The sequence below is a fragment of the Psychrobacter sp. CX18 genome (genome assembly GCF_057396215.1).
On record NZ_JBXYJH010000013.1, the window covers coordinates 1 to 57,671 of the forward strand.

Genomic DNA, 57,671 nt, shown 5'->3' on the forward strand with positions numbered 1-57,671 from the left:
ACACCTTAAATAAACAAGTCGGTAGTCTCTATGATAAAGGTCATATCAGCTTATTAAACACGGCTGGCTCTACAACTAAAGCCAATATCATCAATAAGGTCAATGAGATTAAATCGAGTGCAGACATGGGTGATGTGTTTGTATTCTATGTGGCAGGTCATGGTTATAACTTCCCTGATACAGGCTATCATTTATTTACCTCTGACGTTGGGGCAACCTCTAGTAGTAAAGTTGCTCAAACAGGGATTAATGCAGAGGACTTACAAGACCTATTGGCACAGGTACAAACAGATAAAAAGCTTATCTTGCTAGATACGTGTGATAGTGGTGGCTCTATTGATGCCGGTCAGCTCATCGCCTCTCGTGGCTTAGATGATCAAATGGTGATAGAGCGGATGCAGCGTAAGGCAGGGGCTACGGTGATTATGGCAAGCTCGGATAAGCAAAAGGCGTTAGAGGGTTATCAGGGTCATGGGGTGTTTACTTATGGGTTATTGCAAGCCTTTAACGGTGCTGGTGATATGAATAAGGATGGGTATATGAAGACGGGTGAGCTGTCGAGTTATATTGAAGATGAGATACCGACTATCGCGCAAAAGGCGTTTAGTCAGCCGCAGTATCCGACAACCAGTACGGTGGGGAATGGCTTTGAGTTTAAGGTATTTTGATCACAACCTTTTCATTAAAAATGACACCACACTCTTTTCAACTTTTCAATTATTTCATAAGGTTTATTATGATTACGAAACTTAAAACCATTGTCCAACTTGGGCTTATCACTACCTTGATATCGACCACCTCCATAGCTTATGCAAAAAATGTCGCTTTACTAGTCGGAATAAGTGACTATAAGAACTTAGAAAAAGAAGATCTAGACGGCCCTAAGCACGATGTACAGGCATTAAGAAATGTATTAATAGAACAATGGGAGTTTAGGCCTGAAGACATCACAACTTTAATTGACTCACAAGCCTCCCATCAGGGTATTCTTAATGCCCTAAATGCCTTAGAGCGAAGAACTCAATCTGGAGATGAAATACTGATATATTTTAGCGGGCACGGCACTAGTATTTATGATGAAGGTGGCGTGGGCAATAGCTTAAAAGATGGGCTATCAAGTAATTCAGGAGCCTTTGTACCATATGACCTTAATGTTCAAAAAATTGAAAAAGCATTATTAAAAGGGGATATTGAAAGTGCAGTTAAAAATAATTTTATTACTGGTCAATATCATTTAAAACCCATTATTCAAAAATTAGAGAAAGATCGCTTTGTAACGGGCATTATCGATGCATGTTTTTCTGAGCACAGCTTTAGAAGCGTAAAAGAAGAGGGTCTTTTACCTAATCGCATTTTACCATTTAGTAAAATTTCTCCTCGAAAACTTGAGGCATATTCTGACTCTAATACTTCTCGTTTTAATGATGATAAATATCCTTACCACAATACCATAACCATCGCTGCTTCAAGTAAGGCACAACCTGCTAAAGATATCAATTTGGCTTTTTTAAACAAAAGCCCTAACACCACATTTGATAATAAACCTCACGGACTATTCTCTGACCTGCTAATCCGCATTTTAAGCGGAGAAATAGAGGCTGGAGGTAATGATGGGATTATTAGTTATACTGACCTTGAGAATGCTATGAAGTTGGGAATTACCAAATACCCGATTAGCGAAAAAGAGTTACAAACACCGCACTTTCAACCACTCCTAGTGGATTCAAATAATAGTAATATGATGAACCGTCCATTATTTGGACTCAATAAAAGTTTAACAAGACATAAAGTAAGTAATACCCGCCTTAAAATCAAAATAGATGACCCCATTGCTTTTAAAAAAGTAGTAGATAATAGTATTTTTGAAACTACTGATGAAGGATTAGTTGACTTTATCGTAACTCGTAAAGCAAATGATTGGCAACTATCTACTGGTAATGGAACAGTGATATTAACAGATGCAACAGATTATCAGCTAAAAAACCGCATCAATACTGCTTACTGGCTAAAATCACATTTAACCAATAACTCTGACACAACACATATGCGAGTAAACGCACTCCCTGAAGCAGCAGGCAATGTTTTTAAAGCAGGGGACGAAATTCAGTTTGCGGTAAGATTTGATAAGCCCAGTACTTTATTAGTATTTAATATTTCCAGCCAAGGCGACATTAACATTTTATACCCTATTAATTCTACTGAAAATAAAATGTTAGTTGCAAACCAACTAAAAACCCTTCCAGAAGATGACAAAATTCATATCCAAGCACCATTTGGTCAAGACCAAATCATCTTTATTGCCTTATCTGAACCTCTTAATGAGACTGAGCTTAATACAATCTCTAAATTATATTTAGGTAGTAACTCTACCTTAACTGCTCCAGAAATAAAAACACTTAGCAATATTATTAAAAAGAAAGCGACTACTATGCGAGAACTAAACATACATACATTCCCCAATTAATCTTATTACTTTTAACGGGTAAATAAAATGAATAGAAAATTGATAAATAGAAAATCTAAAGCAGATACATTTTATATTTTATTAAATGTCTCACAAAATCAGCCTCTAAAAAGGTTAGTACTAGGTGTGAGTTTTATAATGTGTTTAGCTATTTCGACATCCTCAAGAGCAGACATTTGTAATAATACAAAAGCTATAGAGCAATACAATTCGGCCATTATAACAACTAATATCAATAGTAAGCTTGAACTACTCAAAAGTGCAGCCTCAGCTTGTTCAGCTACCTATGAAATATTAATAGAGTTAGGAGATGCTTATTTTGAAAACCAACAAATAGATCAAGCTATCAATACATATTCTAGAACTCTAAATAGCTTAATTAGCGACTCTCAATCAAAGCAGGCCCAAGTTTTAATGCGCTTAATGTATGCTTATGACAGTCAAGGAGAACGCTTAACTGTGAACCAATACGCACATAAAGTTCAGATTCTAAAAGCGAACGGTATGGTTTGGGATGAGCAGTCTGAACAAGCCTATCAATTTCTCTATCAAAAAACCAAACAGCAGTTAACAACTTCGCCTGTGACTGCAGAAGAGCTCAGGAAAAGTCTTGATGAAAAGAACAATCCTAGTAATAAAAACTTGGCTCTCGTTGGAGTTGATGAAAATGTATCGTCACCAAGTGTGCAAATAGACATGGATATTAAATTTGCAACTAACTCTTCATCACTAACTCCCACCAGTAAAGCTGTACTAAATCAAATTATAAGTACTTTAGCGGGTAATAGTGACTCTATTCAGAAGATCAAAGTTATTGGCCATACGGATACCACGGGCACAGAAGAATACAATCAAAACTTATCTGAACAGCGAGCACAGACCGTTAGTAAATATATTCAAAGGCAGTTACCAGCTCTTTCTACCAAAATCACCTCATTAGGACTAGGTGAAAGTCAGCCAATTGACACTGCTAATACCGCTGATGCCCATGCAATAAATCGCAGAGTGGTGTTCAAGATTGAGTAGTCTGGACAAGCTCCTTAATGATCATTATTTAAGAGTTACAACTCACCTATACCCATTATTGTTTAACGACACATCCCGCAAGACACCCAATAATTCCCCACAAGCAAGATACCTAACTAGAAATCGTTTTAGTTAGGTATGATCTAAGAGAAAATCTATTATCTAACTTCATATTGATGGTAAAACCTTTCTATTTAAATAATTTGTTATATAAAAACTAAATAATTTAACCCTTTTTTTTGTTTGTAACGTTAAAGCTATATATACCATTAGTAACCCTATTCCAATACATTGAAGGAATGCTAATGTTTAAATCCCTAAAACCAACGATCAAAATTCTTTTTCTAAAGGGATGTGTCTTACTGGCCACTTAATCTTAAGATAGTTGTGAAAACATGACTAATACTATTAATTCTAATGATATATTTGATATTGGCAAAAATGTGTCGGCACTTAATCAAGTATTTATTTTTGATACATGCCATGCAGGTGGGGTCGACTCAAAAATATCGGGGTTATACGACGCTCGTATGAGTGTGTTAGCTAAAAATATGGGGTTTCATTTGATGGCAGGTGCAGCTGCAACACAATACGCTTATGACGGTATTAACGGAAACGGTTTATTTACTTATAGCTTATTAAAAGGGTTAAAAGGCAGTGCTTTAGACTTAGATGCTGATAATTATGTATCAATTAGTGAAATAGGCAGATATGCAAAAAATGAAACTGAAATACAATCTAGCCGTCTTGGGTTTCAGCAATCCCCTTTTATTCGTAATTTTGGTGAGAGCTTTGAAGTTTATAAGATAAACTGATTTTTTTCCAACAAACAAAAGTAGACCTCTTGCAAAAGTACCATTTTATTGACTTTGATTAACTTAATATCAATGACTAGCGAAGACTTATGCAAGAGATCTAGTATTAATGTTTTTTTGTTTTATTGCGTGTAGCTAACTGCTAAGTTTTTATGTATGGCAGATTTGATTTATATAAAACTTACTTAGTTCAAAACAACCTTGTAAAGAATAGCTGAATATATACCAATCACATGATGGAGACAGTAAAGCCATGTTGCTACAGCAAACGACCCTACCTAGTTTGAAAAGAAAACAGGTTTTACTATTTATATCGGTAATTTTCATATTTGCCTTTTTTCAAAACTATGCTCACGCATCAGACCGTGTCGCCCTACTTATTGCGAATGAAGACTACGTACGTGGTGACTTAGCCAATCCTATAAACGATGCCAAACTAATTGAGCAAAAGCTATCTAGCTTAGGGTTCGATGTCACTGTCGTAGAAAATGCTAACAGATATAAGATGTTAAGCGCCATTCAAAAGTTTGGAGAAGACTCACAAGGTGCAGATTCAGCTGTGTTCTATTACTCTGGGCACGGTATGCAGGACGATTATAAACAAAACTTTTTGCTACCAACGGATGCTAATATAACAGGTGAGTCTAGTATTCGTGCCTATGGCGTGGAAGCATACGAAGTGATTAATGCGTTAAAGAAAGCAAAACCTCGTATCAGTCTGGTCATGTTTGATGCGTGTCGGGATAATCCTTTTGTTGGTGTACGTGGCAATCGTAACTTTGCGGTTGAGAGTTATCAAACTGATAGCGAGTTGTTGGTGTCTTACGCTACCCAAACAGGGCAATATGCGCAAGATGGCGTTGCTGGTAGAAATAGCCCCTATGCGATTGCCTTAGCCAATCAATTAGAGCAGGCAACAAGTGTACCTTTGTTGAAGATGTTTGATAACGTCAAAAATGAGGTTAAAAGACAAACTAATAACCAGCAAAGCCCGACTAAAATGGGCGATGCGGAATATGATACTTATCTTGTTTCGGCTAATATGAGTTTAGCCACAGCCACCCGAATTCCAGAAAAAGCTCAAGTCACGCATATTGCAACGATTAGCTCTAATATTTATATCGACTATAATAAAGACTCAGATAATGATGGAGTGAAAGATGTGTATGATCAATGTACTGATTCGAGTATTAGAGACATTGTTGATGAAAATGGATGTGCGAGACAAGGGAAAATAGCTTTCAGTATGGAAGCTATGATAGAGGCTATACCTAAGTAAATCTTCTAGATTCAGTTTTTGAGTCGAAATGTTTAGATATCTAGGTTTGTTCTAGTATTATGACTTAAGTATAAGGAGAACTTAACCTACTATATACAGCTTTTCAAAAATTACTTTGATAAACCTGCTATTAAAAATAGCGCTAAAAAACTATTCTTGGAACAATATGAAAACATCACCACCCTATCTATATTGGTATTACCTAGGCACTTTTGTGTTGCTAAGTTTATTTATCACAGTGGTGATATTTTTTACCATTAATAAAAAGCAAGAGCCTCTACCCTACTACAACTCGCAAGTCGATACCGCTATCTTAAATGATGTGATGGCATTATCTATAGTGCCATTAGATACCGATATTCAAACCTCATCAGAGCAATACACACTTGAAAATTTTTATCAATTGCTTGCCGAAGATGCCAATTGCGAGCGTAAGGTCATTGACAATCTTAGCCCCAATTCTATTAAAGCCAATCTTATCAAACTTAACATAGTACCTAAAGGGTGTGATGTTGATTGTCAATTGCAAAAAGCAGTAGAACGTCTCAAAAACTTTAATCAAGCCACTTATAACGCCTCCATCAAGGCTGTAAACCAAGGTAAGATTGATAGCCCGATGCATTTAGGTTTAGCAGAGTTTGTGAATAATACTTGTGAAATGATTGGCACACAGCAGACTATACGAGACAGCTATGGTAGCGCCACGGTTACCGTCTCCCCTTTTCATATCTTATCTAGTATCAAGCAGTTTGATGCCGCTGCTGAAAACTTAATGCAGCGAGGCAATATCTACTGGTGCGATGCTTACCGTGACCAAGAAAAGATAGGTGAGGTTATGCCTGCAACTGCCAGTAGCTGTCACGTCGAGTATAGGCAAGTACTATTTGCAGACAATGCGTTAGCAGTACGTAACCCTTGGTCGGGCTTAAGTGGTTGCATTGCCTTTGGTACGGACTCTTTGACTGGGCATACTTATATACTATCCAATAAACGAGGTAGATCAAATCTTCATACCGAGTTAGATAAACATTGTGAAGCGTTATTTGTTAAAGATAGCAATACTCAAGTTGATCAACAAGCGACCACTCAAAATAGTAATTCTTCTACTACTTCTACTGTACCTGTACCATCGCACGCTATAAGATCTGGTGAGCGTCCAGCGACTGATTTACAAAATATGGCTTGGGGTATTCCCGATGATTTTGATTTGATGATGCGTGCTGTTAACCCACTGCGTAAGGCAGGCGAGTTATTTGAGGTTAATGATGATGGCGATGTTACTGATATATTGAAAAATAATACGATTGAAATAAATGGATTTAATTATCCTATTGGATTGCACGTTCAAAGTACAATTGTACCTGAGGTGCAAGCGATGGCTCAACAGGTCGCCACTTGTTATACAGGCAACCTTGAGGTATGTGATGGACTGGGTATCAATACCGCTGATATGAAAAATTACTATGAAGATGCAGCCACGCGACGAGTGGGTATTGCCATTATGGATGTTAAAACTGGAAACATAGAAGCCCTAGCCAGTAGCTACAGTAAGTGTTTTGAGAACGATCATACTTCTGGAGAGGCTATGGATGGATGTCCTACAGTAAACTATAAGCCTCGTATCTCTCAAGACCAGCTAAATAATTTCGCATTTTATGGAGAGGCGCAACCTGCCTCTACTGTGAAGCCTTTAATGACCTTAGCATTTTTACCTTATTACAATGACTCGCACAAATCAGCTCTCAAAACAGACTTAATTAGTTCCAACTCTCCCAACTATACCAAGCGCCTGTTTTGTGAAATGGCTTATAACGTCCCACTAAATGAATGTCCATTTGCCAAAGATATTGTCAGCATTGCAACAAGCATGGGTGCCAATCAAGACTGTACCATGACAGATAACAATAACCCTTGGGCGATAAATAATAGCCTTGGCTGTGGTATGGCAGATTTGACTCTAGGAAATCTAAGCTATGTGGATTTGGGTGAATACAATCAAGGTAAAGTGCCACAGACACCTACCTTATACTATCGATATGGTGTAGAACAAAATGCTGATGCGCTTTATGGTATAGCGTTAACAGAAGATTTTAATCTGAAAAAAAGTATATCAAACGGTAAAACATTATATCGTAATAATCAAGCAGACCTTAATAGTACACTGGGACTTGGGCAAGGTAGCTCTCGAGTGTCTCCTATTGGTGTGGCAGGTATCTATGCACACATTGTAAATGCTGCTTCTAACAAAAACACGCAGATTATGCCACATCTGGTTGATAAATTTGTAGATGTTGAAGGAGAGACACCACAATTACTAGAGACTCAGCAGATTTATAAACAGCATATCCCAATCACTATCTCTTCAACAGATGCAAGTGAGCTACTATCAATGATGAGTGCCAATCCACACGCTGGTGGAACTGGTCATAGTGGTTGTAAATATAGTTTTTCTGCAACTGAATGTAACGCTATGACTCAAGTAGCGGGTAAAACAGGGACACCGACCTTTAAGAATAATGGAAATCAACGTCCACTGAAATGGTATGCCAGCGCATTCAAATCAAATCCAACTATGGCTAATTTTGACAAAACTATGGTGGTTTTAACCGAGCGCAATTGGCTAAAAGGTCAGAGTAATATTACTAATGAGCGTAACAACTCGGCGTACGTTGCTTTTAGCTTTATTAAAGTTAATAATAATAGACTAAATGCTATGCAAGCTAAAAATATTAATCAATCGCAGTCAATTAATAACCCTTAACATATAACACAATCTAAGTCGTTAAAATTGCTAATTATTACATTGGAACCTCTATGACATCCGAAATTGTATCTTCGCTCTACGCCCCACCTTATGCTAAGCATAAGCAATCAATTATTGACTTCATACGTAAAACACAATCAGATTATTTTCATACTAAAGTAAGAGTCTCTTTGTTACTTTCTAATACATTTGACCCGAATCAAGAAGCCTTTAATGATGCAGAGTTTTCTAAAATTCATTCTACGATTCGAGAGATAGCAGAATATTGCGAAGCAAATGGTATGATTTTTGATGAGCCTAAATTTCATGACTCTTCTAAACTCAAAGTAATCATTTATAATGAAAAAAAACTAAAAAAGGAAGAAGCCAAAGGTAAAAAAAGTATTATATCTACTCTTATCGATAAGTTTTTTGACGATGTCTCTCCCCAAGCTAAACCAATAGATTCCCATGATTCTAGCAAACAATCATCAATGCCGAATGATGAAGATTCTAACCCGCAAAGTGACGCCTCTGACAATATAGCTCAAGATGATAATCGGATGAGTACGAAATCAATACAGTTTGATGAGATACTGTCTGAATGCATGCAAGTACAAATCAATGAAGTTGCCTCTCGTCTCGTAAGGCTTAATCAAACAGCCGAAAGTGCTGGCTTTAGGGTGATGTGTAAACTAAACCAAATTAGTATTAAACCCATTGATAGTGAACTTGACACTATTGATAAACTTAAAGCCTTTTTAACTTTATACTCACGAGATAAAGCCAAAGTTATATATTTGAAGCAGGTTATGGAAAGTATCTCTCCTGTTGTTGCAAACTTCTTTAATGTTCAAGATGTACAGATAATACCTGAAGTCGACCAAAATAATAATAAAAAGCCCAACCCTTTTGCCAACCTTAATACTGAAACCAATACAAAACTTATCGACGAAAAATGGCAAGTAAAATTACTCTTTAGTTACTATGACCAAGAGTTTGATGCTTTATCGGATCAATTTAATGTCAGTAGTCTTAAAGAAGTTAGCACATCAAATATAGATATGAAGTTGACCATTCAAGACCATTTAAACCATGGTGCAGAGGCTCGTGTGATAACTGCCCCAAGTCAAGATTTTATAATAGGCAGAGGAGAAGATGCAGATGTACAAATATTTGGCGATGCCTCTACTGGAGCGCCTCAGTTTTCCAGAAAGCATTTAAGAGTACATAAAAATGGTAATCAATGGTCCATCACCTGTTTGAGTAATAGTCCTGTATTAGTTGAGGGAACAGATATCATGAGGTTGCATGAGTCAAGAGTTATAAAGAGATTAACCAGTTTGCGACTTGGAACAGGTCAGGGCATTGCTACAGGAGAATACGGTATTTATCCTGAAATTACCTTTAATGTAGCCTCTAAAAGCTTTGCCGTCGAGATTACTGATCCGTCTGCACTTAACACTTAATTGAATAGTAGATATGACTCATTCCCACCCTAACTCATCAAATCTTCCAATGCTCGTTGAAGTAACTAATCCTAGCAGCAATAGTGAATACGTTGAAGATAAACCTGGTGCAAAAGAACTTTGTAAGATTACTTCTACGAAGACACAACCAACATTGGATGAACAATACCCATCGACTGGCATTTTACAAGCCAACTATGCCTCCGAAAAGGGCGTCTATCATGATGATAATGAAGATTACGCTGGTTTTAATGACTTTTTCTTTGGGGTTGCAGATGGCGTTGGTGGCGGTGTCCACGGTAATATTGCCTCTCAAACTGTAATTGAGTGCTGTAAAAATCAAAAATGCTGGAAAACTAAATCAGATATACAAACAATACTGACTGTAGCTGAAGAACAAGTCACAGCTAGTATTAGTGAGCGTACCGACAAAAGAGGTGGCTGTGCCTTTGCTGGTATATGGCTGGATAGTTCAACAGGTCAAGGCTATTACTCATGGGTGGGTGATGTGAGAATTTATCACATTTACCCTGATAGTAGAGCAGAACGCCAACAAGATGGGCTACTCTTAAAAGGTTTAACTATTGATCAAACCTATGAGAATTTGAAAGAGCAGTCACCTAGTGGTAAGCAGGACAACTTAGCTAGAATTGTTGGCTTCAATACGATGGGAGACCCCAAAATAAAAGAGCTGCATCTAAAACATGCTGAGCACCTATTGATAGTCTGTGATGGTATTCATAACTTTGTCTCGCATCAACAGCTTCAAGCGGAATGTCAAAAGCTTTTAAATAAAGATGTAAACTTAGAAGATATCTGTACTAATTTAATAAGCTTAGCAAAAAATAATAACAGCCATGATGACTGTACAGCTTTAATTTTATCAAGAATAATTGAGAATACAGATTCACCCATTGTATCGATTAAAGAGCCTCATAGTGCAGACTCTGCTAATAACATGATTATTCAAAGCTCTATAAACTTCGATCTGGATCAAAAAAGTGTACGAAAGAACCCGATAGAAACTAAACATCAGAGTGCATTGCCACTACAAGTCTGGTCTATAGCAATATTGTTTACTATTCTTGGTATATTCATTGGAAAGTATGGATTGTTGGACGCTATATTAGACTACCTTAAATAGTCAGCATAAATAGATATAGAATGAATAATGACTTAGATAATCAAAGCACCCCAAATTTTCGAGAGCCCTATGGATGATAATAACCTTACTATAGCAATACTTTTTGATAAGTCGCAAAAGCTGATTGTTGCAGACAACGCCAATGCAAGAGTTATTCGTATACAAGAAAATGGTAGAACATTCTACGATAAAGAATATGTTGATTATAGTAAAAATCAAACTGCACAACGTGAAGTAATGATTTCGTCATCGATGAAGGAGTTAAACCATGTCTGGGATGTTGCTATTGATAATATAAGTACTTTGCGACAATATCTACGTACTGAGGATGCTGGGCTTAATGTAAGCGATTGGGTAAATATTATTCCTAAAAACTGTACAATCAGTAGCTATCATGACGACCATGTATCCTTAAATGGCATACTGCAAGAAACAACACAGTTCGTCTATTTATTCCAATATTGTCTCATCGCACTCAAAGAGATACATTCAAGAGGTATCATCCATCTTGATATTAAGCCTGATAATATCTGTATTCCTACTTTTAAAATCAATGGCCAATATACTTTAGACTTTCACAGTCTCAAACTCATTGATTTTGATATGGCTTTTTCTGAACAAATACCAATCGTACGACCCCTCAGTATTAGTGTTAATGAAGATACAAACTTATATCAAGCACCAAGGTTAAAATCTGCTATAAAAAAGGATGATAAACAAGCACAGAATGAATTGGACTTTGGTGTGGATTTATTTGCTTTAGGTAAGATGTTGCAGTCGATACTTAAGGAGTATCAAGGTAAATTAATTCCTGCGATTAATATCACTAATGAAGCTAACCAAAAAATAACCTCAGAAATCAAGTCTTTTATACAAATTCTTCTAAGGTTCGAAACATCGATTGAAAGAAGCTTAGATACCCACACTAGTTTAATATCTAGATTAGCGAATACGATAGATAAACTTGGTTTAAAAGACAAGCCAAACCCTTTTCAGTTTTCAGTCAATCTTGGTCAGATTTATGACTGGGACTTAAGGGTGACAGCATACAGTGAACCACAACCCATTGAAGGCAATACGACCATTGAAGAAATCACTACTGACCCTACCGAAATCAAAGAAACAGGATCTACATTTGTAACTAGTGCTACTGATCCAGAGTCTCTCGAAACATCAAACCAACTATACGAAAATAAAGCAAATGATCACCCTTACACTGATATAAACAAGCCTGAAACCATAGAAAGTCGACCATCTGGCAAGTCAACTGGAACTGTACAGAATTACGATAATAACCCAATAGATAGTATCGAAGCATTGCCTGAAGTAGACATAATACCTCCTGAACATCAGCCCAAACCTGCAATAGACAAACATGATCCATTCGGTCTAAATACCAGGAAAACTTCAAGAAATAATAAATCAACTAAAATTAATAAAAAAATAATGATAATTTTTTTAATATTAATTTTTACTATAGTTGGGATGTATGCTCTCTATAACATGGTAGTGCCTACTATAAACCGATCTAATGTCGAGCTTATACAACCAACTCCTGAACCTATACAACCAACCCCTGAGCCTGTACAACCAACCTCTGAGCCTGTACAACCAACCCCTGAGCCTATACAACCAACCCCTGAGCCTATACAACCAACCCCTGAGCCTATACAACCAACCCCTGAGCCTGTACAACCAATACCTACTCCTACACCACGACCTGCACCTGTTCCTAAACCACGACCAACACCTACTCCTAAACCAACACCTACACCACGACCTGCACCTGCACCTGCACCTGCACCTGCAGAGCCTAATGGAGATATTACATTAGAAGATATTTTAGATGGCGAAGTTATACAAGCCCCAGTAGTAGATTCTGATCATCAGGACTCTCATAACACAGATCAAGACGTTACTTTGGATGACATATTATCTTCACTTGAATAAAAAATTACTTTTAGACTTTGAAATAAATCAAAATATAAAGGTTAAATTTCAACACTTAAATTATTATTTGACTATAAAAATACAAGATAAGACTACTACTGAGACCATAAAATGAAAAAAAAAGCTGTTGATTTACTCACAAAGCTATTAACCAACTTTGTCGAAGCTACGCTATTGGCTATGGTTTGTTTTATTTTATTCTTTTGGTTTCAATTTAGCGGTATTGAGAAAACCACAACTGATGTCACCTCCACTTATAGTTATAGTCAATGGCTAGCAAATGACCACTTTAAATCGAACACACTACCAAAAGTATCATTAGAGAGTTTATGCAAACATTCTAGTAATCAACCAAATTTATCAAGCGATGAAGTCACGAAGTGTCAATCTATTTATCCGGATAGTCTCACCTTGCTTGAATTAAAAAGTAAGCTTGGATGGTACGGTTTACTAAAGAATATGGGCAAAGCACCACCAATTGCAGAACCATTAAGCCAAGCTAAAATAGACAAAAGACTACAAGAGTCCTATGCCAATATTCAAACAGGCCTTCAAGAGGTGGCTAAGCAATCACAAGGTAGACCAGCAAATATTAATGCGTTTATATTTGAAGATTTACAGCTTCGACGTAGTGGCTCAATGCATTTAGAATGTAGCTGGTACACAATCAACAGTCTTGCGCAGAATAAAACTATTAATCAGACGCAAGCTAATATATTAAGAACGGAGCTATTGACAGGAGGCTATGCACCGTACAATAGATTTGCCGACTTTCGCACGGTGAATGCTGATACATCAGTTGGTACTATTATCATGCCAACGACTTGGGAATTAATCGCTGATTCACCTGCAAAAGAAGCCTGTAGTAGTTTTAATGTAAGTCCTGCGCAACTGTATCTCACTACGATGAAAGATATACAGAACATGTATATGTATCAAGACTTCAAACCAAAAACCAGTAAACTAAATATACTTACAGATAAAGCTAATTTCTATTTTATATATTTAGCAATTCTTAGTTACGTATGTTTACTGATATTAAGGCTCAATATTCCGTTTTTAATTCGCTATATTGTTATCAGTGCCATTTGGGTAGGTAACTATGTTGTCATTAATAGATTTATTATTCCAAACCTTATTGGCATGGGTATGGTCAAATGGCTTAGCATATCCATAGTGGTAGTTGGGGGATTATATCTATTATCTAAATCTAAGGTTGATAGCGATAATCAAAAGGATGGCTTAACCAAAGTTTCACTCGTCAGTGTCTTATCTTATCCTCTATTAGTATTACTCACTGGTGTTGGCTACTTTGTGCTATTTGACTGGAGTATCAACAGTGGGTATATGAGCAATTTATACCTCGCACTGTATCAGTCAGAATACTTATTCATATTCTTTGCATTTATCGCTATTTCAGGGTTGCTATACGGTTCTCTGTTTCATACTATGCAACTTTTATGGGTAGTTTTCCGCCATTATCGAAATATCTTTTCTTTGCTTTTACAAAAATTTAAACCTAATGATAGTTCAGCGATAGTCAAAATTAGCACATTAAATATCATATTGTCATTAATTGGTTTAGTAATTTTGCTATTACTTATTATGTTTATTGCTTTTACTCTGCCTAATCAGCTTGTATCTGTATTGACCCGTACTGCACTTATTTTCCTGATTGCTTATTTTTTATCTCAAAGTCTAGCCAGCCAGCAATATAAGTTATTCTCTGAAACCAATATGCTAATCGCATTTAGTATTGCTTTAGCGTTGGCAATTCAGGCAGTGAGTTTAGACTTTGGACCAATCATGATATTAAGTTATGGTCTATTCATATTGCTTATGTGTGAGGTAGCAGTTCGTAAATTATCTACTGGTTATTTCTTTATTAAACCTAGTAAATCGTTCGCACAGTTTAGACAACTACCTGGTTTAACACAGCTTAAATATCTAGGTGCATTATTTGCAGTGAGCTTAGTAGCAATAGTTTTACTTAAATATGGATTTTATGTATTGGCGTCCAATGGATCGTTCCGCAGTGCCGAGCGTGTGGTATCAATGAATGTGCCTTTTTCAAGCACTAATGACCAACGTTCTATGCTATTGTATTTCATAGATGCAGTACCATCAGGTGGCTATGGGTTGGGCAATACCGATTGGCAGGGAGACTTCCGAGGTGTGCCTGCGCAGACACAAAGTGATTATTATCCAATGGCATTATATGGTGTATTAGGTGCAGGTAAGTTGGTCTTACTTTTTATAGCCTATATTACATTTTTACTGTCATTATGCGTCCCACACATAAAGTCGACAGGTGCACTACCTTTAAATAAGAATCCTCATCAAGAGACTTCCCATTTTTATGCCTGGGCCGTTCTAATTTGGGCATTTTTTATATTAACGCAAATAACGCTAAGTATTATGGGTAATTTTGGTGTGACGCCGTTAACTGGCATTACTCTACCTTTATTTAGCTATGGTAAGGTGGAGTTAATCATTTCGGCTATACTTATTGGTTTATTTCTACAACGGTATCGAAATACATAATTTTAAATTTATCAAATATATGTTTAAAACCTAATACATTAAGTATCTATCTAAACAGCTTAAGAATTTAATAATGCTACCGATTATAAAAAAAACTTGCACTCTTTGTTTATTCTTAGGGTTGTCTTTCAATGCATATTCAGACATGTGTATAGTGGATAAAGCGTCTAATAAGTGCACTCCTTCAGGTCAATACTTTTACAACAATATGAAAAACTCAAAACTTCATGCTTTGATTATAGGTATTGAAGATTATCAAGACCCAAATATAACATTATATGGGGCTAGCAATGAAGCGCTAGCTATAAACAATATCATTAAAAGTCAATCGAATCCCAAGGGAGATATTAAACTACTTAATACATCCAAATCGACAACAAAACAATCTATACTTACAGCATTAGATGAAATAAGCTTGACCGTCGCTAAAGATGATACTTTTGTATTCTATTATTCAGGACATGCTGATAATAACTTATCTAACAGCTTAATAATAACTTCAGACACCGACACAACTAGTTATGAAAAAGTTATACAAATTTTGGAATCAGTGCAAGCTTATTAATGACGAAACTTAGTGCCATACCTGCACAAAACAAGCTTGTTATTTTGGATGCTGAATACGCCCATTTATTTTTTAGAAATGTCGACTCTATTGCAAATAACATTCTAGTGATTAATGCAACTAGCGGTAATAGCCATGCATTAGCAGGTATAGACGGCAGTGTCTTTAACCATTCAATCATAGATGCTTTTAGTGGTAAGGCTGATAAGAATGATGATGACATATTGGATAGTTTTGAGTTAGCTTCATTTATTAAAAAAGATGTTAGAGAAACTACTCATTACCAACAAAGACCCTCCTACAGTAAGGTTGGTAGCAGCTTACATTTCAATATTGTGCCTCGATAACGGAATCGATAGTTAATGTTATCTCGATTCAAACAGCATATTGCTACCCTATCGCTGCTTACTTATAGTCCCTATTAATTGTTCCTGCTGCCATTCCTGATATCTAACGAGATTTAAGAGAGTTGTTAGGGTGGGCATGAACCTATTTGATAGTTGCTGAACTTATAGGTGACTATCTCCACTTCATTCGCTTTTACAACCTCCATCATCTTTTCTGGCTGAAAATGACCATGATTATCAAAGCACTGAGGGAGATGCTTCTTTAAAACAGCTATTTGTTTGCTGTTCACAGTTTCGGTTTCGTCAAACAGTGTTTCGGTATGGATGTCAGTCATGGTACGTTCTAATAGATATAGATATGGCTAAAAGATAAACACGTAGTATGCTTAAAGCATTATGGCAAGTGGTTTACTCTTGAGCAATGCTAAATACAGAATTTACGACATATAGTGTCGCATCTAGCAATTCTATATATTTAATTCAGCTTTTAAACTGATATTATAGCTTTATAGAGATGATAGTCATAATACAGGAGGAGGCACTATGTTTGAGATTAAAGGTTTAGATAAGCTCACAAAGACATTGAATGATCTTCAAAAGTTATCGACTGAATTGGACGGAGAGTTAGGTACCATAGAGTTCAATTCACAAAGCGCGGAGAGCATTGAGCAGGCCATTATTAAAATGGAAGTCATGGTTGACAAGAAATTCGAAAACTATTCATCAAACTCTGTAGCTTTAGAGATGGCTGATAGCATTAAATCTTCTTACAGACAAATGATTATAGATAAAGCGAGTGAAGAAAGGCTTGAAGTTGGTAAAAGGGAAGGAAGCAATGGCAATTGATATATTCAAGAAGATTGATAATACAGTACTAGATTTACAAGCTTCGCATAGTCAAACTTACGAAGGCTTATTAGAAAAGCTTGCACAGTTAATAAGGCATGATGATTTAGAGTATTATAATGAAAAGCTAATTGAAAACGTAGATTTAGATAAGTTTCTAGAAGATAGCTATGAAACTCAACAAGGCATGATAGGTACAAACAAGCTACTATGGACTGGTAATGAAAACTATGATTTAGGGCTAAAGTTTTTATTAATTCAAAAGCTCGGAAATGATTTAGATTTTGCCTCTAACTTTGCTTATCTTTTCTTTCATAGCCGCGGGGGTAAAATAATATCATGTATACATAATCTTGTTAGAAACTTGATTATACCTTTTGTACGTGATTATAAGGATTATATCGCAGCGAGTGGGGACATAAATCCTAAGCTCGAAATAGCTACTGTTCAGGCGGAGCAGCAAGTGAATAAAAGAATATTTATAGTTCATGGGCATGATGACTTTGCAAAAGAAAAAGTTGCACGTTTTTTGGAGAAAAATGGGTTTGATGCAATTATCCTACATGAACAAGCGAGTGGGAATAAAACAATCATTGAAAAAATAGAACATTATTCGGATGTGGGTTTTGCCGTTATATTGCTGACTCCCGATGATTTGGGTAAATCAAAAAAAGAAGATAATCTTCAGTATCGTGCGCGTCAAAATGTCATTTTAGAGCTCGGTTACTTTATGGGTAAGCTTGGTAGAAATAGAGTGTGTGCCTTTAAGTCAGGAAGTTTGGAAATTCCAACAGATTTCAGTGGCGTTGTTTGGAACCCTCTAGACGAAAGGGGGGCTTGGAAGCATATACTATCTAAGGAACTTAGAGAGGCAGGATATGATTTAGATAGCGATAGACTTTTAAAGTTTTTAGGATAAACCTGTCAAAAAAGTCAATTGAATTGATTTATTTGCTGGAATAGGTGGATTGCTATTCAATAATTGTTAATAACAAGGGTAATTGAAATTGGTTTGTTTTAAAGCATTAATAAGGTCTTTTAATGCATATCATAGAGTGTCATAGAGTGGCATAGAGTGTCATAGAGTGTCATAGAGTGTCATAGAGTGTCATAGATTGTCATAGATTGTCATAGATTGTCAAAAACAGGCTACAGCGCATTTTATTCTTTTATAGTGGTATAACACCAAAAAACCATTTAAACGCCTGTAATAGGCAAATTCTTTGCAAATTGAACTATTTTTAGTTGGACTTATTGAAAAAAGACGATATACTATAATTAGTGGTCAAAAAAAGAGGGCTACCATTTCTGATAGCCCTCTTTCTTTTTTAATCACTAAATACTAAAACGAGCATATAGATGCTCATGTCAGTACGTAATGATTTATAACGTGGAAATTATACTTTACTACATGTTGACATGTTTACTCAAGTAAACACCAAAAAAAAGTGGTTATTTTTGTATATGCGTTTATATGCTCCTTACTTTGATTTTAAGGAGTTCATTATGAACCACACGAAAGTACCAAGCGTTTCAACCCACAAAGGGCATATTCTATATAGGTTGTTACGAGGTGCAAGATTGCGTAACAAACAGCTTTTTCATGAAATTGATACCTGCGGCTCAGGCGCACGGTTTTGTGAGCTTCGTTCTGACGGTTGGGATATTCAAGATAAATTTTTATATACTACGACCAAAGAGAACAAGCAAGTTCATGTTAAAGAGTATTTCATCAAAGGCGATACGATAAAGGCCTATAAACAGCTTGAGTCTGTTCAGGACTTTTTAAATCGCTATGACAGCAGATACCCAAGTAATAATATCGCTTAACACGTAATTTATTATTTTAGATGTAGAAAAGCCATTAAGATTAATCTTGATGGCTTTTCTATTTCCATGGCTCTGTGATAACAGAGCTAAATAATACCTAAAGCTTGGCACAATCTACGTTGCCAACTTATAAACTCATCACCAATACCATTTGATAACTATTACCACCTATTAAGATACAGAATTGACTTGAGTCTTCAATAGGATAAATAAACTCGTATAGATTTCTGAGTCCTATCATCAAATCCATACACCTAAACTTGGTAGAAATCAATCAATTTCTCTGTTTATAGTAATCTTATTTAAACAGTATAAAAAACCAGATAGCTTTTAAGCTATCTGGTTTTTATATCGAACAACTAGTTATTTTCGAACCAATACCTGCCCTCTTGAAAAGCTAATACAGGCCTCACAAAACCAAGAACTCTTTGAACGCATATAAGGAATATCAGCAGGTACCTCTATTGGACAGCAACTACCACAATATTGGCAACGTACATCATCAATATAAACATGACAGGTGCTTATAGCTACGAAAAGCTCATTAGGCGAAACATTATATTCCTGACATAGATTTTTGACATAGGCAATATAACCGCCATTATTGTCAAAAGACCAGTAATCCTGACATAGCTGTTTGACAGCTTCACACGTCATAGGACTATAGATAAGTTTCAAGCTCATACCTCTTCTCCTTATCGATAGTCAGTCTGTGGAATAAGCTGATAAAGTCGACTTTGCAACTCTAAAAGCAGCTCATCGGTTATATAATCTTCTTGAGTCTCTAATTGTCTTTGGACCCAGACCCTAAGAGCCGTATGATCGTCAAAACAACTATCCACATCTAAAAAGCGAGCTAGTCCATTATCTTTTTGAATACAATATTCATGTATCAATATATTGGCAAGCCTATTGGCTTCATCACTGAAATAACCTTTTGGTTTGTGATCTGCAAGTAGCTCATCATAATTAATTATTTTCATGGGTCTGCTCCTCGCTTTTCTGGTCAAAATTAACTGACTTATCTTGTTCGGTGGCAACCCTATTTAAGTAATAAAAAGGCCTAAAGTTATTCGTCACATCAGAACCTGTAAATCCAGTGTCGATTGTGTCTATCTTTGCATCTTCCTCTGATTCAGATTCTAAACTTACTTCTACCTCAGTAATGTCGCCAGATATATGATTATCATTAGAGTTTATCTCGTCACTATCTAACTGATTACCATTTATCACTTTTGTGTCGCTATTCGTTGTATGTGGGCTGACAAGCCTCTCCTTACTGGCAAGTAGCAAATTATCTATTGCAGAGCCATCTTGACGGGTAATATCTGGCACATAACGGCTATACACCCTAAATAACATTTCTGTACTACTATGTCCCATTTGCCGTGCTATCCATTCAGGATTTTCACCAGCAGCAAGCCAAAGCGTTGCTGCTGTATGTCTAGTTTGATAAGCCCGTCTGTGTTTAAGACCTAATAACTCAAGAGTTGGCTTCCACACTCTTCGATTAACATTGCGATACTCAAGAGGATTGCCTTGACTATTACAAAAAACAAAATCAGATTTACCATAAGTACGTCTTTTTTGTTCTTGCAGAGCATCATAGACAATTTGCGACATAATGATTTCACGTTGCGATCCAACGGTCTTAGTTGGTCCAAGCTCTCCATCTACAAGAGCCTGTTTAATTGAAATCTCTCTTCTATGAAAATCAACGCAATCCCATGTCAGTCCATCAATCTCACTGGTACGCATTCCTGTAAAGAATCTTATAGTGTAATAAGGCTTAAAATCTTTACGTACAACATTAATAATCCGCCATACTTCATTTAACGTGAAAGGATTAACTGTTGGACGAGACTGTTTTAGATTTTTAATATTTTTAAAAGGCATCTCAAACTCGTAGCGTTCTGAAGCTTCTTCTAGTATCATACGAAGAGGTATCATGATCTCGTTGATCCGTGTTACCGACAGACTTGATTGGCCATCTTTACCGTAACGAACTTTGGCGAGAGAGCTACGGAAGGCCATCAAGTCTGGCTTCTTTATAACGTGTATTGCTTTATTACCAAAACTGGGTATCAAGTACTTATTAAGAATAATCTTGACCTTTTTTCGATAAGAAGGCCGCCATTCAATCATCTTTTCTTCAAACCAAATATCGGAAAATTCTCTAAAACTTGGATTACGACTGATACAAGCCTCTGACCTATCAGATAACTTCCGCATCTCTTCTGCTTTTTCACTTTTAGGAAAATAGGCAGCATAATCGAATATTCCAAGCGTTATTTCTGCTTCCATCTTTTTAAGTATTTTATCTAGTTTTTTGCGATTAGCAGGGGTATCTGCAAAAGCTGTCTTTTCTCTACAGCGTACCCCCATATATCTAAAATCAACAACTAACTTGCCAAAGCGTGCTCTCATAGTAGCCATAGTTTATCTCCTTAAAATTATTGAAGAGCCATTCCATTAATAGTACTCATTACTGGCTTGCACATATCCTCCTCGATACGCTCCCAAACATACAAAATCTTTCTACCGCCAAACGGACGTATGTAATGAATATTTTCAATTAATACGCTGTCTTTTAGTTGATTACGTATTGTGCGTGGATCGTATTTGATACGTTCTGCAAGCTCATCTGTTGTTAAATATGTATTACTCATAATTTTTACCTTTTTTCAGTTAATAAATACCTGCATTAAGTGCTAGAATGTAAAATGAATTTAAACTTTAAGAAAGTATAAATTCTTCTATTCGAATAATTATTACCTGTTTAATGGTAATAATTACTCTATTTACGTACTATACAATCTTTTTACCCCAATGTAAAGCATTTTTACCCGAAAAGAGGTAATTTTATGATCAAAAATAATTTCCCCGTCATTCTTGCTGAAAAAAGGCTTCGAGTAGCAGATGTCGTGAGAGCAACAGGCATGAGTAAATCAACTCTTCATAAACTATATAATGACGAGTCTTCTAGGATTGATTTCAATACCATAAATCAATTGTGTGAGTTTTTAGATGTCCAGGTAGGTGACTTATTTGTTTATGAGCCAGACTCTAAGGAAGTTGATAGAGGAGAGGTATCGAATGAGGATTAAAAGGGGAGAGTTGGTTAATTTTAACTGAAGTCCAATAACGTTATAACTATTTGATTTTTAATAAAAAAATTATTTATCTGGTCACGTTTTGGTCACGCTTTTTTTGATAGCTAAGTATCTAATCTACCAAAATATGAAGTCATATTTAGAAAAACATTTTTATTAATATAATATTTGATTCCAATCTATAAAATAGAAAGGTCGGGGTCAATTTTACAGTTGGGGTTTTACTACTTGGGCACGAAAGGGTCACGTTTTGGTCACGCCTCTATCTATTAAGATTTTTAATGTTAAGATATGATTAATAAAGTCCTTTAGATCTGATAGATAACTCCCTATTAACCTACTGATTTTAAAGACAAAAAAAAAGCCTCACTATGAAGTGAGGCTTCTTTAGAATATGGAGCGGGAAACGAGATTCGAACTCGCGACCCCGACCTTGGCAAGGTCGTGCTCTACCAGCTGAGCTATTCCCGCATTTGGTAGGATGATGCTATTATCATTTTACTATGAAATAATACCACACCTAGTATATCAAGCAATTATCTAATATTCTTCTATTAAGCAAGTTTTATTTAAAGTTGCTGTCATAGTTAAGATTGCTAAAACGATATATAAAAACAAAATTTGGAGCGGGAAACGAGATTCGAACTCGCGACCCCGACCTTGGCAAGGTCGTGCTCTACCAGCTGAGCTATTCCCGCATAAACCTGATAACTTATACTTAAACATCAGTGGATAACTAATATCTATAAGCTAAGTTACTGTAACTTGATAGGTGGGCTATTATAGATTAAATATAAATTCTGTCAACACTTTTTTTCATATTATTATATGGTCACAGCGTTAACATCATTCAAAGCTGTATGCATATCATTTATCTTATCAATACATTGCAAATTACTGATAATTAAACCGCCTTAACCTTTTTAAAATATCTTAATGAATGTTTAATTAATCCCACTGACACATAGTTTACAATTTAAAGCTGTATTATGGTTAGTTATTCGATAAACTTTGTCTATGTACGTTTATAAAAGATGACAACGTATCCATTATATTCTTGAGCTAGACTAATGATCATCGTTAGACCTATTTAGGTCATTGCTTAAAAGTTACCCAATAATAACCACTCTGCATTGTGTAAATGACTTATCATCAATTTATTGCAATAGACTGATAGTCCGCTCCGAAATAAACACTTGCTAAACTATGAGGTATGGCAATTACCCTTAAAATCAGGGATGTATACCTACTAACGAGGACAGTTATGAAAAAAATATTAATCCGCAGTACCTTAGCCGCATCGCTATCTTTAATGGCTTTATCAGGCTGTAGCTCTACCACCAATTCTGGAGTATTGGGTAGTGAAAGACAACAGCTGTTGCTGGTTTCCAGTGACCAAGTGCTACAGATGTCAGCCCAAAGCTATCAGAAATTATTACAAGAGGCTCGTGCTGAAGGGGTGCTCGATACCAATCCAGCTCAGCTGGCCCGTCTTAACAGAATCGCCCAAAAGTTAATCAACCAAGCGGAGCTCTATCGCGGCGATGCTAAAACTTGGAAGTGGGAAGTGCATACGATTCGTTCTAATGAATTAAATGCTTTCGTACTGCCGGGTGGTAAGATTATGTTTTACTCGGGCATCATTGATCGATTGGATCTGACTGATGACGAAATTGCCGCCATTATGGGGCATGAAATGGCGCATGCCATCCGTGAGCATGCGCGTGAACGAATTTCGAGTGAAGTTGCTACGCAGACGGGCATCGGTATTGCCGCCAGTATCTTTGGTCTGTCACAGGGTCAAGCCCAATTGGCGACTATTGCTGGAGATTTGGGTATTGCACGTCCCCACAGTCGTACTCAAGAGTCTGAAGCGGACAAAATTGGTTTAGTGCTTATGGCAAGAGCAGGCTATGATCCTAATGCCGCAATTACACTTTGGAAAAAAATGCAAAGTGCCAACCAAGGTGAGCCACCTCAGTTTTTAAGCACTCACCCTTCAAGCACTAATCGTATTGCGACTTTGCAAGAGCTTATTCCGCAAGTGACATCATCATACAAACAATAATTTTGTATTCTGCCAGTTCAAAACAGCCTTCTGCAATGCAGTGGCTGTTTTTTTGTGTCAGTGTTTATGAGTTAACACTGAGAAATTGAAGTGTTGCAGTGACACACTATAGTCAAAGAAGTCTAAAGTGGTTACAAGGCAACCGAGTGCAAGTACTACTGAAGTAGGCTTAACGAGGTTAACACTGTAACCGTTTAGTAGTTCACTGACTATAGAGCATCATAATGATTAACTGTTACTATAGAGGTCTAATAGAGGTCTAAAAATTATTTATGTGTTAGGAGTGCTATTTTGAAAGTATATAATGAAATAATAAACCGCTTACAATCGCTCAGTCCAGAACATGTCGACCTCTTAAATGAGTCCATGAATCATTCTGGCTATTTTGACGGTAAAGAAAGCCATTTTAAATTGACGGTTGTCAGTACACAATTTGACAGAAAAAGGTTGGTTGCCAGACACCAATTAATTTATAACCTGGTTGATGATTTGATGACCAGCCAAGGTGGCTCAGTTCATGCCCTTGCGATTCATGCTTATACGCCTGATGAGTGGCAAAAGTTGGCGGATACATCGAGCAGTGTCCCCGCCAGCCCCCTATGCGCAAGCAAACGTAACTAGCATGCTAATAATGACAGTAAGCTAAAACTTTTTTAATGTGATGTACAATAATTTGAGGAAATTATGAAACACTTTCATATCCTAATGGTGGTAATAACCATCTTATTATTTATATGGCAGTCCTATTTATCACTATCGGACGGTCATAGTATTAGTAAAAAAGCTAAAATTGCGACGCATATTGTGTATACCTTGTTAATAGTGTCTGGTGTGCTAAATGTGATGCCATTGCTATCTACCAATGCACCTCTTCAATGGGTAGGTGCGAAAATTATATTACTCATTGCGGCAATAAGTGCTAGTATTAAAGCATTCAGACCGACTGCGACGCCTGTCCAAAGAAAGGCAGGGATATTTATTGCGTCTATCGCTTATATTGGTATTATAGTTTTAGCGATAACCAAACCTGCTAACTTTTTTTGATAAAACGTTTTAAGAAGACATTTTGATGAAGCGTTTTCATAAATTACAAGTAAGCACTAAAACCAAATAAGTTGTTTAAATAAACAACGTGACAACCAATTAATTAAATCTGTGTTTGATTCACGACTTTCAAATGGAAAACACACGGAACCTTTAGGAAAAAAAAATGTCAAAATTCACTATAAAATCTCTGTCACTCTCAAGTGTTGCACTTGGTGGTTTTTTACTGTTATCTGGCTGTGCCAGTACAGGCAATGTGTCTCCGCAATATATTCCGCCAAGCACTTACCAAAGCTATGACTGTTCAGGTTTATCGCAAGAATATAATCGCATCACCACTTATATTAATAATGAGAGCGGCAGTTATTCTGGAATAACAACCACAGGCGTCGGTGTGGGTATATCAGCAGGACGTTGGGGAGTATCGCCAAACATCAATATTGGACTGGGTAAAAGTAATAACTCTCAAGCTCGTGATGCCAAATTATCCCGTTTATTCGGAGAAAGAGACGCTGTGGTTCAATCTGCACGACTTAAAAACTGTGCCTTTGCCGCCAATCTTAAAGTCTATGGTGAGAAGTGATTCATACACAAGGCGGTATAGCTTTTTAATAAAAGATTAAGAATAGTTTAACGATGGTTTAAAAGATTTATAAGTCGTCTAGTAGTTAATAAAAGTTATATATTCGCATTTTTCATTCGCACTCTTCATTCGCATCAAATAGTTAAGGTAATACGCATTAAGGCAACAAAACCATGAGTCAGCCCATCACATCACCAGAGTCTACTCAAAACAGCCAAGCAGCTACTGCTAATACGGCTAAGGTACCCCATTTTAAACGTCGTGATGACCAGCGTGTGGTCATTACAGGTATGGGGGCTATTACGCCTTTAGGTCTTGATGTTCAAAGTACGTGGCAACGCTTGATTCAAGGTGAAAGTGGCATCAGACCTATTAGCCACTTTGACGCCTCCTCTTATCGCGCGCAGTTTGCAGGCACCATTGAAGGATTTGATGTTAGCCACTATATGGTAGCAAAAGAAGCCCGTCGTTATGATAGCTTCATACACTATGGCGTGGCAGCCTCTAGCATGGCGCTTAAACAAGCAGGTTTTATTGATACCATCTCCTCGGAGCCTACCCCTGTACAGCATGTGGATGCTGACCGTTTCGGCGTCATTATCGGTTCAGGCATTGGGGGATTGCAGACTTTAGAAAATGGACGAGATGCGCTAGCACAACAAGGGGTTCGCCGTGTCTCTCCTTTTAGCTTGCCGGGTGCTATTGTCAACATGGCAGCAGGGATGGTGGCCATAAAGCATAACTTACGTGGACCAAATTTAGCGACTGCTACTGCTTGTACTTCAGGGGCTCATGCCATTGGTCTGGCTGCCAGACTGATTGTATACGGAGACTGTGACGTCATGCTTGCTGGTGGTAGTGAAAAAGGCTCTAGCCCTCTTGGAATGGCTGGATTTGCTGCCATGGGGGCTTTGTCATTACGCAATGAGGACCCTACCCGTGCCAGTAGACCATTCGATAAAGACCGCGATGGCTTTGTGTTGGGCGATGGATCTGGGGTTGTTGTCCTTGAAAGCTTGGCGCATGCTAAAGCGCGAGGTGCCACCATATTGGCTGAATTAGCAGGCTTCGGTATGAGTGACGACGCCCATCATATTACCGCCCCACCAAACAATGGTGAAGGAGCTGCTCGTGCCATGCAGCACGCCATTAAGGATGCAGGCATTAAAGCGTGTGACATCGGTTACATTAATGCTCATGGCACCAGTACTCCCGCAGGTGATGTCGCTGAGTCGCAGGCTATTGAGGGAGTATTTGAGGCTTGTAAAGACAGCCTATTGGTGAGCTCAACAAAGTCAATGACGGGTCACTTACTGGGTGCTGCAGGGGCTATAGAAGCTATTTTTAGTATATTGGCATTACAAGAACAAGTCGTACCCCCGACTATTAATTTAGATAATATCGATGAACACTGTCATTTGGATTATGTGCCCAATCAAGCACGGACAGTCGCTAACTTAACCTATACCATGTCTAATAGCTTTGGGTTTGGGGGAACCAATGGTTCTGTTATTTTCTCACGTTGGTCTGAATAACGGATAACGTACAATACTAATATCAAACATGGAGACTCGCTAATATGACACAAGTCGCATTCTCACACCAATTTTCTCATCGCTGGTCTAATGCGCCAGAAGCGGTCAAAAACGCTTTGATACAAGAGTTTGATGACATTGTACGGTTGTTGGACAACGACACTGACTTAGAGACGTTTCAATTCTCGCAACCCGATCTGAATGCTTATATTGATACCATTTATACAGACATTGCCGCGGAACAGCAGGCTGCCCTATTGGAAGCAGAAAGACTTGAAGCTGAGAAAGAGGCGGCGGAAAAAGCTGAGGCAGAAAAAGCTGAGGCAGAAAAAGCTGAGGCAGAAAAAGCTGAGGCAGAAAAAGTTGACGCTGAAAACGATAGGGCCAATCTAGAAGCTGCGAAGCTGTATGACGAGCAACTGGCGGTTAAAGAGGAAGAAGAAAAGGCTGGAGAGTCAGAATCTACAGAACTTTTGTCGTCCTTAGAGTCTACTGCTGATAATAGTAATCATCCGATAGATCCAGATAACTCAGAGGATATGACATCTGTGGCGTCAAATGCGACCACCACACCGCCAAACTTCGAATTCGAAACCACACAAGGTGAGCTTGATGAAGCGTTCCTCAAAGAGTTAGAAAGTCGTATTGACGATTACTTAAGTGAGCAACTGAGCGCCATGTCAGAAGATCTTAAATCTTGGTTACGCGATCAGGTAAACGCTCGTCTAGGCAATAAATAATATGTAAATACTGAGCGATTGTTACCTTATATTTCTATCTTTATATAAACTAGCACTGCTAAAATAGACTTAGCGATATTAATCCCATAACCGTTTAGTCGTTCGCTGACTATAGTTACTCATGCAATACTTTATAAATAGTATTTGCCATGACTTTACCAATACCATTTACCCCTTCTAACTCTTGTTGAGAAGCTCCCAATAGCTGCTGTAAGCCACCAAAATGATTGAGTAGATCACGCCGGCGCTTCTCTCCTAATCCTGGAATCGCCTCCAGTACTGATGAGGAACGGCGCTTGTCACGCTTTTTGCGATGGGCGGTGATCGCAAAACGGTGCGCTTCATCGCGTATATTCATAATCAAATGTAGTGCCTTTGAGTCCATCGGCAAGTCTAATGGCTCATGTTGCAAAAAGTGCAACACCTCCAAACCCGCTTTACGCCCCTCGCCTTTTGCCACCCCTATCAGCAGTGTATCATCAAGAATATTGAGCTTAGTTAATACCTCTTCGGCCATATTTAACTGACCTTTGCCGCCATCTACCAACAATACATCTGGTAATGGGTGCTTTTTGTAGCGACGAGTTAGCGCTTGAGCCATAGCCGCATAGTCATCGCCATCTTGAACACCATGAATCGCATATTGTCGGTAATCGCGCTTGCGAGCACCGCCCTGATCGAATACCACACAGCTCGCTATGGTCGCCTCTCCCATGGTATGCGAGATATCAAAACATTCAATTCTATCGATATTCTTCTGTGTAACTGGCTCTAGCACCTCTTTAAGAGCGCCAAATCTAGCATGAAGCTCGAGATAATCACCCAACTTAGTCTTTAGCGCATTTTGAGCATTGAGTTTAGCCAAATCTAACCACTCAGCACGGTGCTCACGTACCGCAGTCTTAATGACCGTCTTACTTTCAAAATGGGTACTTAAGGCTTCTTGCAAAGCCATTTGATCCGGTAGCTCATGACTGATAATAATTTCACCTGGCAAATCATCAGTAACCTGAAAGTAAAACGAGCTTAAGAAAGCAGACAAGTTATCACTTAAGGGCTCACTGCTGTCAACATCTGGAAAGTAGTTTTTACCCCCCAATACTCGCCCACCTCGGACAGTCAAGACATTGACACAAGTCATACCTGCCTGACTGGCGATTGAGACTACATCGGCCTCACCTTGTACGGTATAAACGGCTTGACGCGACTGGACCTCACGTAGCATTGATAGCTGATCACGATAAAAGGCTGCTTTTTCAAAATCTAGCTTGTCGGCTGCCCCTTCCATTTTATTAATCAGTGCCTCGTGAATATCACCTGAGTCCCCCCTTAGAAAGCGGACGGTGTTTTGTACATCTATGGCATAATCTTCAGGAGAGACTAAACCAACACAAGGCGCACGGCATCGTTTTATTTGGTATTCAAGACAAGGACGTTTGCGTTGCTTAAAGAAGGTATTAGTACACTGACGGATTTGAAACATTTTCTGCATCAGCACTAACGTCTCTTTGGCCGCATATGCCGAAGGAAAAGGGCCGAAAAACTTGCCTTTTTGATGCTTCGCTTTCCCCCTACCATAAGCCAGTCTTGGGTAGGGTTTATCCGCTGAAATAAACACATATAAATAGGATTTATCATCGCGCAATAGGACATTATAAGGGGGACGATATTCCTTAATGAGGTTTTGTTCTAGTAGGAGTGCTTCTGTTTCACTACGAGTAATAATGGTTTCAATGTTGTGAATACGTGACACTAATGCTCGTGTTTTAGGATGATCTATGGTTTTAGCAAAATAACTATTAACCCGATTTTTTAGGGATTTTGCTTTACCCACATATATAATATCCCCATTTTTGCCCAGCATTTTATACACCCCTGGCAAATTGGGCAGGCGCTTAATCAGATGCTTTAGGCGGGCTTGTTTATCATCGACATCAGTCGCTACAGACTTACTAACCATAACTTTTAAAAGCTCACAAGTAACGTATATGTTTTATATTAATGGGGAGAAATCATTCAGATTACAAGCACTGACGTAGGATTATAGACGTATGAGTTATAAATAATAAAAGGGTCTTCAATCGAATAGATTGAAGACCCTTTTCTAATCACCATAACAGTCATTAGTTCTTTTTGGTATACGGTAATTTAATCTTAAACTTAACCGTTAAGCGAAGTTCAAGTAAGTGATAGCATACTTAGTATCTTAAATACCTGGTGCAGTTTCAACCGCATCTGGTACACCTGCATCCGTTTTGCTTTGAACACCTTCACGGCGCGCAGAGAGCTTCTCGCGAATACGGGCAGACTTACCTGAACGCTCACGTAAGTAGTAAAGTTTCGCACGACGTACCGCACCACGGCGCTTCACTTCGATGCTATGAATAATTGGAGAATGTAGCTGGAATGCACGCTCAACACCGATACCACTTGAGATTTTACGAACGGTAAAGGCAGAGTTTAGACCACGGTTACGCTTTGCAATAACCACACCTTCAAAGGCCTGAAGACGTTCGCGATCCCCTTCACGTACTTTCACTTGAACCACTACTGTATCGCCAGTAGAGAAGTTAGGACGCTCAAGAAGTTGTGAATTTTCAACAGCTTGTACTAATGGATGTGCATTACTCATGAGATTGCTCCTCACATGGGATGGCATAGGCTAAGGCGCGTACCACCCGTTTATAATAATAACCTCTTCGACTCAGTTAGAGAAATAAGAGGAAACAGGAATAGGAATTTGGCTTTAGAATCTGGTTTTTAGAGGTAACTGACATCAAGTCAATAACCTTAACGAACATTAAAAGCCTTAACAGGGTTTTTAAATTCGTCAGTCTAAACATATAAATCAATAAAATATTAAAACGATTGCCTAATAAAGATAAAAAAGTCTATCTTCTATATGCTCTATTAATCGGTCAACTTTTTAAGTAGACGGGCCTGCTCTTTATTGGGCGTAAAACGTCGCCATAGATCAGGTCGCCTTTGTTTCGTACGAGTCACTTGTTGCTGAAACCGCCATGTTGCAATATTAGCATGATGGCCCGAGAGTAGTACCTCTGGCACTTGCAAGCCTTCAAAGTTATAAGGCTTGGTATAATGTGGACAATCAAGCAATCCCTCAACAAACGAGTCTTGCTCTGCAGACTGCGCATCACCCATTACATCAGGCAATCTGCGAATCACACTATCCATTAATACCATTGCAGGTAGCTCGCCGCCTGTTAATACGTAGTCTCCAATGGAGATCTCTATATTAACGTAGCGCTGTAACAACCGCTCATCGATCCCTTCATATCGACCACATAACAAAATCATAGCGTCATAATCACGCATAGACACCACTTTGTTTTCATCTAATGCGTCTCCTTGCGGAGATAAATAGACAACGGGACAATGATCGCTATCAACAAGACATCCATGTTGACTGGCTTGTTTCTTTGCATAGTCAATCGCTTTTGCCAATGGCTCAGCCATCATCACCATACCTGGACCACCCCCAAAAGGGCGTTCATCTATACGGCGATAATTGTCGGTTGTAAAATCGCGAGGATTTATACAGTCTATAACCACTTGCTGATTTTGAACGGCTCTACCAGTAATGCCAAACTCACGAATCGCGGTAAACATCTCTGGTAATATGGTGATGACAGCAAAGTACATCAGGTCACCTCCATTTTATACAGTCATTCAAATTCAGTGTAGTAGATAGGGTAAATAAAGAACTTAGAGTTATTAGGCTTAAACTTAAACTTAATTAAACTCAGACATAAAGGCTTATAGCTTTAAACAGGCGATAAGCTTAAAAATCTCGTTCCCAATCTACAATAATCTGTTGCGTGGTTAAATCAACGTCATCAACAGTTTGTTTATGCCAAGGTATTAAACGGGTTTCATCATCAATACTGTTACTCGTTGGCACCACTCTCATAATGGGATGTGCGCCAGTTTCGAACAATTCTTTAATGGAACCTAGATACTCATCTTGCTTATTAACAACTTTTAAACCAACCAAATCAGACCAATAATATTCGTCTTCTTCAGTGCCAGGTAAGCTGTCTTTATCGATCCAAATACTAACACCGTTCATAGTCTCAGCGACATTGCGATCCGGTACTTGCTCAAATTGAGCCACAAGCCCCGTTCCCTGCTTACGCCATTGACTGACAGTAAGTGGTTTAAACCCTGTCGCTGTTTTCATCCACCAAGGTGAGTAGCTAAAAATAGCTTCTCGATCCTCAGTTTCACTAAAAACCCATAGCCAGCCTTTAATGCCGTATGGTTTTTTTAGTTGTCCTATCTTCATAAGACTGTCAGCATTAGGTGCGGTCATAAGACAAATATCATTTTAATGTCAGTCGCATAAAATTAAATTCAACGACAAATTAAGAACGATAATTTAAAGTCGTCAAGATTTAAAATTCTGCCACTATTGATAAAAAACACATACTAAAAATGGCCTCACAATGAGATACTATCTCTTAGTGAAACCATGTTTTATGCGTTAGTTTCTTCAGTAGCAGGCTTGTAACCCTTTGCTAAAGCTTTAACGCGGTCTGAAGGCTGCGCGCCTTTTTCGATCCAAGCATTATACGCTTCCATGTCTAGACGAAGCTCAACTTCTTGACCTTTCGCTAGTGGATTGTAAAAACCTAGATTTTCGATGTAACGGCCATCGCGTGAGCGACGTTGATCTGCTACAACAACTTGATAGAATGGGCGTTTTTTGGCACCGCCCCGTGCTAAACGAATAACAACCATTTGAGTTCTCTCTTCCGTAGGTATACCAAAAAGGGCATAATTATATCAGATTACTAATCACTTGGAAACCTTTAAGTTAATAAAACATTACCAATCTACTTTAAACTAAGCGATATCTTCATGAATAACACCTCGTCCCGTTCTTTTTTATCTCAGCTTCGCCTCAAACCATACTCCAATACGTGGCAAACGACTCTTGCCGTCATGCTCATGGTGACAATAAGTGTGGTGGCATCTATTTGGTTTTTTTGGCGAAGTTTGTATCTACCTGAGTTAAAAAATCATGCCCGATACCTAACGACAGAGCTTAAGTTGGTTACGGCAGCACGTGAAAAGTGGGCAGACAATAAAGATATTACCGAATGGATTCTCTCCCACAGCCATATCGTCATGGTCGAAGATCCAAGTGATTTTCCTGATGTGTCAGATAAAGCTGTGGTTGGTTTCTTTACTGATGTCATTCAGCAGGAAATCAGTCAACAGCTCGGTCGCGAAAGTGTGGTTTATTTTAAATTTAAACCAACCCCTCAGCTCTGGGTTCAGGATACAGCATCGCCCGACTTTTGGATACGGGAACCTGTGGTATTTTATGCCCAATATAGTCCAAGTATCTTAATATTCTTCATTTTAGGTATTCCGCTGTTTACCTTGTTGACCATTTTGCTGTTAGTACGCCAATTAAATCGACCCCTGCGTAAACTACAACAAGCCGCTACCAACTATATTCGTCTTGGTACTGCGACCACGCTACCAATCAATACTGGCACCACCGAAATACGGCGGGTAAATATGGCCTTTAATCGCTTATTTAGCACATTAAGTCAGGCGCAAAAGGAGAGAACGATCATGTTGGCTGGTATTTCTCATGACCTACGCACCCCATTAACCCGTATGCGATTAACCGCTGAAATGCTACCTGATGAATTTCTTAAAGAGGGGCTCATTTATGATATTGAAGATATGGATGCCATTTTAGAGCAGTTCATTTCATTCATGAAAGACGGCTCAGATGAAGCCGTTAGTCTCACTGATTTGGACAGCATCTTTAATGAAGTCATGGTGCAGTTCGCCCCGCTAGAATTTATTTATCAGACAGAGGGTCTCAAAGAAGTCCCTGTTCGACCATTATCAATTAAACGCCTGATCATTAACCTAATCGTTAATGCTCAACGATATGGCAAGCCTCCCATATATTTAACCGCCACTATTACCCCGACCTTTCATTCTAAAGAGGTTGATCAGGATGATGAAAAGTCAGTATCCACGCCCAATATCGTTCGCAAAGCCAAGGAGCAACTTATCCTATGTGTTCGCGATTGTGGACCAGGGGTGGCAAAAGATCATTTAGAGCGCATTATGCAGCCGTTTGAGCGCGGTGAGTCAGCGCGTACTACCCAAGGTAGTGGACTCGGTTTAGCCATCGTACAGCGCATTACTGGTCTGCATCATGGGACTGTCGAGGCGATCAATCACCCCGAAGGCGGGTTGCAAGTATGTGTTCGAATCCCGTTGCTATCTGAGGCGCAATCTATAGATGAAAACACTACTCAGCATAACCAGAGTGTTAATCCTATAGACGCTAAGTAGTATGGTTTTAAAGCCATAACCGTACCCGACACCTCAATGTTAATGTTTACTTAACTTAGTAACTCCAAAATAAGCTCAAAGAAACCCAGTTACAATAAGCTGAAGACAAAGAATAGTAACAAGAAAATGAGTAACCTTACAAACAAGTCTAAGAAGAATCGGTATTTATAGCTTTAAAATAGCCTTTACACCCAACTCTAGAAGTTAACCTATCGAGGATATATCCCTTTAACATACAAAACGCCTATTAGTGAATACTAATAGGCGTTACAGTCTAGTCGTTAAAAGTTAATACGTTTTAAATAGGAATAAACGTCCAGTAATGGCTTAAAGATAGTAAAAATTACCCATCATTGCTCATCACTTTCAATAATTTTTCGCGCCCCTTTTTCCTGCGTTAACTGATCGGCTGCAATGGTTTGAGTTAAGGGTCGTACCGGCCATCTCATTGTAAACCGTGCACCGCCTAATTTAGGACTCTCATCCACTGACATTTTTCCGTTAAACCAAAACGCAATTCTTGACACAATAGATAAACCTAATCCATAACCGCCTGAAGCCCGAGTACGACTGTCATCAAGTCTTGCAAAAGGCACAAATACCTTGTCTCGGTCTTCTTCAGGTATCCCATGACCATCATCTTCGACCGTAACAAAAGCCTTTCCTTTATGGACACCTGCGCTTATAACAATTTTTGATTCTGCATAGCGCAGTGCATTTCCGGCTAAATTCTGAAGGACTCGATGTAAGTAACGTCTATCTGCAATAGCACTAACTTTGGGAGAAGGCGAGATACCCACCACTTCAATAGGCTTACCCAGAGCGTTCGTTTCACGAACAATTTGCTCGACTAAATCCCGTAAGTTAACGGACTCAAGATCAAGCTTTGGTGACCCCTCTTCAAGCTTCGCATAAGTCAAGATTTCATCAATTAAGCTATTAAGAGACTCAATATCTTCATCAATATAATCTCTTTGTTTTTGTCTCGACTCTTCATCCTCAGTATCGGCCAACATATCTACCGCAAAACGAATACGTGCTACTGGCGTTCTTAACTCGTGTGATACTGCCCGTGTCAGCTCTCGTTGAGATTCAATCAAGCGTTTAATGTGCTCGATCATAGTATTAAATGTCGCGGCCAATCGCGCTATCTCATCTTGACCAACAACTTGTACGCGAGTCTCTAAATTACCTTCGCCGACTTCATTAACACCAGATTGTATCAATTGCAGCTTACGCTCTAGCGGGAAAATTAATGCATATACCCCAAGGCTGATCAGAAACATACTGATGAGCACCACACTTATGATGAGGTTGAATGGGAACCATTTGAATAGAGCAACTGGACCAATTACCACCACCATATTTTCAAGTTCTGAGGGGGCGATAATTTTGATAGAAGAGTCGTCAGAGCTGGTACTATCCCGAAACAACATCACAACTTCATCACGTTTTAAACGCCGCATTTGATCATCATCAAGCTCAAGGTCTTCAACTTTTTCGATACTAAGGGGAAAAGCGAACTTTTGCGAGATCTCTTTTAATCGTTGACGTTTGCTTTCAAGACCTTTGTAATAAGACAAGTCATTTAGTAATAGCACTGCCATTGCACGTACTTGTTGCTCAGTTACTTTGGTAATACGCACCGTGATAACATTGTCCTCACCCTCAATAGGATGGAAAATATCCGCATGCGCAGGCTGCATTACATAGCGTACTACCGTTTTCTCTTGTTCTAATCGTTTAAGTTCACTGGCTTTAAAATCAATACTTGATTCGGGTTGTATACTAAAGTTATTACCAAATAGCTGGCTGATATCATTCAACCAATATTCACGCTGACTTTCTGTTGATTGTTGCTTTAGGCCCGCGCCAACTAGATACAACGCACCAGTCGCGATATTTTCCCTATAGGCCTGTATCCGTTCCTTGTTTATCGTATCGACCAACAACTGCGCAAATAAGGCGACCAACAGGCAGACCAATAACAACCCAGCGTAAATACGTAGGAATATACTATGTTTTAATGATGAGAATATTGGCATATGACATCTAATTAGATTATTTGATATAAGTCTACCTTAAATAAAAGGTTTAACCTATAAGCTCTGTAAAAGGTTAACTTTAAATTTATGTAGTTTTTTATAGTTTTTTGATACTGCTGTTTAATTTATTTATCCATACTATTTTTTAAAATGCCAAAAGCCAGCTGAGTAGCTGGCTTTCGTTACTATCAATTGGAACAAATGTCTTGATACAAAGTCATTAAAATTATGAATTGCTTACATTCAACTGTTATCAACATTGATAAGTATTAAAGCTCCAAGCTCCTAATTTAACAGACAAATTGTTCTCAAATAGCCAACTAATTACCTTCTTTGACGAATAGATAACCTTTACTTCGTACGGTTTTAATACGTTTTGGATTTTCTGGATCATCGCCAATTTTTGGTCGAATTCGAGAAATACGAACATCAATAGATCTGTCTTGACCATCATACTCAATGCCACGTAAGCGCTCAAAAATATCTTCACGAGATAAAATACGACCAGCATTAGAAGCCAACAACCACAATAAATCGTATTCAGCACTGGTAAAATCAACCAAATCACCATTTAAGGTAACAGAACGTCCACCATTATCGATAACCAATTCACCAAATTCTAGACGCTGCTGTACTTCTTCAGAAGGCGCATTTTCTGAACGGCGCAATAGAGCACGAATTCGGGCAAGCAATACTCTAGGCTGAGCAGGTTTGGCGACATAATCATCGGCGCCCATCTCAAGACCCAATACTTGGTCCATATCTTCAGTACGAGCGGTTAGCATGAGAATGGGACTATGATAATGCGGACGTACTTCACGGCACACGGTTAAACCATCACTACCTGGTAACATCACATCTAAAACCACAAGGTCAGGCTGCTCACTGATAATACGACGTATTGCACGGTTGCCATCTGTCTCAATAGCGACATCCATACCATTTTTAACCAAATAATCTTGAGTTAACATGGCAAGACGTTCATCATCTTCAACAATTAAAATTCGTGGGGTTTGTTCATCATCTGTATTAGACATTATCATTTCCTCAAAATTGACAAAACACAATCACAATATATTAAATTTATTCAAATTCTTTATTTTTAAATACCACTTCATAGCACAGTATATATAATTTTCATCATAATGTAATCAGTTATAACGCTAATATTAGCATAAAAAAAACAGCCTAATATAGGCTGTTCTATTATTCAATAGCGAATATGTATATCGTCATAATGCAATAGCACTTGGTCAATGTTAGATAACCTAAGCACGGTTACGGTATTTCTTGATAGTTTGTAATTGTGCGACTGACTCAGCTAATGAGGCTAATGCAGCATTGGTTTGCAATGTTTCGGACTGATTAACTAGCATTTGCTCCGCTTTCTTACGTGCCTCAACAATTTTAGCTTCATCTAAATCGTGAGCACGTACTGCAGTATCCGCAAGAACCGTTACCATCTTAGGTTGAACTTCCAGGACACCGCCAGAGACATACACTATTTCTTCGTTACCATCTGGGGTTTGGATACGCATTGAGCCTGGTTTAAGTAGTGTGATCAGCGGGGTGTGACCCGCTAATATACCCACTTCGCCGTCAATACCCGTCGCAATTAACATACTGATTTCACCAGCATATATCTCTTCACGAGCACTTACTACTCGGCACTGTAAAGTTGCCATGCGACTCTCCGTCATTAACATACTAATTTGATATAAACGTTTACTATCTAAAAACGCTAGTTTGGTACTTATCTATTAAGATAGTTATATTGCTATGAAGCAACATAGGTCCAGGTTTTAACAAAGCACTTAAAAAGGGCTATTTAACTTAATCTTTAAGTGACCTAATCTTAAACAAGCTATATCTTAAATAAGCTAGTTTAAAATTATTTAGTCTAAAATAACCCAGTTTAAAATAAACATTTCTAAAAAGACAATGACTTTGCTAAAACCCAGTGTGACTACCCACTATCATCAAGCAGACATTAAGCTGCAGATTTCATTTTCTCAGCTTTAGCAACCACTTCATCAATGCTACCCGCCATATAGAAGGCTTGTTCTGGTAAATCATCATACTTACCATCTAAAATATCACGGAAGCTTGAAATCGTATCTCGTAAGGTCACATATTTACCGGGCGCCCCTGTAAATACTTCTGCAACGTGGAATGGCTGCGATAAGAAACGCTGAATCTTACGAGCACGGTATACAACCATCTTATCTTCTTCAGACAGCTCATCCATACCCAAGATTGCGATAATATCTTTTAGCTCTTTATAGCGCTGAAGCACTTCCTGAACACCACGGGCGACAGCGTAATGCTCTTCACCAATCACTAAAGGATCTAGCTGACGTGAGGTAGAGTCAAGCGGGTCAATCGCAGGATAAATACCTTGTGAGGCAATATCACGACTCAATACGACAGTCGCATCCAAGTGAGCAAAGGTCGTTGCAGGTGATGGATCCGTTAAGTCATCCGCCGGTACATATACCGCTTGGATTGAAGTAATAGAACCGGTTTGAGTCGATGTAATACGCTCTTGTAGCACACCCATTTCTTCTGCTAGTGTTGGCTGATAACCAACCGCAGAAGGCATACGACCTAGAAGTGCTGATACTTCCGTACCGGCAAGTGTATAACGATAAATGTTATCAACGAATAGTAGTACGTCTTTACCCTTACCTGTTTCATCTTTTTGATCACGGAAATATTCCGCCATTGTTAAGCCAGTCAATGCCACACGTAAGCGGTTACCTGGTGGCTCATTCATCTGACCATACACCATCGCAACTTTAGAGTTAGTGAAGTTCTCAACGTCAACCACACCTGCCTCTTGCATCTCGTGATAGAAGTCATTACCTTCACGAGTACGCTCACCCACACCCGCAAATACAGATAAACCTGAATGCTTAAGGGCGATGTTGTTAATTAACTCCATCATATTAACGGTTTTACCAACACCGGCACCGCCGAATAGACCAACTTTACCCCCTTTAGCAAACGGGCAAAGTAAGTCAATGACTTTAATGCCTGTTTCTAAAAGGTCAGTACTATTTGCTTGTTCGTCGTAAGAAGGTGCTGGACGATGAATTGACCAATGATCTTCTGAACTCACTGGGCCTTGCTCATCAATTGGACGACCCAACACATCCATAATACGACCTAAAGTAGCTTCACCAACAGGAACGGTAATCGGGGCTCCAGTATTGGTAACTGATATACCACGTTTAAGACCTTCGGTAGATCCCATCGCAATGGTACGCACAACACCATCACCCAGCTGCTGCTGAACTTCTAGTGTCGTCTCAGTACCGTCAACAACTAGGGCATCATAGACTTGAGGTACTTCAGTGCGGTTAAACTCGACGTCAATAACTGCGCCAATAATCTGTACTATACGACCGCTACTCATAGCGTTCTCCTTGAACTTCTAAAATATGGACTTTCTAAAGTAAGTGGGTCAATTAGGAAACAGCAGCAGCACCGCTAACAATTTCCGAAATTTCTCGGGTAATTGCCGCTTGACGCAGCTTGTTATAAACTAACTGTAAATCATTGATTAGGTCACCAGCATTATCGGTCGCAGCTTTCATAGCGACCATACGTGCAGACTGCTCTGATGCGATATTTTCCATCACTGCTTGGTAAACAATTGATTCGATGTAACGACCTAAAAGACCTTCAATTAATGTCTTAACATCTGGCTCGTAAATATAATCCCAATTGTTGTTGGTATTTAAGCCGGAGTTAGCATCAATAGACTCTTCAGGAAGTGGCACAAGTTGATTGACCAAAGGCTTCTGCGTCATTGCATTAACGAATTTATTATAAACGATATAGATGCGATCTAAGTGACCGTTTGCATAATCGTCAAGCATGGCTTGAACAGGTGCATTTAATTGCTCAAATGAGGGATTATCCCCATAATCAGTGACCGCCGAAGTTACTTTACCGCCGAAGCTTTTAAAGAAGCTAACCCCTTTAGAGCCAATGACTGCAAACTCAGCTTCAACAGATTGTTTTTCATAATCTTTGACATGATGCATCAATTGCTTAAACAAATTGACGTTTAGTCCACCTGCCAAACCACGATCAGAAGTCACTAAGATATAGCCTACACGGTTTACCGCACGGCTTTGCATATAGGGATGCTTATAATCTGAAGACGCATTGACTAAGTGTGAAACCACACGACGCATACTTTCAGCATAAGGTCGACCAACTTCCATACGCTCTTGAGCACGGCGCATTTTACTGGCGGCTACCATTTGCATCGCACGCGTAATTTTCTGCGTACTCTTAATGCTGGTAACTTTAGCACGAATTTCTTTTAAACTTGCCATAACATTTCCAATTCGGCGGGGTTTAAATGAGGTTAGATCTCATAATCACACTAGTTAAGATGGCGACTGGTCTAACCAGTCGCCTAAATTAAATTAGAACGAGTGATTTTGCAAAAAAGTTTCTACAGAAGCTTTTAAACGGCCCGCAATATCATCATTATAATTTGCAGTGTCGTTAATCTCTTTCATCAAGTCAGCTTGTTCATCATGCATATAGCGTAGATAGGCTTCTTCCCACGCTCCGATTCTCTCAACGGGGATATCTGATAAATAGCCTTCATTTGATGCATAAATCACTGCAGCTTGCTCAGCAACAGACATTGGCTGATACTGCTTCTGTTTCATAAGCTCTGTAACGCGCTCACCATGATCAAGTTGCTTTTTAGTAGCATCATCAAGATCAGAGGCGAACTGGGCAAATGCAGCAAGTTCACGATACTGAGCTAAAGCGGTACGGATACCACCTGATAATTTCTTAATGATTTTAGTCTGAGCAGCGCCACCTACACGAGATACTGAAATACCCGCGTTAACTGCAGGACGAATACCTGAGTTAAATAAGCTTGATTCTAAGAAAATCTGACCATCAGTAATAGAGATGACGTTTGTCGGTACGAATGCAGATACGTCACCGGCCTGTGTTTCGATAATAGGTAATGCCGTTAAAGACCCTGTTTTACCTTTAACTTCGCCGTTAGTGAATTCTTCTACATAATCAGCATTAACACGAGATGCACGTTCTAATAAACGTGAGTGAAGATAGAATACATCCCCTGGATAAGCTTCACGACCTGGTGGACGACGTAATAATAGTGAAATTTGACGATACGCTACAGCTTGTTTTGATAGATCATCAAATACGATCAACGCATCTTCACCGCGGTCACGAAAGTATTCGCCAATAGTACAGCCAGAGTATGGAGCAATGTACTGTAGTGCTGCAGGCTCTGAAGCAGAAGCCACCACCACGGTGGTATAGGCTAACGCTCCCGTTTCTTCAAGCTTACGTACCACGTTAGCAATCGTAGAACGTTTCTGACCAATTGCGACATAGACACATTTAATATCAGAATTTTTCTGAGCAATAATAGCGTCAATGGCTAAAGCAGTCTTACCAGTTTGACGGTCACCAATGATAAGCTCACGCTGACCACGACCAATTGGAATCATCGTATCAACAGCTTTGTAGCCTGTCATTACTGGCTCATCTACTGATTGACGCGCGATAACACCCGGTGCAATTTTTTCAACTTTATCCGTTAATTTAGCATTAATTGGACCTTTACCGTCGATTGGATTGCCTAAAGCATCAACCACACGGCCTAATAATTCAGGACCAACGGGTACTTCGAGAATACGACCAGTACAGTAAGCTTTTTGACCTTCTTGAAGACTGAGGTAATCACCCAAAACAACGGCGCCTACGGAGTCTTGTTCAAGGTTCAATGCCATACCATAGACATCGCCTTCAAACTCAATCATCTCACCATACATCGCATCTTCAAGACCATGAATCTGAACAATACCATCAAATACTTTGACAATAGTGCCTTCATTCTTAGCGGTTGCACCCGTATCAAGGTCTTGAATTCGCTGCTTAATCAGTTGACTGATTTCTGCTGGATTCAATTGTTGCATTGCCTTGTTTCCTTTAATTTGTGATTGCCTGCTTACTCGCTGGTTTATTAATGCTCTAGTAACTGTTATCAGTCTTTAGAAAGCCATTCAATGAGGGTGTGCGATGGGGTTGAGATTCATTAATTTACCAAAGCCACTTTTTCATTATTAATTATGCGTTAAGCAGTTAGCTGGGTTTTTAACTGTTTTAATTTTCCACGTACTGAGTCATCAACAAGCTTGTCGCCAATTTTGATAGTGGCACCCGCTAATAAACTGGGATCTACATCTTCATGGATAATAACAGACGCTTTTAAAGACTGTTCTAAACGTTGTTGAATCATCACTCTTTGTGATTCACTCAAGGGATATGCAGACGTGACGTATGCGTCGATTTGCTTAAGCGCTTTTGCACGATACAAGCTATATTGTTCATATACTTGCGGTAGTAAGCTTAAACGCTCTTGCTCCGCTAATTGGTGCACAAAGTTTTGAATTTGAGATGATGCTGCCGCTAGCGGATCTGAGGGCTGGCCTTTTCTGGCATGATTTTGAGTGCTGAATAGTAGGGACTTTAGAGCCGTTGCATCTGAGGTCGTTACTTGCTCGTTATAAATACTAATCAGCAAATTTGCTTTCTGATCAGCGGTCGTAGCAGGATTCTCTAGCAAACGCATAAAGGCAGGATCACTCACCACGCTACTTGTGACAAACAAGAAGTCTTCCCAATCACCAATGACCGAGTTTTCATGGGCATAGTCAAATGCTGCTTTGGCATAGGGTCTTGCAAGTGTAGATAATTCAGCCATTATGTCCTCTTAGCCACATATTTATTGAAACTTAATTAAACAACCAGATATCTAAAAATGATTATTGACTATACTGACCTCTATCGAAACGTTAAAAGCAGCGTCTGTATGAGACTAAGTAATTAAAGTATTGAAATAAAGTATCATTAAGATTTTGCGATAACTTTTAACGCATTTGATTATTATCAAATGATAACAACATAAATCGAACGTCAGTATTATTCAAAATTAGATTAACTATAGCTTAGCTGCCAACTCTTCAAGCATACCGGCATGTTTTTGAGCATCGATTTTTTCTTTTAAAATCTGCTCAGCACCCAATACCGCAAGTTCTGAAACTTGTTTACGTAAGCTCTCACGTGCTTGGTTGATCTCAAGATCTATGGATTCACGAGCCTGTTGACGAATACGTTCGCCTTCGACTTGAGCTTGCGCTTTAGCATCTTCGATTAGCTGGTTAGCGCTTTTATTAGCTTGTTCAATTAAAGCCGCTGCTTTAACTTTTGCTGTTGCAAGTTCTTTTTCAGCTGACTGTTCAGCACTTGCTAAGTCTGCTTTCGCCTTTTCAGCTGCATTAAGCCCATCAGCAATCTTCTGCTGACGTTCGCTAATTGCACCCATTAAAGCAGGCCAAATAAACTTCATGCAAAATAGAACAAAAATTGCAAATGCTATGGTCTGACCGATTAGGGTAAGATTGATATTCACACGATCACCTCTTTATAAATAAAAATCAGTAGCATTGACCACTCGGTATCTGATTAAGACTCATTTTATCTCGAATGGTCAACAGGGGTCACTGATGATTTAATTAAGCCAGAGGGTTAGCGAATAACAATAACATCGCAATACCAACACCAATCATAGGCACCGCATCTAATAGACCGGCAACAATGAACATACGAGTTTGCAACTGTGAACCAAGCTCTGGCTGACGTGCAACACCTTCTAGAAACTTACCACCCAAGATAGCAAAACCAATGCCTGTGCCTAGTGCACCTAAGCCGATTAGTAATGCAACTGCGATAACTGTGTAACCACCTAATACTGGATCCATTGATGTATCCTCATTTACCTAAAATAACTTTAATTAATGTTCGGTTTGTGATGCCAATGACAGATAAACTATCGTCAACATCATAAATACGAACGCCTGAAGTGTAATAACTAAGATATGGAAAATTGCCCAAGGTACTGATAATGCCCACTGAATCCAAAACGGCATTAAGGCAATCAATACAAAGATCAGTTCACCTGCGTACATGTTACCGAATAAACGCAGACCAAGTGAAATTGGTTTAGCAATTAACGTAACAAACTCTAAGATGAAGTTGATTGGAATTAAAATAATTTTTGCGATTGGATTCTTTGCACTAAACGGATGTAGGGTTAATTCTCCAACAAATCCGCCTAAGCCTTTCTCTTTAATGCTGTAATAAATAATAAGAGCAAAAACTGAGAAAGACATCCCTAATGTGATGTTAGGATCTGTGCTTGGTACAATCTTCATATAAACGTGATGAGGATCATGACCCATTGCGGCACCAATCTTCTGTGCCAATGCAGGAATATAGTCAATTGGAATTAAATCCATCAAGTTCATTAAAAAGACCCAAACAAATATGGTTAGCGCTAGTGGCGCTATCAGTTTTGAGGTTCCGCTATATGAATCACGAACATTTGTATCAACAAACTCAACAATCATTTCGATAGCTGATTGTAGCTTACCTGGAACGCCTGATGTTGCTTTTTTTGCAACAAACCAAAATAAGGCACAGAATATAATACCCAAACCAATTGACCAAAGCATTGAATCCAAATGAATGGCCATAAAGCCCATGTCGCTGGCTTCTTGTGCAGTATGCGCAACCTTCCAGCCTTCACCTGGTAAGTAGCCATAAGTCCAGTTTGTCAAATGGTGAGCAATATAATCAGACGAGGATGTTTCAGCTGCCATAATATTAGCTTCTTATAAGTGTGTATTAACCTTTAATTTACTTAGCAAAAAATATCATTTATAGACTCTTTGCTAATTAAATTCCGACCCCAAAATAAACTCTACATATATTAAAGTAGAGAGATTTATCTGTAAAGATTACGTTTATTTTTTTAATCTCTCTTTCTTGACTGTTACTTTAGCAAATACTGTATTACTGATTTGCAACATATCATACACTATATACGAATTAATTTTGCAATTTATAAAAGCTAAGGTTGAATCTATCAGAGTTGTATTTAATTCTTATGACGTGCACTTTGTTCACCTGTTAAAGTGGCATTGATTATCACAAATACTTTAACCATTGGCTTCAACGGATTTTTAATAAAGCAACAAAGTGTCCTACTTGCATAGCCAAGAAACCAATAATAGTCGCTGAAGCTAAAATCGACTTAATAGTCATAAATATTAAGCTAAAACCTGCAACGACTATAACCCACTTAATTATTTGACCTAAATATAAATAGCTCACAATATTGTTTTTAGCGGGTGCGCCAGTATATTTAAAGACAAATCCAGCGAATACCGTTTGCGCAAACCAATTTAGTATTGCGCCTAAGCTGACACTCTTTGCTATCGCAAAATTGTGCTTTAAAGAACCATCGACCGTATTGCTTGTCACCCAAAAGTCTACCACGCAGGCAACTGCAATTATGATTACGAGTACAAAGGCCCTATGGTAGGCTTGTTGTCGTAATTTGAGACGTTGTAGCGCTAGTCTCTGCGAGGCGCGTAACGGCGATTTTGAAGGAGTTATCATAACAATTCTGTCATACAAAACGCCGACCATTATAGTTATGGCTTTATAGTAAAGCAAGTAGAAAATCAACATTAGCTAAAATACTATTTTTATAATTTTATGTAAAAATAGTATCATTATTTCTTAACTATAGTCGAAGCCAGCTAAAAAAGGTACAAGGCAACCGAGTACAAGTTCTACTGTTGTAGGCGTAGCGAGGTTAACCCTGTAACTCTTTAGTCTGGCTATGACTATACTAAGCGCTTACCTTCAGATTTTAGTATAAGTTCTTAGTATTGTTCTTTAAAATACATAGGAACATTTACTGTCTACAACAATCATCTATATTAATGACTAATAACAAGAGCGTCTTTCACAACAAAGTGACTATAAAATCAATTATTTCAAAATATGCAACTATCTCAAAGAACCTCTCTATTTTAATTAACGCACGCACTGATTTATATCTTCTGCCAGCGCCAACCAACCTGAAATAAAACTATCAGCAGAACTCATATCTTCTTGCTGCACGCTACTTTTTACTGGCATCAACTTGCTAAGCACCCCTTGATTGCTATCAGATTGTAATAAGATACACATGGTTTGCTGCGGTCTATTTTGTTTCAACCAATAAAACTGACTGGCCTTAGGAGGCAGATGATGATCCGTGGTTAATGCCCCTGATAACGTTAAGTTTAACGTTGATTCAATATAGCCAAATGCGTCATGATAGGCCCAATATGGCTCCGGTGCTACCGATTGAACTTGCACTTTTGACACTGCAGCATCCATTTCTTTAGCAAATCGTCGAACATTTGCCTCATAGACTGCTTTGTACTTAGGATTAGCACGACTATAAATAGCCCCAAGTGCTCGGGTAATAGCCTTTGCATTATCTGGATCTAGCCAAATATGGGGATCTAGCGTACCATCCATCGGTTGCGCTTTGACATCTCTCACAGGCAACCGGTTAAAGGCATTTAGATCAAATAAGCTAATGGTATTGGGACTATTGGCAAGCGGTTTTACTAAATTAGACTCCAATTGTTCTCCAAACCAGACCACGTAACGACTGTCTTTGACATGTTTCATGTCACTAGGGCTTAAGCTACCATGATGCCCTACGTCTCCGGCATCTAGTAATAGCTTTCCAGAGGGCGCTCCTTTAGTGACCTCCTCACTAAGCAAAAACAGGGGATAGTTACTAATAGCAACCTCCGTTTTGTTACGAATACTAGCGGGTAAGTCATTAATACTTATATACTGGCGTGATGCCTGATTTTTATCTGTATTATTTGACAACTGATTAGCGTGTTGCACCTGTGGTTCATTATCAAGATGGTCATGATGCTCATGTTGTTCTTGGTGCACGTCATCGACGGCCTGAGCGGGGACGGTTAAAAATGCGAATAAGGACGTGAGACTTAGTAGCGATAAACCCACCCTTTGCATGACACGCTGAAATAAGCGATAACGCTGTGATGGATTTATCGACTTAGCTTTAGGTTTGACAATATTCATAGCACACTCTTTTTTTATAATATTAAGATCTATCGAAGCATTTGACTAACTTACGACTCGTTAAACTGGCTCAATAGTGGTCTTTAGAAAAACCATCATGGATGAATGACTTGCTATGTTATACTATAACAAATATTATTTTAAGGATTTTTTTAATTTTTGACTAAAATAGCTATCTTTGACTCAATAAATGTTTATTATTTAAACTCTGATTGAGGTTTACTTGACGTTATCTAGTACTAGGAGGTACACAATGAAAGATCTAATTGAAGAGGGTCATATAGATGTGAATACCTCTTGTGAAGAACATTCTTGTTTAGAAAGTAAAGGTGATAACAATATCGAAATCGATAAACGCCCGCATTTACACGATGTACACGCGCTTTGTGAACAAGATATAAAGGCCCGTTTGCACAGTGCTGATCAGATGTGTACTAAAAAAGGGGTTCGTTTTACGCCCCTGCGGCGAACCGTTTATCAATTAATACTGCAAGCCGATAAACCTTTGGGAGCTTACGATTTAATCCAAAGCTTGCAAGACAACCGCGCCCAACAGCAAGGTAACGAAGCTAAAATGGTAGCTCCCCCAACCATTTACCGTACCTTAGAGTTTTTATTAGAGCTTGGTTTTATTCATCAATTGACCTCAATTAATGCCTTTGTCCCTTGCTGCCATCCTCGTGATGAGCACAATGCAGTATTTTTATTATGCACTGCTTGCCAGCGTGTTCAGGAGTTTAGTGGCCTACCCGTTCAAGAAATTGTCGGTTATGTCAAAAAGCAAGTTGGCTTTAAAGTACAGCAAAGCGTCATGGAGTTAAAAGGGGTATGTCATACATGCCTGCCTAACCCACCAGCGTTTTCTGCGGACGTATCATAAATGATGATTATCAAAGACAGTACTCATTCTAATACCAGTGGCAATCCATCCGACCCAGCCAAGAGCGATGGCTTATTGCCTTCTAATACCTTGTCTGCGAGTAAATTGTCTGCTAGTAAATTGCCTGCTGATACGATACTAATGACATTAGACTCAGTAGGTTATCAACTCAATGACCGTTCATCAAACCGTTTAGAAAATAAGGGCTGGCTTAGCAGTGCCCGCTCTTCAAAGTCAGCCGATAGTGCGGATACAAGCCCCTTACATAAGGTACTGCTCAGTAATATTGACTTACAAATTTTGCCTTATGAAAAAATCAGTGTCATTGGGCCTAATGGTGCCGGAAAATCTACTTTAATGAAGCTAATCTTAGGACTGATAGCCCCTACTTCCGGTCATATCAGACGTCATCCTGACCTAAAAGTCGGATATGTGCCACAAAAGTTCAGTGTCCCCTCTATTCTACCTTTAAGAGTTGAAGATTTATTAGCACAAACCAATAATCAGTTGAATGATGAAGAACAAACGGCTTTATATGATCGACTTTCAATTAATCGCTTGTTAAAAAAGCAAGTTATTCATCTTTCTGGTGGGGAAACCCAGCGTATGTTGCTGGCTCGCTCATTGTTAATAAAACCAAATTTATTGATACTTGATGAGCCAATGCAAGGGTTAGATCCAGAAAGTGAACGTTGGTTGTATGAGTTTATTGATGACCTGCCCTCGTTTTTACAATGTGCTATGGTAGTGGTTTCACATGATTTACACTGGGTAATGCGTGGTAGTCGACGGGTAGTTTGTTTAAATAAACATATTTGCTGCGAAGGTCAACCCAGTGAGCTTGAAGTGTCTGATGAATTTAAGAAACTATTTGGTCATCAATATGAGCAACCTTATATTCACAAGCCCCATGACTGCCAGCATGATGCGCCTCACCTTCACTAATCTCGGTATCCGTAGTGACCTCAAGTTTTGATGACACGTAAATTCTGACACGTAAGTTCTATAGTAAGGGCGTTATAGAATTGATTAATTACGACTCCGATAAAGTACAGTTATCATGAATAGCCAGATTTGAGACTGCACATTATAGTCTAAGAAGTCTAAAATGGTTACAAGGCAACCGAGTGCAAGTGCTACTGGAGTAGGCTTAACGAGGTTAACGCCGTAACCGTTTAGTAGTTCGCTGACTACACCTTTTTTAAATGTTTTTGATACCCGCTTTGGATAGATTTTATATGCTGACTGAATGGCTAGATATCGTTGCGCCTGCTTGGATTGCAGGCAGTCTACTGGCTTTATTATCTGCCCCCTTAGGCTGCTTGGTACTTTGGCGACGCATGGCTTTTTTTGCCGATGCTTTGGCACATGGAACTTTATTTGGCGTCGCTTTAGCTGCTATCTGGCAATTACCCTCCGCCGTTGGTATCGCCATAGTCAGTGTGATCGTGGTATTAGGACTTTTATGGCTTGAAGACGAGCGTCTCCCAAACGATGCCTTATTAGCGGTTGTCTCAGTGACCATGCTATGTTTGGGTTTGTTGAGCTTAACCCAACTGACCCAGATGCAGGCTAATGTCATGGGCTATTTATTTGGCAACTTACTGGAAGTTAGTTGGTATGATCTGCCAATACTGTCTGGTTGTGTCGCAATTGGGATAGTCTTCTTAGCTTATATCTGGCGTCCTCAGGTCATCCTTGCCACTCATGCAGACTTAGCCAAAGTGGCGGGAGTAAATGCGATCCGCCAACGCTTGTTCTTTTTGGGCGTATTAGCAGGATTTTGTGCATTGGCATTGCAAGCGGTAGGCAGCTTATTGATTAGCGGACTCTTAATCCTTCCTGCACTGACTGCCCGTCTCTTTTCGCACTCTCCTAAACAGATGGTGATTATCTCAATTATTCTGGCTCAATTAGCCGTTACTGCCGGCATTTGGGGCAGTGTTCTACTAGATATTTCGACAGGACTAGCCATAGTATTAGGCTTGGCAATTGTCTTTTTTAGTGCGTTTATGGTATCTAAGATTTAAACGTGATGGATTTATTTTATAGCTAATATTTTTTAATTCTCTACCTTCCATCTTATATCAAATTTTCTATACCTAACCGGCAGGATTGTATGCATAATGACGCAGCGCTAAACAACATTGAAACCCCAGATGGCAAAGTGAATATCCTACAGCTAACGGATCTTCATCTTTATTTAGACACCTCAACATCCGTCGCAGGCATCAATAATCATCAAAGCTTCATGGCCTGTCTTAAGCAAGCACTAAATGAGAACCGGCGCTGTGATTTGATTTTAGTCACCGGCGATTTAGTCAATGAAGTGAAGCCTGAAATATATGATCGTCTTTATGCCATACTGTCAAAAACAGGTATTCCCTTCGCCTGTATCGCCGGCAATCATGATGTTACTGATGAATTAGGCACTGACTTACCCTATGATCAACGTCAGTTTGTGGCTCATAATCCCGATGCCAGACTACTTTCTCGTTACTGCATTAAGGTAAATAACTGGCATATCCTACTGTTAGACAGCAGTGTACCAGGTAAGGTCTACGGGCGGGTTGGTGACAAAAACTTGCAATGGCTACATCAAACTCTAGCAGACTGTCATTATCCTGTCATAATTGCCATGCATCATCACGTGCTACCCATGAACTCCGACTGGATTGATGCTCATATTACCCAAGACGCTCAATTATTTTGGCAAACCATCGGCAAATACCCTATGGTAAAAGCGGTGGTGACAGGGCATGTTCATCAGTATTATGAAGGTAGACATTGCAATATCGAAGTATATAGCACGCCCTCAACGTGTTATCAATTTACCCCCAAGCAAGATGACTTCGAAATTGATCAACATGCAGCGCCTGGTTACCGTTGGCTAAGTCTATCTGCTAATGGTGAGATTAAAAGCTGGATAAGCAGACTGACGGATAACTCAATATCGTAAGTCATTATTCTATGGTGTCAGTGTCATTAATAAACGCTATGATCGACTTATACTGCTTCATTCTTTGAGTTTAATTTGAACTATTTGTAAGGTGAACTTATTTAATAATTCTAGTAAATCAAATGAATTTGTGATATAAGAGTCAATTATTTTATTTCGGCACCCCTTCTAAATGGATATAGGAAATTGTCATGAGTCAAACTGCTACTGACGACCTAATTTTTAAGCCTTATGACGCGAAAGCAGATGAAGAATATATGTCAGATGCTCAGCTAAAACACTTCGAAACCATTCTAAAAGCATGGAAGCTTCAACTTGCAGGTGATGCTGACCGTACCAAAAGCTACATTCAAGATGAGTCAACGTCATTGTCAGACACCAATGATAGAGCGACTCAGGAAGAAGAGTTTGCACTGGCCTTACGTACGCGTGATCGTGAACGTAAGTTAATTCGTAAGATCGATAAATCACTGGCTGAAATTAGTAATGGTGATTATGGCTATTGCGAAACTTGTGGGATTGAAATTGGCTTGCGCCGTTTAGAGGCTCGTCCTACTGCCACTCAGTGCATCGATTGCAAGACCTTATCAGAAATTAAAGAACGTCAAAATTGGGGACATTCTTAACTCTGATAACAGCCAATGGGTCTGTATTTAATGGCTAATAGCACGCTTGTCGTGGTTATCTTTATCCCTGTAGCTAGATCCCTGTAGCTAGTGTTGCTAGCTCATTTAAGCTTAAATATTGCTTATCATATACGACCCAATAAATCGTTATCGATGACAATGTGACTCTTTATGGTTATCAATACCCCTGAACGGCCCTCTGTTGATCCTAAATTAGGGTCAATTGTGGGCCGTTTTGCCCCCTCCCCCACAGGTGAGCTTCATTTAGGCTCTCTGACCACAGCCATTGCCAGCTATTGCCATATTAAGTCGCTTGGCGGCACTTGGTTACTGCGTATTGAAGATACCGATCATCAACGCTGCCATGCTACGTATTCAAAGCAAATACTACTAGATTTAGAACGTTTAGGCCTACACTGGGATGGCGACGTTTGCTATCAGTCACAAAGAGAGGCACTGTATAATGATCTGTTACACACCCAGCTTCTAAACCGTGTGTATGCCTGTCACTGCTCACGTAAGCAATTGCAAGGCCATGATATCTATCCAAGATATTGTTTAACGAGTAATAGCTTGAACAATAATCGCTTAACGAGGGAAAGTAAGCTCCGATCAAACCTTACGGATACGGCTTCTTATTTACCGCATAAACATAACATAGATCAATTGAGTGCGAACAAAGTAAGAATACAAATGCCCAACCATATTGTGGGCTTTATTGACGGTATCCAAGGGGTTCAATGGGCAAACCCTCAGACTACGTTAGGGGATGTTGTGTTACGGCGCGCGGATGGCACCATTAACTATTTTTTAGCGGCCAGTATCGATGATGGCCTACAAGGGGTTACCCATGTCATGCGAGGCTTAGATATATTGCCACTGACCTCGGCTCAAATTGCCATTATGTCCTATCTAAACTTACCTGCGGTTGAACATTGGTATCATCTTCCACTCGTTGAAAATAATCAGGGGCAGAAATTATCTAAGCAAAATTTAGCGACGCCCATTGATACGAATAGTATTGCAAAATGCCAACAACTTATCCAATACTCGCTCCGTTTATTAAAACAACCAGACGTTGAGATAGGCAGTCCTGAAACGATGCTGGCTCAAGCGGTTCAACAATGGTCTAACACCCCACTCAAGTATCAAAGCGTATTAGGAAAAGTTTAATCTTTAACTTAACGTTTCTCGTAAACCCTATGTCAAAATTGCTAAATCTGCCTTTTATTTTAAAACAGTGCCATTCATATACTCATGTGATAAATGTTCAACAGATACTATTTCTAATAATAACGACACGAGGCACTCTTTATATTAGGACTATGCTTATTGATGCTTAACAGCAGTCCGACCATGATTAAGCTGATTAACATTGATGAGCCGCCGTAGCTAAAGAACGGCATAGTTAACCCTTTCGTCGGTAAAATACCCATGTTCATGCCGGCATTGACCGTTACCTGACCAATAAAAATAATGCCGAAACCAAAAGCGGTGTAACTTAAACGCATTTGACGCCGTTTGAGTGCATTAAAACTAATGCGCATAATACTCATAATCATCATGGCCTCAAGAACTAAAACCGTTACCACCCCTACCAGACCCAACTCTTCGCCCGTCACCGCCAATAAAAAATCAGTATGCGCTTCTGGTAAATGAGCAAGCTTTTGCACACTCTCGCCATAGCCAACGCCAGTGATTTGGCCGCGCCCAAAAGCTATCAAACTACGTGCCAATTGATAGTCTGATCCTTGTATATCATCAAAGGGATCTAGGAATGATACCGCACGTATCAACCGATACTCCTGAAACATAATCCCCATTGCGCCTAACACTGTCACCCCAATGATAAGGCTTATAGATTGAGCTCGGGGGGCGCCAGCGACAAAGAAAATCGCTAAGATAGTACCCGTAAGAATCACAGACGACCCATAGTCAGGCTGCATAATTAATAGAAAAATTAACACACTGACTAAAGCGCTCATTCTAAGAATACCACCCATACCAGTACGTACTTCATTGGCTCGGCGAACCACAAAATCTGCAGTAAACACTACCATGACGAGCTTAACCAGCTCTGCCACCTGAAAATTAATAAAACCTATCTCGATCCAACGCTTAGACCCATTAATAGCATCGCCAAATATCAGAGTAAACACCAACAAGCACACAATGACAGCGAGTCCAAAAGCTAATGACAGTATGTCATAGACCCACCGCAGTGGTAGCTTATAAAACAACAGTCCAGCAAATAGGCCAACCCCCATATACAACAGATGACGGTCAAAAAAGAAAAGTGGTGCCATCTCATGCATTTTGGCAAAAGGGATTGACGCCGAGGCTACCATGATAAGACTCAATACTAATAAGCAAGAAACGCTAGTTAGCAACACACTACCAGCAGAAGGCAGTGAAAATATACCTGTATTATTACGGGGACGTTGCGAAAGTGCATTTGGGGTATACGCTGATGCAGGTGGAGTGTCTTTTGCCATAGGATTTCAACTGTAATTTAACGATTTATTAAGGTATATATTTGCCCGTTTTATAATAACAGGACAATAAAGCCCATAGGATTAACTTGGTAACTGCTCAACTAACTGACAGAAGTGTTCACCACGATGAGTATAACTGCTGTACTGATCGAAGCTTGCACAGGCAGGGGATAGCAATACTGCGGCTATTTGCGACAAACTACTCGCAACTAAGGACTGCGCTTTATCCATTGCATTGTCAAGTGTGTGGCAGTGATATACCTCGACATCATCGCTCAACTGAGCTTGCTGTATATGCTCAGCGATTATAGACTCATCTTCCCCAATCAATAAAACCTGACTGACATATTTGTTGATTAAAGGGGTTAACTCCCCAAACTGCTGACCTTTACCTTGCCCACCCAGTATCAATAGCAGCTTTGTCTTGCCATCAGTTTGGGCACTGTAAACAGAGCCTAACCCTGAAATAGCAGCCAAAGTAGAGCCAACATTGGTGCCTTTTGAGTCATTAAAATAGTCAACGCCTGACACATTATCCACAAATTGACAACGATGGGGCAGGCCAGAGAACGCTTGCAACGTTTGCAGCATGCTCTCATTATCTATACCGGCCAGCTCGCCTAATGCTAGTGCTGCCAAAGCATTGACTAAATTATGCTTGCCTTTAATTTTGAGCTCATCTGCACTGATTAATTTTTGAGTGCCTTTAGATAGAAATATACTACCATCACCCTCAGTGATTAAACCATATTCTCCCAGATCTGGGGCATTTGACCCCACACTTAGACGTGGAATATCATCACCAATTAAAGGTCTTGATAAAGCGTCGTCACGATTAACGACAATGGATTTAGCCCCTTGGAAAATACGATGTTTTGCCTGATGATAGCCTAACATATCTCCGTGCCTGTCTAAATGGTCTGGTGACATATTAAGCACGGTTGCCACTTGTGCACCTAAATTTGTTACCGTTTCAAGTTGGAAGCTAGACAGCTCTAATACTGCCAACTCCATGTTATCTCCTAACGAGTCATCCTCTAATAAGCTTAAAGCAGGCAGACCGATATTACCGCCTACCCCTACTTTAATACCGGCATCTTGAGCCATTTGTCCCACTAGCGTCGTTACCGTACTTTTAGCGTTAGAGCCTGTAATTGCGATAATAGGAGCCTGACAGGCTTCTTTAAATAACTGGATATCACTGACAATAGGGATATCTGCCAGCTTTGCTTGCGCGACCGCTGGTGTGGTCAATGGAACCCCTGGACTAATAATAATGCGACTTGCCTTTAATAGCAGATCAGCATCAAGGTTTCCAAACGACCGAATCTCAATGCTAGGATCAAGCTTATTTTCCAGTGTTGGCGCGGGACTCGCATCGGTGATAGCGACACGATAGCCTCGACGTGCAAGATAATTAGCCGTTGCCAGACCTGACTGACCCAGCCCAATGACCACTTGCAACCCATTGCCTTTTTGTATTAATTGTTCTGAGTCTGCTATGGAAGAAGGGTTATACTGCTGCACCTGTTTATTAGCATTATTGTTATAAGAACTAGAATTATTAGATTTAGGGTTATTTGCATTAGGATTATTTAAATTACCATTAATAGACTGATGATAATCACTGTCCTTATTGTAAGAAACTTTGTTTATTGTTTTCGGCAGTGGGCTAACGCTTGGGTCAGTACTCATAGTCTGTCCTTATTTCTTTATTGTGATATGATGCAGCTATTTTTTGTAACAACTTTTAATTTGTAGCAACCTTGATTTGATGGGCATCTGAGCTAATCAAGCATGAGATCGACACTCAGCGCCTATCAGATTATAGGGTCTGTCGAACATTTCCACATTTGAATGTTCAACAGACCCTAATCATCATAATAGAATCAATGATAAAATAATGGATGAATTAATTTTGTTAAATTGCGATTCTTATTCTACCATGACCCTAGGGGCTATATAACATACTTTATTAATGACACATGACCCTATGTCGGACCTAAATACTGACAACTCCCTAACATTTAACCCCATAAATTAGTAATCGAACTAAATACTATGACAGTACCTTCTATAAATACGATCCGAGACGAGTGGTTTTCAAATGTGCGTGGTGATGTGCTATCAGGTTTGGTGGTGGCATTGGCCCTTATTCCTGAAGCGATCGCTTTTTCTATTATCGCCGGTGTCGATCCTAAAGTAGGGTTATATGCCTCATTCTGTATAGCGGTTGTGATTAGCTTTGTCGGTGGTCGCCCAGGGATGATCTCTGCTGCAACCGGTGCGATGGCCTTGGTGATGGTTACCTTGGTGGCGGACCACGGCTTACAGTACTTGCTGGCCGCAACATTATTATGCGGGGTTATTCAATTTTTTATGGGGGTTTTCAAGCTTGGCAACCTGATGCGCTTTGTGTCACGCTCTGTCGTAATAGGGTTTGTAAACGCCTTAGCTATCTTAATTTTTATGGCGCAATTACCTGAGCTTGTACCCGCCCTGAACCCAGATGCGGCAGGTCGAATAGGGCTACCTGTCTATATTATGACCGCTGCTGGCCTTGCAATTATTTATGGTTTTCCGCTTATTCCTAAGATCGGTAAAATTATACCCTCCCCCTTAATTTGTATTGTCGGTCTGACTATTGTGGCCCTTTACATGGGATTGGATATCCGTAATGTCGGTGATATGGGTGAGCTGCCAGATACGTTGCCGATGTTTTTATTGCCAGATATTCCGTTATCTATTGAGACATTACTGATTATTGCGCCCTACTCTATTGCTCTGGCGATAGTGGGCTTGCTTGAATCGATGATGACCGCAACTATCGTTGATGACTTAACGGATACCCCCAGTGATAAAAACCGTGAGTGCCGTGGTCAAGGCATTGCTAATGTTGCCTCAGGCTTCTTTGGTGGCATGGCAGGTTGTGCTATGATTGGGCAATCCGTTATCAATGTCAAATCTGGCGGTCGTACCCGATTATCGACCCTTATTGCCGGTGTGGTACTGCTGATTATGGTGGTATTTTTGAGTGAATGGGTCAGCCAAATTCCTATGGCGGCACTGGTCGCTGTGATGATCATGGTGTCAATCGGTACCTTTAACTGGGAATCATTGCGAGAGTTTAAAACACACCCCATGTCGTTTAACGTAGTGATGTTAGCGACCGTCATAAC

53 protein-coding genes, 2 tRNA genes and 1 pseudogene (1 of these 56 running past the window's edge) are annotated in these 57,671 nt (G+C 39.2%); 30 read left to right on the top strand and 26 right to left on the bottom strand.

Annotation, left to right across the window (positions count from 1 at the left end; translation table 11 throughout):
- The 12 genes from AC2SLT_RS10700 to AC2SLT_RS10755 form a co-directional block, all read left to right on the top strand.
- On the top strand, window positions 1–668 hold a 668-nt coding region (locus AC2SLT_RS10700), incomplete at its 5' end, for a caspase family protein (protein ID WP_486546315.1).
- A gap of 68 nt (window positions 669–736) precedes the next feature.
- Window positions 737–2,464: a caspase family protein gene (locus AC2SLT_RS10705; protein ID WP_486547644.1), complete on the top strand. Its 1,728-nt coding sequence runs from the start codon at window positions 737–739 to the stop codon at window positions 2,462–2,464.
- Window positions 2,465–2,602: 138 nt separating this feature from the next.
- Entirely contained in the window at window positions 2,603–3,490 is an 888-nt protein-coding gene (locus AC2SLT_RS10710; protein WP_486547645.1) for an OmpA family protein, read from the top strand.
- Window positions 3,491–3,885: 395 nt separating this feature from the next.
- The gene (locus AC2SLT_RS10715) at window positions 3,886–4,305 is read left to right on the top strand and encodes a caspase family protein (RefSeq protein WP_486547646.1); all 420 of its coding nucleotides are present in this window, start codon (window positions 3,886–3,888) and stop codon (window positions 4,303–4,305) included.
- Between the two features lie 253 nt (window positions 4,306–4,558).
- Window positions 4,559–5,584, top strand: coding sequence for a caspase family protein (locus tag AC2SLT_RS10720; RefSeq protein WP_486547647.1), 1,026 nt, complete (start codon window positions 4,559–4,561; stop codon window positions 5,582–5,584).
- 166 nt (window positions 5,585–5,750) lie between these two features.
- Complete coding sequence (locus AC2SLT_RS10725) at window positions 5,751–8,345, top strand: penicillin-binding transpeptidase domain-containing protein (RefSeq protein WP_486547648.1); 2,595 nt, start codon at window positions 5,751–5,753, stop codon at window positions 8,343–8,345.
- Between the two features lie 53 nt (window positions 8,346–8,398).
- Complete coding sequence (locus AC2SLT_RS10730) at window positions 8,399–9,796, top strand: FHA domain-containing protein (protein ID WP_486547649.1); 1,398 nt, start codon at window positions 8,399–8,401, stop codon at window positions 9,794–9,796.
- Window positions 9,797–9,809: 13 nt separating this feature from the next.
- Entirely contained in the window at window positions 9,810–10,940 is a 1,131-nt protein-coding gene (locus tag AC2SLT_RS10735) for a PP2C family protein-serine/threonine phosphatase (protein WP_486547650.1), read from the top strand.
- 69 nt (window positions 10,941–11,009) lie between these two features.
- Entirely contained in the window at window positions 11,010–12,890 is a 1,881-nt protein-coding gene (locus AC2SLT_RS10740; protein WP_486547651.1) for a protein kinase domain-containing protein, read from the top strand.
- 111 nt (window positions 12,891–13,001) lie between these two features.
- Window positions 13,002–15,434: an FtsW/RodA/SpoVE family cell cycle protein gene (locus AC2SLT_RS10745; RefSeq protein WP_486547652.1), complete on the top strand. Its 2,433-nt coding sequence runs from the start codon at window positions 13,002–13,004 to the stop codon at window positions 15,432–15,434.
- Between the two features lie 208 nt (window positions 15,435–15,642).
- The gene (locus AC2SLT_RS10750; protein WP_486547653.1) at window positions 15,643–15,999 is read left to right on the top strand and encodes a caspase family protein; all 357 of its coding nucleotides are present in this window, start codon (window positions 15,643–15,645) and stop codon (window positions 15,997–15,999) included.
- Window positions 15,999–16,346, top strand: coding sequence for a hypothetical protein (locus tag AC2SLT_RS10755; protein ID WP_486547654.1), 348 nt, complete (start codon window positions 15,999–16,001; stop codon window positions 16,344–16,346). The genes AC2SLT_RS10750 and AC2SLT_RS10755 overlap by 1 nt, the downstream gene beginning before the upstream one ends.
- A gap of 125 nt (window positions 16,347–16,471) precedes the next feature.
- On the opposite strand, the gene AC2SLT_RS10760 is transcribed toward AC2SLT_RS10755, so the two are convergent.
- Window positions 16,472–16,681, bottom strand: a complete 210-nt coding sequence (locus AC2SLT_RS10760; protein WP_486547655.1) for a hypothetical protein — start codon at window positions 16,679–16,681, stop codon at window positions 16,472–16,474.
- 208 nt (window positions 16,682–16,889) lie between these two features.
- On the opposite strand from AC2SLT_RS10760, the gene AC2SLT_RS10765 reads away from it, so the two are divergent.
- From AC2SLT_RS10765 to AC2SLT_RS10775, 3 genes are all read left to right on the top strand, one after another.
- Window positions 16,890–17,192 carry a hypothetical protein gene (locus AC2SLT_RS10765; RefSeq protein WP_486547656.1) on the top strand — a complete coding sequence of 101 codons (303 nt, stop codon included), beginning with the start codon at window positions 16,890–16,892 and terminating at the stop codon, window positions 17,190–17,192.
- Window positions 17,182–18,111: a TIR domain-containing protein gene (locus AC2SLT_RS10770; RefSeq protein WP_486547657.1), complete on the top strand. Its 930-nt coding sequence runs from the start codon at window positions 17,182–17,184 to the stop codon at window positions 18,109–18,111. The genes AC2SLT_RS10765 and AC2SLT_RS10770 overlap by 11 nt, the downstream gene beginning before the upstream one ends.
- A gap of 587 nt (window positions 18,112–18,698) precedes the next feature.
- On the top strand, window positions 18,699–19,022 hold the full coding sequence (locus tag AC2SLT_RS10775) for a hypothetical protein (RefSeq protein WP_486547658.1): 324 nt from the start codon (window positions 18,699–18,701) through the stop codon (window positions 19,020–19,022).
- A gap of 363 nt (window positions 19,023–19,385) precedes the next feature.
- On the opposite strand, the gene AC2SLT_RS10780 is transcribed toward AC2SLT_RS10775, so the two are convergent.
- The 4 genes and pseudogenes from AC2SLT_RS10780 to AC2SLT_RS10795 all read right to left on the bottom strand — a co-directional run bounded on the left by AC2SLT_RS10780 (window position 19,386) and on the right by AC2SLT_RS10795 (window position 21,691).
- Complete coding sequence (locus AC2SLT_RS10780; protein WP_486547659.1) at window positions 19,386–19,706, bottom strand: hypothetical protein; 321 nt, start codon at window positions 19,704–19,706, stop codon at window positions 19,386–19,388.
- Window positions 19,707–19,717: 11 nt separating this feature from the next.
- Entirely contained in the window at window positions 19,718–20,005 is a 288-nt protein-coding gene (locus tag AC2SLT_RS10785) for a hypothetical protein (protein WP_486547660.1), read from the bottom strand.
- Between the two features lie 304 nt (window positions 20,006–20,309).
- Window positions 20,310–21,458 (bottom strand): annotated as a pseudogene (locus tag AC2SLT_RS10790) (Arm DNA-binding domain-containing protein); the annotation flags it as partial.
- A 17-nt stretch (window positions 21,459–21,475) separates the two neighbouring features.
- Window positions 21,476–21,691 (bottom strand): hypothetical protein, encoded by a 216-nt coding sequence (locus AC2SLT_RS10795; protein ID WP_028859326.1) that lies wholly within the window; start codon window positions 21,689–21,691, stop codon window positions 21,476–21,478.
- A gap of 195 nt (window positions 21,692–21,886) precedes the next feature.
- On the opposite strand from AC2SLT_RS10795, the gene AC2SLT_RS10800 reads away from it, so the two are divergent.
- The gene (locus AC2SLT_RS10800; protein WP_486547661.1) at window positions 21,887–22,129 is read left to right on the top strand and encodes a helix-turn-helix domain-containing protein; all 243 of its coding nucleotides are present in this window, start codon (window positions 21,887–21,889) and stop codon (window positions 22,127–22,129) included.
- A gap of 401 nt (window positions 22,130–22,530) precedes the next feature.
- Here AC2SLT_RS10800 and AC2SLT_RS10805 read toward each other — a convergent pair.
- Together AC2SLT_RS10805 and AC2SLT_RS10810 are read right to left on the bottom strand one after the other, a co-directional pair.
- A tRNA-Gly gene (locus AC2SLT_RS10805) sits at window positions 22,531–22,606 on the bottom strand.
- 151 nt (window positions 22,607–22,757) lie between these two features.
- A tRNA-Gly gene (locus AC2SLT_RS10810) sits at window positions 22,758–22,833 on the bottom strand.
- A gap of 566 nt (window positions 22,834–23,399) precedes the next feature.
- On the opposite strand from AC2SLT_RS10810, the gene AC2SLT_RS10815 reads away from it, so the two are divergent.
- The 6 genes from AC2SLT_RS10815 to AC2SLT_RS10840 all read left to right on the top strand — a co-directional run bounded on the left by AC2SLT_RS10815 (window position 23,400) and on the right by AC2SLT_RS10840 (window position 28,105).
- On the top strand, window positions 23,400–24,203 hold the full coding sequence (locus AC2SLT_RS10815; protein ID WP_486547662.1) for a M48 family metallopeptidase: 804 nt from the start codon (window positions 23,400–23,402) through the stop codon (window positions 24,201–24,203).
- Window positions 24,204–24,494: 291 nt separating this feature from the next.
- The gene (locus AC2SLT_RS10820; protein WP_486547663.1) at window positions 24,495–24,824 is read left to right on the top strand and encodes a BolA family protein; all 330 of its coding nucleotides are present in this window, start codon (window positions 24,495–24,497) and stop codon (window positions 24,822–24,824) included.
- A gap of 63 nt (window positions 24,825–24,887) precedes the next feature.
- Window positions 24,888–25,247: a SirB2 family protein gene (locus AC2SLT_RS10825; protein ID WP_486547664.1), complete on the top strand. Its 360-nt coding sequence runs from the start codon at window positions 24,888–24,890 to the stop codon at window positions 25,245–25,247.
- A gap of 166 nt (window positions 25,248–25,413) precedes the next feature.
- Complete coding sequence (locus AC2SLT_RS10830; protein ID WP_486547665.1) at window positions 25,414–25,830, top strand: hypothetical protein; 417 nt, start codon at window positions 25,414–25,416, stop codon at window positions 25,828–25,830.
- 173 nt (window positions 25,831–26,003) lie between these two features.
- Complete coding sequence (gene fabF, locus AC2SLT_RS10835; RefSeq protein WP_486547666.1) at window positions 26,004–27,365, top strand: beta-ketoacyl-ACP synthase II; 1,362 nt, start codon at window positions 26,004–26,006, stop codon at window positions 27,363–27,365.
- Between the two features lie 44 nt (window positions 27,366–27,409).
- Entirely contained in the window at window positions 27,410–28,105 is a 696-nt protein-coding gene (locus tag AC2SLT_RS10840) for a hypothetical protein (RefSeq protein WP_486547667.1), read from the top strand.
- 115 nt (window positions 28,106–28,220) lie between these two features.
- Here the strand turns inward: AC2SLT_RS10840 and uvrC are convergent, their stop codons facing one another.
- The 5 genes from uvrC to rpsP form a co-directional block, all read right to left on the bottom strand.
- Window positions 28,221–30,065 carry an excinuclease ABC subunit UvrC gene (uvrC, locus tag AC2SLT_RS10845; RefSeq protein WP_486547668.1) on the bottom strand — a complete coding sequence of 615 codons (1,845 nt, stop codon included), beginning with the start codon at window positions 30,063–30,065 and terminating at the stop codon, window positions 28,221–28,223.
- A 246-nt stretch (window positions 30,066–30,311) separates the two neighbouring features.
- On the bottom strand, window positions 30,312–30,737 hold the full coding sequence (gene rplS / locus AC2SLT_RS10850) for a 50S ribosomal protein L19 (RefSeq protein ID WP_486547669.1): 426 nt from the start codon (window positions 30,735–30,737) through the stop codon (window positions 30,312–30,314).
- 278 nt (window positions 30,738–31,015) lie between these two features.
- Window positions 31,016–31,768: a tRNA (guanosine(37)-N1)-methyltransferase TrmD gene (trmD, locus tag AC2SLT_RS10855; protein ID WP_486547670.1), complete on the bottom strand. Its 753-nt coding sequence runs from the start codon at window positions 31,766–31,768 to the stop codon at window positions 31,016–31,018.
- A gap of 139 nt (window positions 31,769–31,907) precedes the next feature.
- Window positions 31,908–32,438, bottom strand: coding sequence for a ribosome maturation factor RimM (rimM, locus tag AC2SLT_RS10860; RefSeq protein WP_486547671.1), 531 nt, complete (start codon window positions 32,436–32,438; stop codon window positions 31,908–31,910).
- A gap of 164 nt (window positions 32,439–32,602) precedes the next feature.
- Entirely contained in the window at window positions 32,603–32,866 is a 264-nt protein-coding gene (gene rpsP, locus AC2SLT_RS10865) for a 30S ribosomal protein S16 (protein ID WP_486547672.1), read from the bottom strand.
- A 120-nt stretch (window positions 32,867–32,986) separates the two neighbouring features.
- Between rpsP and AC2SLT_RS10870 the strand changes: the two genes are divergently transcribed.
- Complete coding sequence (locus AC2SLT_RS10870) at window positions 32,987–34,453, top strand: ATP-binding protein (protein ID WP_486547673.1); 1,467 nt, start codon at window positions 32,987–32,989, stop codon at window positions 34,451–34,453.
- A gap of 350 nt (window positions 34,454–34,803) precedes the next feature.
- Here AC2SLT_RS10870 and AC2SLT_RS10875 read toward each other — a convergent pair whose 3' ends face one another.
- The 12 genes from AC2SLT_RS10875 to AC2SLT_RS10930 all read right to left on the bottom strand — a co-directional run bounded on the left by AC2SLT_RS10875 (window position 34,804) and on the right by AC2SLT_RS10930 (window position 47,532).
- Window positions 34,804–36,498 (bottom strand): ATP-binding protein, encoded by a 1,695-nt coding sequence (locus AC2SLT_RS10875; RefSeq protein WP_486547674.1) that lies wholly within the window; start codon window positions 36,496–36,498, stop codon window positions 34,804–34,806.
- Window positions 36,499–36,818: 320 nt separating this feature from the next.
- A complete protein-coding gene (locus AC2SLT_RS10880; protein ID WP_486547675.1) occupies window positions 36,819–37,535 on the bottom strand; it encodes a response regulator in 717 nt (238 codons plus the stop codon).
- A gap of 231 nt (window positions 37,536–37,766) precedes the next feature.
- A complete protein-coding gene (locus AC2SLT_RS10885) occupies window positions 37,767–38,183 on the bottom strand; it encodes a F0F1 ATP synthase subunit epsilon (RefSeq protein WP_486547676.1) in 417 nt (138 codons plus the stop codon).
- A gap of 305 nt (window positions 38,184–38,488) precedes the next feature.
- Window positions 38,489–39,916, bottom strand: coding sequence for a F0F1 ATP synthase subunit beta (gene atpD, locus AC2SLT_RS10890; protein WP_486547677.1), 1,428 nt, complete (start codon window positions 39,914–39,916; stop codon window positions 38,489–38,491).
- 52 nt (window positions 39,917–39,968) lie between these two features.
- A complete protein-coding gene (gene atpG, locus AC2SLT_RS10895; RefSeq protein ID WP_486547678.1) occupies window positions 39,969–40,847 on the bottom strand; it encodes a F0F1 ATP synthase subunit gamma in 879 nt (292 codons plus the stop codon).
- Window positions 40,848–40,940: 93 nt separating this feature from the next.
- Window positions 40,941–42,485, bottom strand: a complete 1,545-nt coding sequence (atpA, locus tag AC2SLT_RS10900; RefSeq protein ID WP_486547679.1) for a F0F1 ATP synthase subunit alpha — start codon at window positions 42,483–42,485, stop codon at window positions 40,941–40,943.
- A 158-nt stretch (window positions 42,486–42,643) separates the two neighbouring features.
- Window positions 42,644–43,273, bottom strand: coding sequence for a F0F1 ATP synthase subunit delta (locus AC2SLT_RS10905; protein WP_486547680.1), 630 nt, complete (start codon window positions 43,271–43,273; stop codon window positions 42,644–42,646).
- Window positions 43,274–43,510: 237 nt separating this feature from the next.
- Complete coding sequence (locus AC2SLT_RS10910; RefSeq protein ID WP_486547681.1) at window positions 43,511–43,981, bottom strand: F0F1 ATP synthase subunit B; 471 nt, start codon at window positions 43,979–43,981, stop codon at window positions 43,511–43,513.
- Between the two features lie 103 nt (window positions 43,982–44,084).
- Window positions 44,085–44,330 (bottom strand): F0F1 ATP synthase subunit C, encoded by a 246-nt coding sequence (gene atpE / locus AC2SLT_RS10915; protein ID WP_096065249.1) that lies wholly within the window; start codon window positions 44,328–44,330, stop codon window positions 44,085–44,087.
- Between the two features lie 33 nt (window positions 44,331–44,363).
- Complete coding sequence (atpB, locus tag AC2SLT_RS10920; protein ID WP_486547682.1) at window positions 44,364–45,230, bottom strand: F0F1 ATP synthase subunit A; 867 nt, start codon at window positions 45,228–45,230, stop codon at window positions 44,364–44,366.
- Between the two features lie 352 nt (window positions 45,231–45,582).
- Window positions 45,583–46,032 (bottom strand): ATP synthase subunit I, encoded by a 450-nt coding sequence (locus tag AC2SLT_RS10925; RefSeq protein WP_486547683.1) that lies wholly within the window; start codon window positions 46,030–46,032, stop codon window positions 45,583–45,585.
- Between the two features lie 423 nt (window positions 46,033–46,455).
- Window positions 46,456–47,532, bottom strand: coding sequence for a metal ABC transporter solute-binding protein, Zn/Mn family (locus AC2SLT_RS10930; protein ID WP_486547684.1), 1,077 nt, complete (start codon window positions 47,530–47,532; stop codon window positions 46,456–46,458).
- Window positions 47,533–47,785: 253 nt separating this feature from the next.
- On the opposite strand from AC2SLT_RS10930, the gene AC2SLT_RS10935 reads away from it, so the two are divergent.
- The 6 genes from AC2SLT_RS10935 to AC2SLT_RS10960 all read left to right on the top strand — a co-directional run bounded on the left by AC2SLT_RS10935 (window position 47,786) and on the right by AC2SLT_RS10960 (window position 53,170).
- On the top strand, window positions 47,786–48,412 hold the full coding sequence (locus tag AC2SLT_RS10935; protein ID WP_486547685.1) for a Fur family transcriptional regulator: 627 nt from the start codon (window positions 47,786–47,788) through the stop codon (window positions 48,410–48,412).
- Between the two features lie 141 nt (window positions 48,413–48,553).
- Window positions 48,554–49,357, top strand: coding sequence for a metal ABC transporter ATP-binding protein (locus AC2SLT_RS10940; RefSeq protein WP_486547728.1), 804 nt, complete (start codon window positions 48,554–48,556; stop codon window positions 49,355–49,357).
- Between the two features lie 296 nt (window positions 49,358–49,653).
- Complete coding sequence (locus AC2SLT_RS10945) at window positions 49,654–50,442, top strand: metal ABC transporter permease (RefSeq protein ID WP_486547729.1); 789 nt, start codon at window positions 49,654–49,656, stop codon at window positions 50,440–50,442.
- Between the two features lie 89 nt (window positions 50,443–50,531).
- Window positions 50,532–51,371, top strand: coding sequence for a metallophosphoesterase (locus tag AC2SLT_RS10950; RefSeq protein ID WP_486547686.1), 840 nt, complete (start codon window positions 50,532–50,534; stop codon window positions 51,369–51,371).
- Window positions 51,372–51,562: 191 nt separating this feature from the next.
- Window positions 51,563–51,997 carry an RNA polymerase-binding protein DksA gene (gene dksA, locus AC2SLT_RS10955; protein ID WP_486547687.1) on the top strand — a complete coding sequence of 145 codons (435 nt, stop codon included), beginning with the start codon at window positions 51,563–51,565 and terminating at the stop codon, window positions 51,995–51,997.
- A 171-nt stretch (window positions 51,998–52,168) separates the two neighbouring features.
- The gene (locus tag AC2SLT_RS10960) at window positions 52,169–53,170 is read left to right on the top strand and encodes a glutamyl-Q tRNA(Asp) synthetase (protein ID WP_486547688.1); all 1,002 of its coding nucleotides are present in this window, start codon (window positions 52,169–52,171) and stop codon (window positions 53,168–53,170) included.
- Window positions 53,171–53,283: 113 nt separating this feature from the next.
- Here the strand turns inward: AC2SLT_RS10960 and ftsW are convergent, their stop codons facing one another.
- Together ftsW and murD are read right to left on the bottom strand one after the other, a co-directional pair.
- On the bottom strand, window positions 53,284–54,492 hold the full coding sequence (gene ftsW, locus AC2SLT_RS10965; protein WP_486547689.1) for a putative lipid II flippase FtsW: 1,209 nt from the start codon (window positions 54,490–54,492) through the stop codon (window positions 53,284–53,286).
- An 81-nt stretch (window positions 54,493–54,573) separates the two neighbouring features.
- A complete protein-coding gene (gene murD, locus AC2SLT_RS10970) occupies window positions 54,574–56,187 on the bottom strand; it encodes a UDP-N-acetylmuramoyl-L-alanine--D-glutamate ligase (protein ID WP_486547690.1) in 1,614 nt (537 codons plus the stop codon).
- Window positions 56,188–56,553: 366 nt separating this feature from the next.
- Between murD and AC2SLT_RS10975 the strand changes: the two genes are divergently transcribed.
- Window positions 56,554–57,671 carry the 5' portion of a SulP family inorganic anion transporter gene (locus AC2SLT_RS10975; protein ID WP_486547691.1) on the top strand. The gene runs 400 nt beyond the window's last position, so the window shows 1,118 of its 1,518 coding nt (coding positions 1–1,118); it begins with the start codon at window positions 56,554–56,556; its stop codon lies beyond the right edge, outside the window.

Excerpts from the sequence above, each read along its gene's own strand:
- AC2SLT_RS10710 (WP_486547645.1), top strand. The coding sequence starts at position 2,603 with ATGTGTTTAGCTATTTCGACATCCTCAAGAGCAGACATTTGTAATAAT.
- AC2SLT_RS10785 (WP_486547660.1), bottom strand. The coding sequence starts at position 20,005 with ATGAAAATAATTAATTATGATGAGCTACTTGCAGATCACAAACCAAAA.
- AC2SLT_RS10830 (WP_486547665.1), top strand. The coding sequence starts at position 25,414 with ATGTCAAAATTCACTATAAAATCTCTGTCACTCTCAAGTGTTGCACTT.
- AC2SLT_RS10740 (WP_486547651.1), top strand. The coding sequence starts at position 11,010 with ATGGATGATAATAACCTTACTATAGCAATACTTTTTGATAAGTCGCAA.
- trmD (WP_486547670.1), bottom strand. The coding sequence starts at position 31,768 with ATGTACTTTGCTGTCATCACCATATTACCAGAGATGTTTACCGCGATT.
- AC2SLT_RS10815 (WP_486547662.1), top strand. The coding sequence starts at position 23,400 with ATGAAAAAAATATTAATCCGCAGTACCTTAGCCGCATCGCTATCTTTA.
- atpG (WP_486547678.1), bottom strand. The coding sequence starts at position 40,847 with ATGGCAAGTTTAAAAGAAATTCGTGCTAAAGTTACCAGCATTAAGAGT.
- rpsP (WP_486547672.1), bottom strand. The coding sequence starts at position 32,866 with ATGGTTGTTATTCGTTTAGCACGGGGCGGTGCCAAAAAACGCCCATTC.
- ftsW (WP_486547689.1), bottom strand. The coding sequence starts at position 54,492 with ATGGCAAAAGACACTCCACCTGCATCAGCGTATACCCCAAATGCACTT.
- AC2SLT_RS10940 (WP_486547728.1), top strand. The coding sequence starts at position 48,554 with ATGACATTAGACTCAGTAGGTTATCAACTCAATGACCGTTCATCAAAC.
- AC2SLT_RS10750 (WP_486547653.1), top strand. The coding sequence starts at position 15,643 with ATGAAAAACTCAAAACTTCATGCTTTGATTATAGGTATTGAAGATTAT.
- AC2SLT_RS10715 (WP_486547646.1), top strand. The coding sequence starts at position 3,886 with ATGACTAATACTATTAATTCTAATGATATATTTGATATTGGCAAAAAT.
- uvrC (WP_486547668.1), bottom strand. The coding sequence starts at position 30,065 with ATGGTTAGTAAGTCTGTAGCGACTGATGTCGATGATAAACAAGCCCGC.
- rplS (WP_486547669.1), bottom strand. The coding sequence starts at position 30,737 with ATGAGTAATGCACATCCATTAGTACAAGCTGTTGAAAATTCACAACTT.
- AC2SLT_RS10875 (WP_486547674.1), bottom strand. The coding sequence starts at position 36,498 with ATGCCAATATTCTCATCATTAAAACATAGTATATTCCTACGTATTTAC.
- AC2SLT_RS10825 (WP_486547664.1), top strand. The coding sequence starts at position 24,888 with ATGAAACACTTTCATATCCTAATGGTGGTAATAACCATCTTATTATTT.
- AC2SLT_RS10770 (WP_486547657.1), top strand. The coding sequence starts at position 17,182 with ATGGCAATTGATATATTCAAGAAGATTGATAATACAGTACTAGATTTA.
- atpA (WP_486547679.1), bottom strand. The coding sequence starts at position 42,485 with ATGCAACAATTGAATCCAGCAGAAATCAGTCAACTGATTAAGCAGCGA.
- AC2SLT_RS10960 (WP_486547688.1), top strand. The coding sequence starts at position 52,169 with ATGGTTATCAATACCCCTGAACGGCCCTCTGTTGATCCTAAATTAGGG.
- AC2SLT_RS10870 (WP_486547673.1), top strand. The coding sequence starts at position 32,987 with ATGAATAACACCTCGTCCCGTTCTTTTTTATCTCAGCTTCGCCTCAAA.
- fabF (WP_486547666.1), top strand. The coding sequence starts at position 26,004 with ATGAGTCAGCCCATCACATCACCAGAGTCTACTCAAAACAGCCAAGCA.
- AC2SLT_RS10800 (WP_486547661.1), top strand. The coding sequence starts at position 21,887 with ATGATCAAAAATAATTTCCCCGTCATTCTTGCTGAAAAAAGGCTTCGA.
- AC2SLT_RS10705 (WP_486547644.1), top strand. The coding sequence starts at position 737 with ATGATTACGAAACTTAAAACCATTGTCCAACTTGGGCTTATCACTACC.
- AC2SLT_RS10950 (WP_486547686.1), top strand. The coding sequence starts at position 50,532 with ATGCATAATGACGCAGCGCTAAACAACATTGAAACCCCAGATGGCAAA.
- AC2SLT_RS10745 (WP_486547652.1), top strand. The coding sequence starts at position 13,002 with ATGAAAAAAAAAGCTGTTGATTTACTCACAAAGCTATTAACCAACTTT.
- murD (WP_486547690.1), bottom strand. The coding sequence starts at position 56,187 with ATGAGTACTGACCCAAGCGTTAGCCCACTGCCGAAAACAATAAACAAA.
- AC2SLT_RS10760 (WP_486547655.1), bottom strand. The coding sequence starts at position 16,681 with ATGACTGACATCCATACCGAAACACTGTTTGACGAAACCGAAACTGTG.
- AC2SLT_RS10730 (WP_486547649.1), top strand. The coding sequence starts at position 8,399 with ATGACATCCGAAATTGTATCTTCGCTCTACGCCCCACCTTATGCTAAG.
- AC2SLT_RS10735 (WP_486547650.1), top strand. The coding sequence starts at position 9,810 with ATGACTCATTCCCACCCTAACTCATCAAATCTTCCAATGCTCGTTGAA.
- AC2SLT_RS10725 (WP_486547648.1), top strand. The coding sequence starts at position 5,751 with ATGAAAACATCACCACCCTATCTATATTGGTATTACCTAGGCACTTTT.
- AC2SLT_RS10720 (WP_486547647.1), top strand. The coding sequence starts at position 4,559 with ATGTTGCTACAGCAAACGACCCTACCTAGTTTGAAAAGAAAACAGGTT.
- AC2SLT_RS10780 (WP_486547659.1), bottom strand. The coding sequence starts at position 19,706 with ATGAGCTTGAAACTTATCTATAGTCCTATGACGTGTGAAGCTGTCAAA.
- AC2SLT_RS10765 (WP_486547656.1), top strand. The coding sequence starts at position 16,890 with ATGTTTGAGATTAAAGGTTTAGATAAGCTCACAAAGACATTGAATGAT.
- AC2SLT_RS10795 (WP_028859326.1), bottom strand. The coding sequence starts at position 21,691 with ATGAGTAATACATATTTAACAACAGATGAGCTTGCAGAACGTATCAAA.
- AC2SLT_RS10880 (WP_486547675.1), bottom strand. The coding sequence starts at position 37,535 with ATGTCTAATACAGATGATGAACAAACCCCACGAATTTTAATTGTTGAA.
- dksA (WP_486547687.1), top strand. The coding sequence starts at position 51,563 with ATGAGTCAAACTGCTACTGACGACCTAATTTTTAAGCCTTATGACGCG.
- atpD (WP_486547677.1), bottom strand. The coding sequence starts at position 39,916 with ATGAGTAGCGGTCGTATAGTACAGATTATTGGCGCAGTTATTGACGTC.
- AC2SLT_RS10775 (WP_486547658.1), top strand. The coding sequence starts at position 18,699 with ATGAACCACACGAAAGTACCAAGCGTTTCAACCCACAAAGGGCATATT.
- AC2SLT_RS10755 (WP_486547654.1), top strand. The coding sequence starts at position 15,999 with ATGACGAAACTTAGTGCCATACCTGCACAAAACAAGCTTGTTATTTTG.
- atpE (WP_096065249.1), bottom strand. The coding sequence starts at position 44,330 with ATGGATCCAGTATTAGGTGGTTACACAGTTATCGCAGTTGCATTACTA.
- AC2SLT_RS10925 (WP_486547683.1), bottom strand. The coding sequence starts at position 46,032 with ATGATAACTCCTTCAAAATCGCCGTTACGCGCCTCGCAGAGACTAGCG.
- AC2SLT_RS10905 (WP_486547680.1), bottom strand. The coding sequence starts at position 43,273 with ATGGCTGAATTATCTACACTTGCAAGACCCTATGCCAAAGCAGCATTT.
- AC2SLT_RS10930 (WP_486547684.1), bottom strand. The coding sequence starts at position 47,532 with ATGAATATTGTCAAACCTAAAGCTAAGTCGATAAATCCATCACAGCGT.
- atpB (WP_486547682.1), bottom strand. The coding sequence starts at position 45,230 with ATGGCAGCTGAAACATCCTCGTCTGATTATATTGCTCACCATTTGACA.
- rimM (WP_486547671.1), bottom strand. The coding sequence starts at position 32,438 with ATGACCGCACCTAATGCTGACAGTCTTATGAAGATAGGACAACTAAAA.
- AC2SLT_RS10935 (WP_486547685.1), top strand. The coding sequence starts at position 47,786 with ATGAAAGATCTAATTGAAGAGGGTCATATAGATGTGAATACCTCTTGT.
- AC2SLT_RS10840 (WP_486547667.1), top strand. The coding sequence starts at position 27,410 with ATGACACAAGTCGCATTCTCACACCAATTTTCTCATCGCTGGTCTAAT.
- AC2SLT_RS10885 (WP_486547676.1), bottom strand. The coding sequence starts at position 38,183 with ATGGCAACTTTACAGTGCCGAGTAGTAAGTGCTCGTGAAGAGATATAT.